The organism is Methylophaga sp. OBS4, from assembly GCF_026319305.1.
Lineage (GTDB): Bacteria > Pseudomonadota > Gammaproteobacteria > Nitrosococcales > Methylophagaceae > Methylophaga.
The window spans coordinates 1-47,491 of record NZ_JAPDMV010000024.1; the positions used below are offsets into that span (position 1 = coordinate 1).

General features: G+C 48.8%; 47 protein-coding genes and 2 pseudogenes. 14 read left to right on the top strand and 35 right to left on the bottom strand.

The genetic code is table 11. The features are described from left to right. Window positions 1-280 precede the first annotated feature (280 nt). The 3 genes and pseudogenes from OMP95_RS12535 to OMP95_RS08680 form a co-directional block, all read right to left on the bottom strand. Window positions 281-520: pseudogene (locus OMP95_RS12535) on the bottom strand (DUF3732 domain-containing protein); the annotation flags it as partial. A 33-nt stretch (window positions 521-553) separates the two neighbouring features. Next, window positions 554-1,699: pseudogene (locus tag OMP95_RS08670) on the bottom strand (IS3 family transposase). 336 nt (window positions 1,700-2,035) lie between these two features. Continuing rightward, complete coding sequence (locus OMP95_RS08680; protein WP_266327873.1) at window positions 2,036-3,223, bottom strand: Fic family protein; 1,188 nt, start codon at window positions 3,221-3,223, stop codon at window positions 2,036-2,038. 828 nt (window positions 3,224-4,051) lie between these two features. On the opposite strand from OMP95_RS08680, the gene OMP95_RS08685 reads away from it, so the two are divergent. Beyond that, window positions 4,052-5,824 (top strand): methanol/ethanol family PQQ-dependent dehydrogenase, encoded by a 1,773-nt coding sequence (locus OMP95_RS08685; protein ID WP_266327874.1) that lies wholly within the window; start codon window positions 4,052-4,054, stop codon window positions 5,822-5,824. A gap of 239 nt (window positions 5,825-6,063) precedes the next feature. Beyond that, window positions 6,064-6,477, top strand: a complete 414-nt coding sequence (locus OMP95_RS08690; RefSeq protein ID WP_266327875.1) for a c-type cytochrome — start codon at window positions 6,064-6,066, stop codon at window positions 6,475-6,477. Window positions 6,478-6,593: 116 nt separating this feature from the next. Here the strand turns inward: OMP95_RS08690 and OMP95_RS08695 are convergent, their stop codons facing one another. Together OMP95_RS08695 and ubiU are read right to left on the bottom strand one after the other, a co-directional pair. Beyond that, window positions 6,594-7,499 carry a U32 family peptidase gene (locus OMP95_RS08695; protein WP_266327876.1) on the bottom strand — a complete coding sequence of 302 codons (906 nt, stop codon included), beginning with the start codon at window positions 7,497-7,499 and terminating at the stop codon, window positions 6,594-6,596. 34 nt (window positions 7,500-7,533) lie between these two features. Beyond that, the gene (gene ubiU / locus OMP95_RS08700) at window positions 7,534-8,562 is read right to left on the bottom strand and encodes a ubiquinone anaerobic biosynthesis protein UbiU (RefSeq protein WP_416234639.1); all 1,029 of its coding nucleotides are present in this window, start codon (window positions 8,560-8,562) and stop codon (window positions 7,534-7,536) included. 133 nt (window positions 8,563-8,695) lie between these two features. On the opposite strand from ubiU, the gene ubiT reads away from it, so the two are divergent. Next, window positions 8,696-9,202 carry a ubiquinone anaerobic biosynthesis accessory factor UbiT gene (gene ubiT, locus OMP95_RS08705; RefSeq protein WP_266327877.1) on the top strand — a complete coding sequence of 169 codons (507 nt, stop codon included), beginning with the start codon at window positions 8,696-8,698 and terminating at the stop codon, window positions 9,200-9,202. A 127-nt stretch (window positions 9,203-9,329) separates the two neighbouring features. Here ubiT and mog read toward each other — a convergent pair whose 3' ends face one another. From mog to OMP95_RS08770, 13 genes are all read right to left on the bottom strand, one after another. Further along, a complete protein-coding gene (gene mog / locus OMP95_RS08710) occupies window positions 9,330-9,866 on the bottom strand; it encodes a molybdopterin adenylyltransferase (protein WP_416234640.1) in 537 nt (178 codons plus the stop codon). 27 nt (window positions 9,867-9,893) lie between these two features. Continuing rightward, a complete protein-coding gene (gene pdxT / locus OMP95_RS08715) occupies window positions 9,894-10,466 on the bottom strand; it encodes a pyridoxal 5'-phosphate synthase glutaminase subunit PdxT (RefSeq protein WP_266327878.1) in 573 nt (190 codons plus the stop codon). Beyond that, window positions 10,467-11,306, bottom strand: a complete 840-nt coding sequence (gene pdxS, locus OMP95_RS08720; protein WP_416234641.1) for a pyridoxal 5'-phosphate synthase lyase subunit PdxS — start codon at window positions 11,304-11,306, stop codon at window positions 10,467-10,469. A gap of 410 nt (window positions 11,307-11,716) precedes the next feature. Further along, complete coding sequence (locus OMP95_RS08725) at window positions 11,717-12,397, bottom strand: anaerobic ribonucleoside-triphosphate reductase activating protein (protein WP_266327880.1); 681 nt, start codon at window positions 12,395-12,397, stop codon at window positions 11,717-11,719. Between the two features lie 15 nt (window positions 12,398-12,412). Then, on the bottom strand, window positions 12,413-12,589 hold the full coding sequence (nrdD, locus tag OMP95_RS08730; protein WP_266327882.1) for an anaerobic ribonucleoside-triphosphate reductase: 177 nt from the start codon (window positions 12,587-12,589) through the stop codon (window positions 12,413-12,415). A gap of 32 nt (window positions 12,590-12,621) precedes the next feature. Further along, complete coding sequence (locus OMP95_RS08735) at window positions 12,622-14,670, bottom strand: ribonucleoside triphosphate reductase (RefSeq protein ID WP_266327884.1); 2,049 nt, start codon at window positions 14,668-14,670, stop codon at window positions 12,622-12,624. A gap of 505 nt (window positions 14,671-15,175) precedes the next feature. Continuing rightward, window positions 15,176-15,694, bottom strand: coding sequence for a nitrous oxide reductase accessory protein NosL (locus tag OMP95_RS08740; RefSeq protein ID WP_266327886.1), 519 nt, complete (start codon window positions 15,692-15,694; stop codon window positions 15,176-15,178). Next, a complete protein-coding gene (locus OMP95_RS08745; protein WP_266327888.1) occupies window positions 15,691-16,521 on the bottom strand; it encodes an ABC transporter permease in 831 nt (276 codons plus the stop codon). Before OMP95_RS08745 ends, OMP95_RS08740 begins: the two co-directional genes overlap by 4 nt. Continuing rightward, window positions 16,521-17,420 (bottom strand): ABC transporter ATP-binding protein, encoded by a 900-nt coding sequence (locus OMP95_RS08750; protein WP_266327890.1) that lies wholly within the window; start codon window positions 17,418-17,420, stop codon window positions 16,521-16,523. The genes OMP95_RS08745 and OMP95_RS08750 overlap by 1 nt, the downstream gene beginning before the upstream one ends. Then, on the bottom strand, window positions 17,417-18,748 hold the full coding sequence (locus tag OMP95_RS08755) for a nitrous oxide reductase family maturation protein NosD (RefSeq protein WP_266327892.1): 1,332 nt from the start codon (window positions 18,746-18,748) through the stop codon (window positions 17,417-17,419). Before OMP95_RS08755 ends, OMP95_RS08750 begins: the two co-directional genes overlap by 4 nt. 87 nt (window positions 18,749-18,835) lie before the next feature. Further along, a complete protein-coding gene (gene nosZ / locus OMP95_RS08760) occupies window positions 18,836-20,755 on the bottom strand; it encodes a TAT-dependent nitrous-oxide reductase (RefSeq protein ID WP_266327894.1) in 1,920 nt (639 codons plus the stop codon). 32 nt (window positions 20,756-20,787) lie between these two features. Further along, window positions 20,788-22,953, bottom strand: a complete 2,166-nt coding sequence (nosR, locus tag OMP95_RS08765; protein ID WP_266327896.1) for a transcriptional regulator NosR — start codon at window positions 22,951-22,953, stop codon at window positions 20,788-20,790. Window positions 22,954-23,348: 395 nt separating this feature from the next. After that, window positions 23,349-23,951, bottom strand: a complete 603-nt coding sequence (locus tag OMP95_RS08770) for a TIGR04282 family arsenosugar biosynthesis glycosyltransferase (RefSeq protein WP_266327898.1) — start codon at window positions 23,949-23,951, stop codon at window positions 23,349-23,351. 516 nt (window positions 23,952-24,467) lie between these two features. Between OMP95_RS08770 and OMP95_RS08775 the strand changes: the two genes are divergently transcribed. After that, window positions 24,468-25,283 (top strand): DUF2927 domain-containing protein, encoded by an 816-nt coding sequence (locus OMP95_RS08775; protein ID WP_266327900.1) that lies wholly within the window; start codon window positions 24,468-24,470, stop codon window positions 25,281-25,283. A 57-nt stretch (window positions 25,284-25,340) separates the two neighbouring features. Here OMP95_RS08775 and OMP95_RS08780 read toward each other — a convergent pair whose 3' ends face one another. The 3 genes from OMP95_RS08780 to OMP95_RS08790 all read right to left on the bottom strand — a co-directional run bounded on the left by OMP95_RS08780 (window position 25,341) and on the right by OMP95_RS08790 (window position 28,552). Next, window positions 25,341-26,183, bottom strand: coding sequence for an OmpA family protein (locus tag OMP95_RS08780; RefSeq protein ID WP_266327902.1), 843 nt, complete (start codon window positions 26,181-26,183; stop codon window positions 25,341-25,343). 177 nt (window positions 26,184-26,360) lie between these two features. Continuing rightward, on the bottom strand, window positions 26,361-27,503 hold the full coding sequence (locus tag OMP95_RS08785) for a PilT/PilU family type 4a pilus ATPase (RefSeq protein WP_266327904.1): 1,143 nt from the start codon (window positions 27,501-27,503) through the stop codon (window positions 26,361-26,363). A gap of 11 nt (window positions 27,504-27,514) precedes the next feature. Beyond that, entirely contained in the window at window positions 27,515-28,552 is a 1,038-nt protein-coding gene (locus OMP95_RS08790) for a type IV pilus twitching motility protein PilT (RefSeq protein ID WP_266327906.1), read from the bottom strand. Between the two features lie 90 nt (window positions 28,553-28,642). Here OMP95_RS08790 and OMP95_RS08795 point away from each other — a divergent pair, with 90 nt between their 5' ends. From OMP95_RS08795 to pyrE, 6 genes are all read left to right on the top strand, one after another. Then, window positions 28,643-29,341, top strand: coding sequence for a YggS family pyridoxal phosphate-dependent enzyme (locus tag OMP95_RS08795; protein ID WP_266327908.1), 699 nt, complete (start codon window positions 28,643-28,645; stop codon window positions 29,339-29,341). A gap of 41 nt (window positions 29,342-29,382) precedes the next feature. Then, window positions 29,383-30,216, top strand: a complete 834-nt coding sequence (gene proC, locus OMP95_RS08800; RefSeq protein ID WP_266327910.1) for a pyrroline-5-carboxylate reductase — start codon at window positions 29,383-29,385, stop codon at window positions 30,214-30,216. Beyond that, window positions 30,209-30,778 carry a YggT family protein gene (locus OMP95_RS08805; protein WP_266327912.1) on the top strand — a complete coding sequence of 190 codons (570 nt, stop codon included), beginning with the start codon at window positions 30,209-30,211 and terminating at the stop codon, window positions 30,776-30,778. Before proC ends, OMP95_RS08805 begins: the two co-directional genes overlap by 8 nt. 68 nt (window positions 30,779-30,846) lie before the next feature. Then, on the top strand, window positions 30,847-32,004 hold the full coding sequence (gene metX / locus OMP95_RS08810) for a homoserine O-succinyltransferase MetX (RefSeq protein ID WP_266327914.1): 1,158 nt from the start codon (window positions 30,847-30,849) through the stop codon (window positions 32,002-32,004). 2 nt (window positions 32,005-32,006) lie between these two features. Further along, entirely contained in the window at window positions 32,007-32,606 is a 600-nt protein-coding gene (gene metW, locus OMP95_RS08815; RefSeq protein WP_266327954.1) for a methionine biosynthesis protein MetW, read from the top strand. Next, entirely contained in the window at window positions 32,603-33,247 is a 645-nt protein-coding gene (gene pyrE / locus OMP95_RS08820) for an orotate phosphoribosyltransferase (RefSeq protein ID WP_266327916.1), read from the top strand. Before metW ends, pyrE begins: the two co-directional genes overlap by 4 nt. 18 nt (window positions 33,248-33,265) lie before the next feature. On the opposite strand, the gene OMP95_RS08825 is transcribed toward pyrE, so the two are convergent. After that, on the bottom strand, window positions 33,266-34,021 hold the full coding sequence (locus tag OMP95_RS08825; protein ID WP_266327918.1) for a sulfite exporter TauE/SafE family protein: 756 nt from the start codon (window positions 34,019-34,021) through the stop codon (window positions 33,266-33,268). A 30-nt stretch (window positions 34,022-34,051) separates the two neighbouring features. On the opposite strand from OMP95_RS08825, the gene OMP95_RS08830 reads away from it, so the two are divergent. Further along, entirely contained in the window at window positions 34,052-34,723 is a 672-nt protein-coding gene (locus tag OMP95_RS08830) for a DUF4124 domain-containing protein (protein WP_266327920.1), read from the top strand. Window positions 34,724-34,781: 58 nt separating this feature from the next. On the opposite strand, the gene hisC is transcribed toward OMP95_RS08830, so the two are convergent. The 10 genes from hisC to OMP95_RS08880 all read right to left on the bottom strand — a co-directional run bounded on the left by hisC (window position 34,782) and on the right by OMP95_RS08880 (window position 42,422). Then, entirely contained in the window at window positions 34,782-35,837 is a 1,056-nt protein-coding gene (hisC, locus tag OMP95_RS08835; protein ID WP_266327922.1) for a histidinol-phosphate transaminase, read from the bottom strand. A 3-nt stretch (window positions 35,838-35,840) separates the two neighbouring features. Beyond that, entirely contained in the window at window positions 35,841-37,142 is a 1,302-nt protein-coding gene (gene hisD, locus OMP95_RS08840; protein WP_266327924.1) for a histidinol dehydrogenase, read from the bottom strand. Next, the gene (gene hisG, locus OMP95_RS08845; protein ID WP_266327926.1) at window positions 37,135-37,779 is read right to left on the bottom strand and encodes an ATP phosphoribosyltransferase; all 645 of its coding nucleotides are present in this window, start codon (window positions 37,777-37,779) and stop codon (window positions 37,135-37,137) included. The genes hisD and hisG overlap by 8 nt, the downstream gene beginning before the upstream one ends. Window positions 37,780-37,875: 96 nt before the next feature. Beyond that, a complete protein-coding gene (murA, locus tag OMP95_RS08850; RefSeq protein WP_266327928.1) occupies window positions 37,876-39,156 on the bottom strand; it encodes a UDP-N-acetylglucosamine 1-carboxyvinyltransferase in 1,281 nt (426 codons plus the stop codon). Between the two features lie 29 nt (window positions 39,157-39,185). Further along, on the bottom strand, window positions 39,186-39,410 hold the full coding sequence (locus tag OMP95_RS08855) for a BolA family protein (protein ID WP_266327930.1): 225 nt from the start codon (window positions 39,408-39,410) through the stop codon (window positions 39,186-39,188). A 21-nt stretch (window positions 39,411-39,431) separates the two neighbouring features. Then, a complete protein-coding gene (locus OMP95_RS08860) occupies window positions 39,432-39,737 on the bottom strand; it encodes an STAS domain-containing protein (RefSeq protein WP_266327932.1) in 306 nt (101 codons plus the stop codon). Beyond that, window positions 39,734-40,372, bottom strand: coding sequence for an MlaC/ttg2D family ABC transporter substrate-binding protein (locus OMP95_RS08865; protein WP_266327934.1), 639 nt, complete (start codon window positions 40,370-40,372; stop codon window positions 39,734-39,736). The genes OMP95_RS08860 and OMP95_RS08865 overlap by 4 nt, the downstream gene beginning before the upstream one ends. Further along, window positions 40,372-40,839, bottom strand: a complete 468-nt coding sequence (gene mlaD / locus OMP95_RS08870; protein ID WP_266327936.1) for an outer membrane lipid asymmetry maintenance protein MlaD — start codon at window positions 40,837-40,839, stop codon at window positions 40,372-40,374. Before mlaD ends, OMP95_RS08865 begins: the two co-directional genes overlap by 1 nt. Beyond that, window positions 40,840-41,622: a lipid asymmetry maintenance ABC transporter permease subunit MlaE gene (mlaE, locus tag OMP95_RS08875; RefSeq protein WP_266327938.1), complete on the bottom strand. Its 783-nt coding sequence runs from the start codon at window positions 41,620-41,622 to the stop codon at window positions 40,840-40,842. Next, window positions 41,619-42,422: an ABC transporter ATP-binding protein gene (locus OMP95_RS08880; protein ID WP_266327940.1), complete on the bottom strand. Its 804-nt coding sequence runs from the start codon at window positions 42,420-42,422 to the stop codon at window positions 41,619-41,621. The genes mlaE and OMP95_RS08880 overlap by 4 nt, the downstream gene beginning before the upstream one ends. Before the next feature lie 509 nt (window positions 42,423-42,931). Between OMP95_RS08880 and OMP95_RS08885 the strand changes: the two genes are divergently transcribed. From OMP95_RS08885 to OMP95_RS08895, 3 genes are read left to right on the top strand one after another with little or no spacing between them, the layout of a single operon-like run. Further along, window positions 42,932-43,495: an SRPBCC family protein gene (locus tag OMP95_RS08885; RefSeq protein WP_266327942.1), complete on the top strand. Its 564-nt coding sequence runs from the start codon at window positions 42,932-42,934 to the stop codon at window positions 43,493-43,495. 14 nt (window positions 43,496-43,509) lie between these two features. Beyond that, entirely contained in the window at window positions 43,510-44,496 is a 987-nt protein-coding gene (locus OMP95_RS08890; RefSeq protein ID WP_266327944.1) for a cytochrome D1 domain-containing protein, read from the top strand. Next, on the top strand, window positions 44,489-45,247 hold the full coding sequence (locus OMP95_RS08895) for a class I SAM-dependent methyltransferase (RefSeq protein WP_266327946.1): 759 nt from the start codon (window positions 44,489-44,491) through the stop codon (window positions 45,245-45,247). The genes OMP95_RS08890 and OMP95_RS08895 overlap by 8 nt, the downstream gene beginning before the upstream one ends. A gap of 42 nt (window positions 45,248-45,289) precedes the next feature. Here OMP95_RS08895 and OMP95_RS08900 read toward each other — a convergent pair whose 3' ends face one another. From OMP95_RS08900 to OMP95_RS08910, 3 genes are all read right to left on the bottom strand, one after another. Then, a complete protein-coding gene (locus tag OMP95_RS08900; protein WP_323135121.1) occupies window positions 45,290-46,615 on the bottom strand; it encodes a replication-associated recombination protein A in 1,326 nt (441 codons plus the stop codon). Continuing rightward, entirely contained in the window at window positions 46,612-47,247 is a 636-nt protein-coding gene (lolA, locus tag OMP95_RS08905; RefSeq protein ID WP_266327948.1) for an outer membrane lipoprotein chaperone LolA, read from the bottom strand. Before lolA ends, OMP95_RS08900 begins: the two co-directional genes overlap by 4 nt. A 70-nt stretch (window positions 47,248-47,317) precedes the next feature. Continuing rightward, window positions 47,318-47,491: DNA translocase FtsK (locus OMP95_RS08910; protein WP_266327958.1), on the bottom strand; the 174-nt coding region annotated here is incomplete at its 5' end.

Consider the following 47,491-nt stretch of genomic DNA (forward strand, 5'->3'; position numbering starts at 1 on the left):
CCATAATCAACGCCTAGTTAATAACTGGATAATGATAGTTAGCCTCATGCCCAATTACCAAAATACAGTTTTTCCAATCCGCTCACAAGAAATTAGCTAGGGATGCTCTCGATTCATTAAGCCCATAAATAATTAATTGAACATTAATTCTTATTTTTGTTTATCAGAGTATTCAGTCCCCCACCAGCATCAGTCACAATATTTTCCTCATAACAACTTTTAAATCCTGAAAACTTAAAATCAACTTTGGTATAGGAGATTTCAATTACTCAATGTCACCCTATTCTGGAATTGGATGTATCAGTCCTCGTTTCCTCCATCTATTACCATTTACCAACGAATCGAATTTAACTCCATTCGATAATGTCAGATCATCTGCATGGTCTGTAACGATGATCTGCGGACAAAAACCATTTTTCTGTTCAATCTCGTTGCAATAAATAAATAACTGGCTAAATAGGTTTTCTACAGCCTTAATATCTTCATCAACAATTCGTTCGTCTTCGGATTTTTTGCGCTGCTCGGCCTCTTGGGTCTTTGGGTTCTCCCCCGTTTATACGGACGGTTTAAAAACGGTTGAAAACTTCATATCGCGCCTTGCAACTCGTCTTCTCATGCGAGGATTATGGAATCGCTCAATATAGTCAAATAAATCAGCTTTGGCTGAATCCAATGTCGGGTAGCGCATTCGGCTTGTGCGTTCCCGCTTGAGAACCCCGAAAAATCCCTCACACGCAGCATTATCGCCACAATGGCCAACCGCACTCATGGAGCATTCCAACGCATGTTTGCTCAAAAGTCGCTGGTAATCGCTGCTTCGAAACTGACTGCCACGATCTGAGTGCAAAACGACTGGCCCATCACCCTGGCGTTGCCAAACTGCCATTTCCACCACCCGAAGTACCATCTGACGATCTTGCCGGTGATGCATTGACCAGCCGACGATGAGCTTGCTGAACAGGTCAATGACAACACACAAATACAACTTACCTTCGCCTGTCTTGAGCTCAGTGATGTCAGTTACCCACTTGGTCTCTGGCTCTAGTGCTGTAAAGTCGCGTTCCAACAAATTCCGAACATCTGGCGGGGGTAATAATGGCGGCTTTTTCTGGCCACGTTTCTTCTTTCTCGGCCACCCCTGAAGTCCGGCTGCCGCCATTAAACGCGCAATACGATTTTTACTGGCTGTTTCACCAACATCCGTCAGATCTTCATGCATACACGGCACACCAATGATACTGCCGCTATCCTGATGGCTCTCACGAATACGCGACAGCAATCGCGCATTATCGACCTCTCGGGCACTCGGTGACCGTGCTTCCCAGCCGTAATAACCGCTCGGGGAAACCTTCAGACAGCGACACATCATGCGTACAGGAAACTCGCTGCGACAACGTTGGATCGCCTGATATTTCAGGACGACTCCCTGGCAAAGAACGTTGCCGCTTCGCGTAAAAAATCCCGCTCCTTCTTCACCCGCGCCAGTTCGCGTTTGCGACGGGCTACTTCTTCATCTCTTGGGCTGCCAGTGCCACTGAATGCCTTCTGGCCCGCTGAATCTGCTTCACGTCGCCATCTTGTCAGCAAACTCGGCAATACCCAGTTCATGTGCAATCTGGGCGCAGCTGACTCCCGGCTGCCTTGTTTGCTCAACAGCACCGTGCTTGAACTCGGGACTGTATTTTCTTCTCTTTGACATAAACACTCCTTTTGCCCATTATCAGGCTTCTTTGAAGTGTCCGCAAAATCTGGGTAGAACCCGAGGATTGAGCGAAGCTATGCGTGATGTGAGTTCTTACCTGATGTATTATTACAATTGGCAACGACCACATCAATTCAACGATGGATTTCCACCTGCAAAGACGGAAGATCTGTCTAAACCCGTGTCCGGAATTAGTTGACCACTACAGTATGCGGTTGTTATGTGTCAGGAAAGTACGCACAAGAATAAACGGCTGAAGCGGACTATGCATAAACGCCTACAAGAAATTCGACGGCATAGAATAGCATCAGCACATCAATATCGAATTGCTGGCTAGATTTCTGGAAATAAACCCGGCATCCAACGACCCGCCAGTGTGGCTGGAAAGGCCAAAAGTAAAGGGGCCCGTGAACTACCAGACTTCAGTGCACCGGATTCGATGAGCGCAGCAGTGGCTCGACGCGCAGTCCGGTCACTGACGCCCATTATTTCAGAAACTTCCCCGCGTTCAAGTTCACCTTTGTAGAGAATTACACGCAGAATATAGTCAGATTTCTGAGCAAGCCGTCCTGCTCGCATTTCCTCTTCTGCCCAAATCATGATGCGATCGCTCAGCTTAGCGGGTTTCATTAAATCTCTCATGAACTTAATTTGATCAATACATGTTTGCAGAAAAAACTCAGTAAAAGAAGCGAGTGCCGCCTCACTCAATGTTCCACGCCCATCCCGATCACCCTGCCTTTCCTCATCACATGCTTGTAAATGTTTTTTATATTCGATTTCTTGGCGGGCAAGTCCTCTCGCAACAGACCATAACCCTCTGGTATTGAGTGCATCTCTTAGCATCGCATAAGACATAAGACGCGCAGTCCTGCCATTCCCATCAAGAAATGGGTGGATCCACAACAATCGATGGTGGGCGCATCCAGCAGCAAGGATCGACTCTATTCGCCCTAGCTTGCTGTAAGCTTCATTGAAACGTTCCATAAACCTTGGGATAGCACCGGCACTAATAGCGACATGCTTTCCTACTTGGACATCCCGCTTTCTAACTTCACCTGGATTAATTTGAACCCGCTCATTTGTACTTGGTATCTCTACATACAAAAACTCTGGTGGTAACTGTTCACAAAAACGCCGATGAATTTCTTGTATCATCGCGAGAGATGTTGGAGATTCAGTTAACCCGTCCTCATCAATCCATTTCTGAACGGCAATATGCGCTTTAGCTTCAAGTTGGAGATTCCGTTTCTCAGGCTCTGAGCTGTAATCGCCACTCAAAGCCCGCTCAATATCTATCGGATGTGTGTTATGGCCTTCGATCAGATTGCTGTAATAACAATTCATGGATCGAATGAGCTCTGCCAGTGATAAAGCTATGGATTGTGGTAGGCTGCTCTGGAATCCCTCGGCCTGGGCAGCCAGATCAACAGCCAGATCATTTAGTACAGCTCTATGTGGTGAGCCTGCACTTACCATTAATGGTTCAAAACTCGCTATTGATTCGTTATCATCTCTCACTATTGTATTATCCACAGTTTTGGCCGCTCTAATGTCAAACCGATAACTAGTAATTAATCAAACTATAACAGCAACTTACATATACAACAAGCTATCTAATGGCCGGTTCAGTGGCCGGTTCGAATTAAATCGGTAAATATGTTTGAAATAATAGGCTGATGGTCAAAATTTTTTGAAATGACCGTGACAAACCAAAAGACATTTTCATGATTTCGAGGTGAGTCTGTGACAAGGGAAAATCGATAAACGTTGTTAATTGTCGCAAATCACCATCCAAAAATTTTCAATTTTTTCAGGAAATTACATACACTTAAGCATCAGCTAGATAACAACGGTGACAGTTTTTGGATCCACATATACCTAGATATTTTTCACCTTCCGAAGCCGAGGGTCACATCTTTTTGACCACTGCACACCTTGCCCCCATTAACTACACCTCTCGCTGCTTTCCTTCTCTCAAGGATTTGATATTATTAAAAATATCATTCTTACCTGACAAGTTCAGGCATTTTATAGATACGTCTTTTTATACCCGGCTCTCTCCTTAAACCTAAAAAAAACACAACGGGTTCACGAAAAGTAGCGGCACATCTTCAGCACCTGACTATAAGACGACTCTTTTCCCACACCCAACTGCGTTTTTCAGGTTACAGCCTGTCATGACTCACTTGACTCAGATTCCACAGCGCCCAAATTTTCGGACACAAGTGCAATTAATCCTGTTTCCTCATTGTTAGCATTTGCACTCCGTTACGGAGCTTATTAAGCATGATCATAGTGCATGGTTAGTAATCGCTTTAGTGGCGGCTCTAAAATAAAGGAATTTTTATGAATAAAACAAAATTATCTTTAGCCATGATGTCACTGGCGCTACCTTGTTACAGCGTTGCTGATGAACTGCTCAGCATGCAGCAAAATCCTGACTCATGGGTCATGTCGGCTGGAGACTACGCTAATACACGTTACAGCAAGCTGACACAGATCAATAAAGACAACATCAAAGATCTGAACATGGCCTGGGCTTTTTCTACTGGCGTACTGCGCGGTCACGAAGGCAACTCATTGATTATCGATGACACAATGTATGTACATACCCCCTACCCGAACATCGTATATGCCTTGGACCTGAATAATGATGGCGCCATCAAATGGAAATATGAGCCCAAGCAAAACTACGATGAAACCGTTCCCGTCATGTGTTGTGACGTAGTCAACCGGGGTCTGGCTTATGGAGACGGTAAGATTTTCCTGAATCAGGCAGACACAACACTGGTGGCACTGGACATTGATACAGGTAAACCGGTGTGGTCAGACAAACGTGACGATCCCAGAACAGGCGCAACCAGTACCGGTATCGCTCACGTCTTCAAAGACAAAGTGCTCGTTGGTATTTCTGGTGGTGAATTCGGTGTACGTGGCTATGTACAAGCCTATGATCTCAATGGCAAGGTGCTTTACAAAGCCTATAGCACCGGAGCGGATGAAGAAATGCTGGTCGAGCCGAACAGGACCACTTCAATGCTGAAACCGGTTGGCGAAGATTCTTCCTTGAAATCCTGGCAAGGTGATCAATGGAAAATCGGGGGCGGCACAACCTGGGGCTGGTATTCTTACGATCCTGATCTGAATCTGTTCTATTACGGTACCGGTAATCCTTCCACCTGGAATCCACTGCAACGTCCGGGCGATAACAAATGGACAATGGCTCTGTTTGCACGAGATCTGGATACCGGTGTCGCAAAATGGCTATACCAAATGACCCCTCATGATGAGTGGGACTATGATGGCGTCAATGAAGTCATTCTGGCCGATCAGAACATCCAGGGAAAAATGCGTAAAACCGCAGTACATTTCGACCGTAACGGTTTCGGCTACACCATGGATCGTGCCACGGGTGAACTGCTGGTCGCTGAAAAATTCGACCCGAGCGTAAACTGGTCAAACGGTGTGAACCTGAAAACAGGCTTGCATGATCGTGTTGCCAAATTCTCACCTGAAACTAATGGTGAAGATACCAATACAACCGGTATTTGTCCTGCTGCACATGGTGCCAAGGATCAACAACCAGCTGCATATTCTCCACAGACTGGTTTGTTCTATGTACCGACCAACCACATTTGCATGGATCTCGAACCATTCGAAGTCGAGTATCTGGCAGGACAACCGTACGTGGGTGCTGAAGTCAGTATGTTTGCTGCTGAAAAAGACAATATGGGTAACTTCATTGCCTGGGATGCCCGCGAAGGTAAAATCGTCTGGTCCAATCCTGAAAGATTCTCAGTCTGGTCCGGCGCCTTGGCAACCGCCTCTGACGTGGTCTTCTATGGCACGCTGGAGGGTTACCTGAAGGCAGTGGATGCGAAAAGCGGTCGTGAACTGTGGCGTTTCAAAACACCCTCAGGCATTATCGGCAACGTCAATACTTACAAACATGGTGATAAACAATACATCTCTGTTTTGTCTGGTATTGGTGGCTGGGCAGGTATCGGTATGACCAACAACCTGGAAAACGACACTGACGGTCTGGGTGCCGTCGGTGCCTACCGGTCTCTATCCAACTGGACTTCACTGGGCGGTGTGTTAAGCGTATTCAGTCTATAACACGATTAGCACCGTTCAAAAAAAGCCCGGCATTATTTCATTAGTGCCGGGCTTTTTTATCTTTATTGACCTGCTCTGGTTATAGCCAGAAAACGTGATTATTTCCATTATTTTACCAACAGCTGATCCAGATCAAGCGCTGTTGTTGACCGTGTTTCACGGTTCAATTATAACTACACACTAAAGTTGCAGTTTAAATACATGTTACCGATTCACTACCTGAAATAACGGAGAAATAAATGAAAATAAAACCATTCTGGCTGCTATCTATGGCGGCTTTGTCGGCCAGTATCTCTTCACAAAGTTTCGCCATTGAAACATCGGAAAGTTTTACTGAAGGTAAAAAGCTCTATGAAAAAAACTGCCTCGCTTGTCATCAGGCTAATGGTCAGGGAATGAGAGGTGCATTTCCGCCGCTGGCCGGTTCCGATTATCTGATGGCGGATAAGCAACGTGCTATCAGCATTCCCTTGAAAGGTTTACAAGGAAAAATCACCGTTAACGGCGATAATTACAATAGTGCCATGCCTGCTTTTACCAATCTGAAAGATAATGAAATTGCCCATATCATGACCTATGTGATGAATGCCTGGGGTAATCAAGGCGAATTGGTCACGGCCGACGAAGTCACACAAATCCGTAACGGTAACTGAGGTTAAAATAAACGCAACGGCGCCTTTTTCTTGCGCCCCGGACCGGGGCGCAAGGAATTGCCCGACCAACCACAGCCTGCCATTAACCTGGATAAACAACCTCTAGCTTATCCCCTTCATTCAGCCGCAACCGCAATATAATCCATGCCGGATTTACCACACCAATAACCGTCACATGCGGGGGCAGTTATCCAGGGTCCAATCTCCGTATTCACCGACTCGCCCTTTATTACCTGCGCGTAGCGTTGCACAATTTCATTCATATAGCGGGGCTGCGGGCTGAGCCGCATAATGTCTACACCAATCTGCTGCATTTGCTGCCAATGGGGTAATAAGTGCTGGATGCGCCCTGACTGGGTCTGAATACCGTTAATCGTGAAAAAAGCCTGTCCTTCCTGGCTATCCATTGGCAGCCCTTCGGCATAATCCTGACACACCAGCTGACAATCATCTTTGGGAAGCTGACGATAACGGGCGGTAAAACAGCGGGCAGAATAAGCCAGAGGCATGCGGCCAAAAGAGAACACTTCGGTCTCAATTTTTCCACCCAGCCCCATAGATTCAGCATCGGCTAATATCGCTTTTAGTGTTTCCGCATTCAGTTCAACCGGCATGACCCAGCGAATTAACCCCTGCTTATATAATAATCTGAGTGTATGGGCATTATAGATATTCAAACTGGGGCCGCCGACAAAAGGGAGTGTTTGCTCGGCCATTAATTGCACGGCAGCTATGTCATTCGCTTCCACCAATAAGTCACCGTTGTTACATAAACGTTTGACGCCCGCCATATCGGACTTGGCTTCAATCAATGTCAGGGTAGACAGCACCACCTGTTTACCCGATTGGGCCAGTTGTTTCGCCAGATCAATCCATTCTGCCGTTTTCAGGGATCGCCGTTTGGCACAAACCGTTTCACCCAGATAAATGATATCGACCGGACTCTTCAGCTGTAATTGATAAAAGTCCTCCACCGTCTGGCGAGGCCACAGGTACTGAATTGCTCCTAAAGATAAATGCATGAAAACTCCAAAAGACTCGATCTTGTGCTTGACGTTACTGCCAGGGGCGGTTGTAAGCGCCCAATGTGGTTTGTGTGCCTTCAGATACATCGGCAAGCGCCTGCATCCACTGTGGTTTAGCCACATAAGCCTGCGGGTTTGACTGGCAACTATCTATAGCCGCCCGCCAGACTTTGACCACTTTACTGATATAGGCAGTACTACGCTGGCGCCCTTCTATTTTGATGGCTTTGACACCCGCCGCCAGCAGATCGGGCAATAACTCCAGCGTATTCAAACTGGTGGGTTCTTCCAAGGCATGATAGGTATGACCGTCAACATTAAACCGTCCTTTACATACCACCGGATAGCCTGCTTTTTCACCAACTGCAAAACGATCAATCAATACCTCGTTCAATCGGCTCTCAGTGCCTGCCGGTGTTTCCACCCAGCGCACGGCTTTGGCCGGACTACAGGCACCGCAGGTGTTGGGGGATTCACCCGTTGCATAAGACGATAATAAACAACGGCCTTCCACCATGACGCATAAACTACCGAAGCCAAAGACTTCCAGCGTCACAGGACTGTCTTCAGCCAGTCGTTTTACCTGTGCCATCGACAATACCCTCGGGATGACGGCACGGCGAATAGCAAACTGTTGCTGATAAAACCGTAACGCCTCGGCATTGGTAGCTGAACCCTGCACCGATAAATGCAGCGCCAGATCCGGGTATTTTTCCGCAGCATAAGCCAGCACCCCGATATCGGCAACAATCAAGGCATCAACACCAATATCCGCTGCGATATCAACCGCTTTTTGCCATCGCGACCAACCGGCAGGTTGTGGGTAGGTATTAATAGCTACATAGACTTTACTGCCATGATCATGAGCATAATTGACCGCTTTCTGCGCTGCACCATCATGAAAGTTTAAGCCGGCAAAATGCCTGGCATTGGTGTCGTCTTTGAAACCGATATAAATTGCGTCAGCACCATGTTCGGCCGCGGTTTTTAACATTGAGATATTACCCGCAGGACAGACCAGTTCCATTTTTTCCTCCCGATATTTCTGTAACAACATCATATAAGTTTCTGATCAGCAAAAAACGGCTGGTTGGCTATCTTTTGATCCAGGTCATGGTTATTTTCATCGTAACCATCATGATGGGCATATCTTTGATTATCAGGCTATTCAGGAAATAATAAATATGGTTTCGATGGCACCAAAACTTGCTTTGCTCATACCGGAAAAACTGGCCTTATTACCAGGCATTCAATATCTGCCCTGGCGAACGCCGTTCAGATTGCTGCCGCAAGCTGCGCAATTAATTGTTGTTGAGAAAATCTCCAACGTTATATTCAAACAACAGCTGTTCGATGGTGAGTTATGCTTTCTGGAAAATACGGTATTACGGATACAAATCAGGGATCTGGCTTATGATTGGCAAGTGTCGTTAAAGCAAGATCGTTTGTCATTCAGTCCGGGTAGAGATAGTGCCGACACGACTTTTTCCGGCAACAGCAGGGATTTTCTGTTGTTAGCCAGCCGCCGTGAGGATCCTGACACGCTGTTCTTCCAACGTCGCCTGTCTATTGAAGGCAATACTGAACTGGGCCTGCACGTCAAGAACTTGATTGACAGTGTTGATATGGATGAATTACCTGCCGCTTTTAACCATGCTTTAAACTTAATGGCCGACTTTGTGGAGGCCTTGCCACATTAGACTTTTAAACTGCAGGTGATGTGCAGTGCTTGGTCAGGGAATGGCCAAGCCGCATTCCTCGCGCCTTGATTGGCACTTTTTCAGAGCGCAATAAAAGCAAAGATGAAAAATAAACAGCCCCTAATATTTAATTTTTGGGGCGAAAAGGTTTAATAACCGTTTCATCACATTCCAGATAGGGCCCTTCCATCAGATCGAGACAATAAGGTACCGCAGGAAAAACCGCATCAAGACATTCACGGATAGCTTTGGGTTTACCGGGAAGATTGATGATCAGGCTTGAGCCTCTCAGCCCCGCTGTCTGGCGCGACAAAATAGCAGTAGCAACAAATTTCAGCGACTCTGCCCGCATCAATTCGCCAAATCCAGGCATCATTCGGTCGCATACCGCTTCGGTCGCCTCTGGCGTCACATCCCGTTTTGCCGGCCCGGTACCGCCAGTGGTCACAATCAGACAACACGCTAGTTCATCAGCCATTTTGATCAGCGTTGCGGCAATCACGTCCTGTTCATCCGGAATCACTTCATAAACCGGCTGCCATGGTGATGTCAGAAATTCATCCAGAGTCGCAATAATGGCCTTGCCGGAAAGATCATCATAAACACCCTTGCTGGCCCGATCACTGACCGTCACAATACCAATTTTTGCTGTTTTTATAGTCATAACTTACTGTCATTGAGTCGTGTGCTGTTAATTTCGGCTGCCATCAAAAGCCAGTTGATGAAACAGTGTGACATCGTTCAGTTCAGGGTGAAACGTCAAAGCGATGTGGCGTCCCTGACGTACGGCAACCGGCTCATTGTTGTAACGGGCCAGCACTTCAACATCGGGACCAACGGCATTAATCCTGGGTGCCCGGATAAAGCAAGCAGCAATTGTTTGCTGATGATCGGCAAGATCTACCGTCAGATCATCAACAAAAGACGCCAATTGCCGGCCATAACCGTTACGCGTCACCGTAACATCTATCATGTCCAGTGTCTGAATACGTGAATCATCCTGTTGCAGCCTGCCCATCATTATCAGGCCAGCACAGGTGCCCAGTACCGGAAATTGCTGCGCGAACGAAACCAATGGCTGGCGGAAGCCGTTGGCAGCGATCAGTTTGCTCATAGTCGTCGATTCACCACCGGGAATGATCAGGCCCGCCACGTCAGCCAACTGTTGCGGGTAGCGTACCAGAACTCCTTGCAGATCCAGCCGGGATAAAATCCGGCCATGTTTTTCATAATCTCCCTGTAACGCCAGCAGACCGATTTTCACTTACCAACCCCGTTCCTGTAACCGTTGTTCAGCCGGTATTTCAGCAATATCAAGCCCTTTCATCGCACTTTTCAAACCAGCCGCGATTTCAGCCAGTTTTTGCGCATCATCGAAATAAGTCACAGCCTCCACAATGGCTTTGGCCCGACGCGCCGGATCTTCACTCATGAAAATACCTGATCCGACAAAAACTGTCTCGGCCCCTAATTGCATCATAAGGGCAGCATCAGCGGGGGTAGCAACCCCACCCGCGGCAAAATTCGGTACCGGCAATTTCCCGGTTTCTGCTACCTGACAAACCAAATCGAAAGGCGCGCCCAACGCTTTGGCTTGTGCCATTAATTCCTCTTTACGCAAACCCATGAGATTTTTCATATCGTTTTGAATCTGACGCATATGCCGGACAGCTTCGACGATGTTTCCGCTACCGGCTTCACCTTTGGTGCGGATCATGGCTGCCCCTTCACCAATTCGCCGTAACGCTTCGCCCAGATTCCGGCAGCCACACACAAAAGGCACATTAAACTCATGTTTCCAAATATGATTGGTTTCATCTGCCGGTGTCAGTACTTCACTCTCATCAATAAAATCAATTTCCAGTGCCTGCAAGATCTGGGCTTCAACAAAGTGGCCAATCCGGCATTTTGCCATCACCGGAATCGTGACCGTGTTCTGGATTTCCCGGATCATGTCGGGATCACTCATGCGCGCAATGCCGCCATCCTTTCTGATATCGGAAGGGATCCGTTCCAGCGCCATCACCGCAACAGCCCCGGCATCTTCAGCAATCTTTGCCTGTTGCGGGTTGGTGACATCCATGATCACGCCGCCTCTGAGCATTTCTGCTAGTCCTATTTTTACTGCAAAAGAAGTGGTGCTTTGTGCCACTGTAAAACCTCCGATAAATAGCCGTACATTCTCCGTCCGGAACAAAAACAAGCATTACTCATAATTGCTTCCACGATGGGCACTGCATCGCTGTAGATCCATATACGCTGTGCCCGCATTGTTAATTTAATTATCAAACAAATTATACCCGTGATACTTGAAAATGCGCGTATCAGAGCCTCATGTGAGCCGTCAGAACAAGGCGCAGCCTGCTGCCAAATGGTTATAGGCTGGAACGCAGGTCTGGCGGCTCACATGGGCTCCCGAAGGGCGAGACGATAAGCTGATATCGCACATTTTCAAGTATCACGGGTATATACCCAAACCTGCATTTTGAGGTGGTTTGAGTATATTGTGTCGCATCAACCGTATCGTAACGTAAAATGGGAAAACATACCTTTAAGTTGTTCTGACAGAGTACTGTCAAGGAATAAAGATGTGTTTTGCACCTGATACCCTGCAACCGGCCTGCATTCCTGCAGTGCATAGTGCGTTACGCCTGCAGTGGCCAAGCTTTCTGCCAGATCAATAACTGTGTTGCGAGTGAAAAAATTCGGGTCGACGGTGGTACGCACTTCATAGTCGATACCGCTCGCCAGTATCAGTTCCAGACTCTCTTTAACTTGTTCATCACTGCCGCTTATCCCGGTAATCCGGGCATAGTCTGTAAATGTTGTTTTGATATCCAAACCAACCCAGTCCAGCATGGGCAAATATTTTGCCAGCCTTCGGGGGTTGGCTCCGGCGGTATGGAGCGCAACTTTAAATCCCATAGCCTTAATGCCTGTTATGGCATCAGCTAATCCGGTTTGCAGTAACGGCTCGCCACCACTCAGAACAACCCCGTCCAGAAAGCCCCGCCTAGGTTGCAGAAATGTTCGTAACATCTCCCAATCATCACCATGCTTATCAACCTCGAGCAGGTGCGGGTTATGGCAATAGGGACAGCGCCAGGCACAGCCTTGTAGAAAAACCACGGCGGCCAAATGGCCTGGGAAATCGATAGTCGTGAACGATGTCAGGCCACCAATTTTGAGTCCCATTAAACTGCGTCTCCGTTACAGTCTGTTGTTGGCCGGAGACTCTATGAAATGCCGACGCTCTGCATGTTCACTTTGTTTGCCCGGATTGAATGATGTCAGCGGGCGGTGGTATCCCATTACCCGGGTCCAGATTTCACAGCGCTGACGTTCTTCTTCACGCAGTTCAATGGTCATATGGTTATTAGTTGTCATGTTATTGCTCCTTGTTGATAGCAGTTAAGTGATTAAGCCACAACCTGTTGGTTGTGTTTTCCAGCGAGTAATTCCTGATCACAATGCGGACAGAATTCGTGTTCCCCGGCAAGGTAACCGTGCTTGGGACAAATTGAGAATGTCGGCGTAATCGTGATATAGGGAAGGCGGAAACGTTCCAGCACGCGCCGGACCAGCGTGCTGCATGCGAGTGAATCAGAAATCCGCTCGTTCATGTAAAGATGCAGCACCGTGCCGCCCGTGTATTGTGTCTGCAGTTCATCCTGCAGCGATAAAGCTTCAAAGGGGTCATCGGTCAGTCCGACCGGCAACTGAGATGAATTGGTGTAATAAGGTGCGGCTTCAGTGCCAGCTTGAATAATGTCAGCAAAACGCTTGCGATCTTCTTTGGCAAAACGATAGGTAGTGCCCTCGGCAGGTGTGGCTTCCAGGTTATACATATGTCCCGTTTCATCCTGGAAAACAATTAATTTTTCCCGAACATGAGTAAGTAGCCTTAAAGCAAAGCGCTGGCCCCACTCATCGCTGACATCATGGGCATCATCACTGAAGTTACGGATCATCTCGTTAATTCCGTTCACTCCAATAGTGGAAAAATGATTTCTCAAGGTTCCCAGATAGCGTTTGGTATAAGGATATAAACCGCCATCCATATAACGCTGAATCATCTTGCGTTTAATTTCCAGGCTGTTCTTGGCCAGATCCATCAACCGGTCAAGGCTCCGGATTAAAGCGGCTTCGTCATTTTTATAAAGATAGCCAAGACGGGCGCAGTTGATTGTGACAACACCGATAGAACCGGTTTGTTCAGCAGAACCGAACAAGCCATTACCCCGCTTTAACAACTCCCTCAGATCCAGTTGCAGACGGCAGCACATTGAACGCACCTGGCCCGGTTCCATATCAGAGTTAATAAAATTCTGGAAATAAGGCAGTCCATATTTGGCGGTCATATCGAATAACCGTTGGGCATTATCACTTTCCCAGGGGAAATCCTTAGTGATGTTATAGGTAGGAATAGGGAAGGTAAAAACGCGTCCTTTATCATCACCGGCAATCATGACTTCAATATAAGCCTGATTGATCATGTCCATTTCTGTTTGCAGATCACCATAAAAAAACGGCATTTCTTTGCCGGCAATCACCGGGATCTGCTCTCGCAGATCCTCGGGACACACCCAGTCAAAAGTCAGGTTAGTAAAAGGTGTCTGGGTTCCCCAGCGTGAAGGCACGTTGAGGTTATAGATAAATTCCTGTATCCCTTGCCGCACCATGTCGTAGTTCAATTTTTCACGACGAATATAAGGTGCCAGATAAGTATCAAATGAACTGAACGCCTGCGCACCGGCCCACTCATTCTGTAATGCACCGAGAAAGTTAACCATCTGGCCCAACGCACTGGAAAAGCGCTTGGGTGGTGCGGCCTCAACCTTGCCGGGCACCCCATTGAACCCTTCCGTCAACAAGCTACGCAATGACCAACCGGCACAATAACCGGCCAGCATGTCGAGATCATGAATATGAAGCTCTCCTTCACGATGCGCTAACCCTGCTTCTACAGGATAGACATGGTTGAGCCAATAGTTAGCCGTGACCTTGCCGGCTGTGTTCAAAATCAGCCCTCCCAGAGAATAACCCTGGTTGGCGTTGGCATTGACCCGCCAGTCAAGTTGCTGCAGGTATTCATTCATTGATGTCTCGACATTGATCATGGTTGTTTGATCGCGTCGTAATTTGCCGTGTTGTTCACGGTAGACAATATAGGCACGTGCCGTGCGGTAATGATCGGAAGTAATCAGAACCTGTTCGACCACATCCTGGATTTGCTCGATCTCGGGCAAGCTTTCGGCATAACGGTGGTGCAGCACTTTTAATACCTGCAGGGTTAACTGGCGCGCTTCATCTATGGAAAACGCTTCAGTGGCCATTCCTGCATGATGGATCGCCGAAAGAATCTTTCCGGCATCAAACTTGGCCCGCCTGCCATCACGCTTAATCACCATATCCGGTAACTTGGCTGCCGATAATTCCTCTGTGGCAGTGGCTATGTCTGTGTACATATTTTTCCCCTTCCTAATTCATTTTCTCTGGTGAGAAAAGTCAGCAACTCAGACCAGAATAGTGACAAGGTGTAAACTCAGCCCTACAACTTATTTTGTCTTTGTCAAGCTAGTCTTTTCCGGGTAATCCAAAAACTTAAAACCACAATATATTGTGTTAGATAAAAATTAAAGCACAATATATTGTGGAATTGATCTGGATCAAGATTTTATATAACTTAAGACAAACTCCTCTCAGACAGATCAATCACTCCACAGGAATAATCGGACCGACCCGGGTTTCAGCTACCCCGGAGCAGGGCGAAGTGACTCACAACAAGAAGGCTTTATGCCGCACATTACTAAGCGGCAACTGGATTAAGGATCGGGGCAGGTCAGCCATTTTAAATAAATGACGAACAACGGGAAAAGTGCTTTTTCAGACACAAGCCGGGGGACGGGGGTTGTTTTTGCGGCCAGTTTGCTTGGTCCACAGGCAGTGGCGAAGCTGCAACGTCAACAGCCCCTAATGTTGATCTATCTGACCGCTTATCAATGCTTGTGTCACAGCCTCGAAAGCCACCACGCTGCCGCCATATTCTTTGGCAAACATATTGGCAATATTTTTATCCGAAAAGCTGGCCAGCGTCGGCCCCATTGCTCCCTGACGGCTGTGCCCCAGAACAAACCATGCTTTGCGTGCATCAATATAGAATTCATCATCAGGGGCGTCCCACGAGGTTTGAGCCATATCATGAACATAAACAGTTTGTATGGCGTGCTGATGCTCGGGATCGAGTAAATAGGCAAACATATCGCGGGTGGAACAGAATTTCAGCACCTGGTCATTCCCACGTTGATACAACTGCCCTTTTGGGCCCGGGAAACGCTTGATAATCATGCCGCACTGGTGGCACTCGTCACCGCTTTCGATAGTCACGGCCTGTTGTACCAATGCCAGTTCCGATGGTGATTCACCACAGGCAGTGACAATCAAAAACATCATCACGATGACCGGACGCAACTTTTTGCTTACTCGCATCATAATGTTCTCTTGTTGAATTTGAACAGGGTGTACAGCAACGGTATCAGCAACCAGAACACCATGCCGCTAAACAAGATGCGGGTAGTGAATTGTGCCTGTTGCGCCACAGCCATCAGCCCGCTTAGTTGTTGATCGGCAAAATACTGGATAACCGCAAGGCGGTAGATATCGGTTGGATTAAGCAGCAGCAGATAAGGAAACATCTCTGCATTGACATTGCCTTCGGTAGTCACCAGCAAGCCCAGCAACATCAAATCAAACATCAAGACAAAACTGAACCAGACGATTAATGCGAGCCCCGCTGCTTTTGATTTTTCAGTGACAGACACACTGATCACATAAGCAAAAGCAATAAATATCCATCCCAGCAACACTGAAAAGATAATGAAAAAAACATAGGCATCAACCAATTCTGCCCAGGCGGTATTACCTGAGAACAGCCCGGTCACCAAAGCAGACAGACCAAAACCGGTGACGCTTGCACAAGCCAGGATCAAACCATGGCCGAGCATTTTCCCTAAAATAAACTGCCAGCGTTTCATGGGATAGGTCATTAACAATAACAAGGTACCTTGTTCGTCTTCACCTACTACACTGTCATACGCCAGCATCAAGGCAATTAACGGGATCAGAAACACCGCAAGTGTGGCAAGACTGACCATGGTGGCCGAAAGCGAAGAGAACCCTGCTTGTCCGGAGGCTGCCGAGCCGAAATAGGCCAGTCCGGTGGCGAGTATTGCAAAAATGAGGCTGATAGATAACACCCAGCGATTGCGAAGGCCATCACGAAATTCCTTGCCGGCAACGGTTATCAATACGTTCGACATCAGACTGTTCCGGAATAATGTTGATTGAAGTGGGCGTAAACATCATCCAGGGAAGGCATATGAATGTCGATATTTTCCAGACCCGGCAGCGAAATGAGTTGTGGCAATATATGCATTTTCTGTTGCTGACTGACCTGACATTCAATACCTTTTCCGGTGCGCCGGAATCCAGCGGCCAGATGCTCGGGAAGTTGCAGATCCTGCCCCTGGAGTTCAATGTTCACCGGCAAATCAGCTTGCTGGCGCAGCTCACTCAAGCTGCCTTCGGCCAGCGCCCTACCCTGTCTTAAAATCAAGGCCCGATCGATGACTTTCTCTACCCCTGCCAACAGGTGTGAACACAGCACAATGGTGCTACCCGTTTGTTTCAAGGTTTCAATACTGCTGTAAAAATCCCGCGTGGCGAGCGGATCCAAACCGACCGTGGGTTCATCCAGTAATAACAGTTTCGGCGCCCCCAGTAAGGCTTGTGCCAGCCCCAAACGCTGACACATGCCTTTGGAGTAGGTTTTCACCCTGCGATCTGCCGCCTGTTCCAGTCCGACTTGTGCCAGCAAGTCATGGGGTTGTCTCGCCGTGCAGCCTTTTAATTTTGCAAAATAATTCAGCACTTCCAAACCGGTCATTTGCTGATAAAAGCTGACGTTTTCCTGCAAAAAACCGAGTTGCCGGCGTAACTGATAGGCGTGGCTGCCGGCTGGATCTTTATCAAATACCCGTACCTCACCACGGCTTGGTTTTATCAGGCCCAGAATCAGTTTAATGGTGGTCGTTTTACCGGCACCGTTATGACCGAAAAGCCCTAACACTTCGCCCTGCCGGATCTGCAAGTCAAGTTGTTGCAGAGCGTGTACGCCACGATAATGTTTTTCCACCTGAGATAAATCGACAATAATCATGGCGTCAGTCCAGCAGGCAGCGTCATTAACGGGTAACTGTCTTTGACGCCGGGAGATTTCAATACCGGGAATTGCCGTTGCACCCAGCGCAGCAGCATGACCGACGGACTATTGATCAATAATTTAGCGGCGGGATATTTCCATAACAAGCGGTCAATACCGTCATTGGGCTCATACGCCACATCGCCAATAGCATCATCATTCATATCCCAGCCGAGATAGTCGCTCCAGAAATTGCCCACACCGTCAACTGACCAGTCCTGACTGCGGTTAGCCACATATTTAACCTGGCTGCTGTTGTTGATAAAGGCATTGCCGGTAAAGGTATTGTCTTCGGAACCTGCGGTGAGATGAATGCCGATATCACTGTCCGCCAGTTTGTTGTTATGGATCTGATTAAATAAAGAATTATAAATAAACAAGGCTTTGCCTTCGGGTTGATAGCCCTGCTGCGTGTGACTTATCTGTGGATTACGCAAATTCTGCACCGAGGTGACCACGTTGCCGGTAATGATTGAGTTCGTAATAAAATTCATCAAAATACCGTAGTTCACATCCTGCTCCGAGACGTTCTGAGTCACGGTAAGATACTTCGATTGCATCAGCGCATAACCGGTACGGGTATGACGCGTATGATTTTTGGCTACTACATTATGATAGGAATACATGTAATGAATACCGTATCGCAAGTCGTGCAGATAATTGCCAATCAACTGGTTGCCATTGCTGGTATCAATATAAATGCCGTCACGGCTGTGCCAGACCTCGTTATTTTTGACCAGTGCACCCGACACATTGAATAAATGAATGCCGTTGCCCCTGTCCGGTGACCGTATGGCTTCATTCCCCTGGATCCGGTTGTTGGTGATTTCCACATTGGGCGCCGCATCGACCCAGATACCAAAACAGTCCCCATATAAATAATTGTTAATTATCCGGGTATTATTCGCTTCTCTGGTAATAAAAATGCCGGCATTCATTGCGGTAAGATCGTGTCCCCAATTGCTAAGCTGTAGATCATTCACTATTACATCAGCCGCATTGATGGTCAGGGTGTTACCTTGTCCCAGGCTGTCAAGTAACGCTCCTTGCTTGCCGCTCAATTGTAACGGTGTGTTAATAACGAAATTCCCCTGATAGGATCCTTCGTTCAATATCAAATGATCCCCCGCCTCGGCCTGGTCCAGATAATATTGCAAATCATCCGCCGGCGTGATGTTGATACTGTTTGCTTGTGCCGTAAAGCTCAAACACACAGTGAACAGATACAGAAAAAACACTTTCCGAATCACTGACTTATTGGAGAAAACGACAGGCAGATTGTACAATTTTCTATTCCGCAGAGTTGGGTTGAAGAGCAAAATCCGGTCATCTCAACAAGATAACCGGATCCCACCTCCTCGTTAATACTGGAACTACGCTTCTACCAGCATCCGGCCCCGCATTTCCATATGCAGCGCGTGACAGAACCAGTTGCAGTAATACCATTGCACGCCCGGCTTATCGGCAATAAAGGTCACAGAAGCAGTCTGTTGCGCTCCGATTTCCATTTGCACACCATGATTGACCATACAAAAACCGTGAGTCAGATCCTCGATCATGTCGAGGTTGGTCACAATGACCGTCACTTCGTCGCCCAGTTTGACGTTGAAGGTATCCATACCGTAAGCCGGTGCGATCGACGTCATATATACACGCACTTTATTGCCGTCACGAATCACTTTATTGTCAGACTCCAGAGTGACACCGTCTTTTTTCGCCATTTCACGGGTTGTCGCAAAATAAGGATCATCACGAGACCACAGCTTGCTGGGTTTTACCTTGCTACGGTGCACAATTATGCAGTCATGGGGTTCGGCGTAGGCCGGACCGTCATGTATCAGCTTCATTTCATCCCCTGAAATATCAATCAGTTGATCATTTTCAGCACGCAACGGTCCTACCGGCAGGAAGCGATCTTTGGAGAATTTACACAATGCAACCAGATATTGGCCATCCGCATCACGAGTTTCTCCCATAGAGGTATGGTTATGGCCGGGTTGATAATGCACATCCAGTTTTTGCACAATGTAATTCACCTCTTCACCCTGGTAAGCCCGGATGGCTTTTTGTATATCCCATTTGCAAATCTGGCTGTCGATAAACAAGGTGGTGTAGGCATTGCCGCGGTTATCAAATGCGGTATGTAACGGTCCAAGCCCCACTTCCACTTCCGCTACAATCGTATCGCGTGGTTCAATTTTGCCTTCGAATAAATCATCAAACCGTCTCATATCCAGCATGGATACTGTGGGTGACAATTTGCCGTTGACCACACAATGAATGCCGTCCGGTGCGGTGTTAATGCCATGCGGATTTTTCGGTACAGGCACATAAGCAGTCAACGATGAGCCTTTACGCCCATTGACTACCGGCACGTCGGAACCGGGCAGCGTTTCAAAATTACCTGCCTCGATCGCCGCTTCGATACGTTCAATATTGAAGATAACCAGATGATCGCGTTCATTACGCATAGTACCTGCTAAATCAAGTGCATTTTCCGAGTTATAGCAGGTCGAAAAAGCATATTTGCCGGTGTAGTCAGCATCGGTATTGTCCAGATTACCGTCGACAATCACCTGCCATGCCACTGTCATGCTTTCAGCATCCACTGCCGAGAACACTGTGTAATATCCTTCGATATCCAGCATATTGCTGCTGCCATCATTCGGGTGGGGAATACGAAACTCGGCATTAGCAAATACATATTTGGTATGCGGCACTTTTTGTACCCGCAATCCATGAACCGTCTGGGCATTGGGAATGTCGACGATCTTATCGGTTTTCATGATGTCACAACGAATCCGTGCTACTCGGGTGTTGGACTTATCATTGATAAACACATATTTACCATCGTAATGACCGTCGGTCATGCTCATATGCGGATGGTGAGAATCACCTGTCAAATACTTGCTGTGGTTCAGGACTTCTTTACTTTCATTGGTAATACCGTATCCGGTGGCACTGTCGATATTAAACACCGGGATCCGCATCAGCTCTCGCATGGACGGCACACCGAGAATACGCATTTCACCCGACTGGCCGCCACTCCAGAAGCCATAATATTCATCCAGATCTCCGGGACCAATATTATGATGCGCCGCCCCATTTTGATGGGTATCGGCCAGTGTGGAGGTTGAGAACATGGACCCCATACCGGCACCCAGGGCGCCCACCGCACCTGCTACAGCAGTAGACGAGCCCAGAAATAGTCTGCGGCTCATTTTGACATGTTCACTGGCATGGCTGTCTTCCGTGTCAATCACGGGAAGGTTTTTATCATTTTTATCTATCATCTTTATTACTCCTGATCAGATCTACAAGTGAGTTAACTTCTTTTCTTCTCTTCTACAATGGCTATGGGAATAAAGCCCTTTTCCATTTTGTGGCGCTTGTTATATTGTTTAACCAGAGGCGGGCATTTTAATTCATCGTGATAAGTGACCTGGCAATCCAAACACCAGTGACATTCATTAGCATTGATTTTCCCGCTAGGATGAATCGCCTGAATTTCACATTCGTTGGCACAAATCTGACACTGGGTGCCACACTCCTTACGACGTTTCAGCCAGTCAAACAGGCGGAATTTTGAAGGAATCGCCAAGGCCGCGCCCAGAGGACACACATATCGGCAATAGGCTTTATGGGTGAAGGCCGAGATGAGCAATATCACTGCCGCATAAAGAACATAACCCCATTCGCGTTGAAATTTGAGCATGATCACGGTCTTGAAAGGCTCAACTTCAGCATAGCGTTCGGCTTCGCTCATTGACTCCAGCGAGATGGCAAACAGGATCAGCAGGATCAAATATTTCAGTGCCCACAGTCGTTCGTGCACGGAAAAAGGTAACTCAAACTGGCGAACACGCAATTTACGTGCTATCTCGCTAATGAGTTCCTGCAAGGCGCCAAAGGGACATAACCAGCCGCAGAAAATACCGCGCCCCCATAACAACAACGTTACGGCAACAAAACTCCACAGAATGAACATGACAGGATCAAGCAGAAAAGTGTCCCATTTGAAACTGCCCATCACGGAATGGACAAAGGTAAACACATTGACAATCGACAACTGTCCCATTGTGTACCAGCCGATAAAAAACAGGGTGTAAACCAGAAAGCTCAGGCGGAAAATACGGATAAAGCGAGGATATTTGACCAGCACATCCTGCATCACTATCACACTGAACAACAGTAACAAACTGATACTCAGCACCGTGATCTGGAAAACCTTATTGCGCCATACAGACACCCATAATGCTTCTTCCTGGGCTTCTGCTATTGCCACTGACGGCCGTTCGATATATTTTTCAGGAACAGTGTAGTCGCCAGAAAACCGCGTAATTACACTGTCCAGTGCCCCAACCTGTTTGCGGACCAGTAATTCCAATTGCCAATTTTTACCGATATCAAACTTGGATGAATCACGAATAATGAAAATGGCCATTTCAGAAAAATCCGGCATGTCTGGCAGATAAACATCATTGAGCCGGTGAAAGTCACTATCGCGGAACATAGTGGATTTATCAGCCTGCTGGATTTGAATCCGGTCGAAAATACCGCCTCTGACGTAGCCGCTTCCCTTGAACGAATAATCGCCATTGCCGAAAACTGCAATGGCGTGTTCGCCGGGTTTTAGTTCATTGGTCAGCCAGTTGTATTGATCATCACCCAACAGATTTCTGCCCACTGTCGGAATATCCAGCAGAGTGTAATACAGGTCAATAAAGGTCTTTTGCTTCCTTGCCGTCGCTTTACCTTTGCCCTTGAAAGCCGCTTTAGTGCCTTCAAACGCCTGGTCTATATCACCATAGCTCAGTTGCAGACGCCGGATAGCCCCCTCGCCGGTTAATTGCGACCAGTCAGCTTCACTAAAAACTTCCTTGTTAATAGTGGCTGCCTGTTCTGCCCCTTTATCGGCTAAACCACCGATACCGAGCAAACCGGCAACTTTTCTGGCCGATCGCATTACAACCTCATTGACGACCATCACTGTGACCGTCGCACCTGAGACGGAATCTATGCTGTGAGCATTCTCAATACCGGAACGTCCGACAATGACATGATCCCCGACCTGCATGCCTAATAATTGGTTGGCAAAATCAAAAAGCCGCTGTTCCGGTATACCGACCAGCAGAATAGGCTCGTGATGCTCAAGCACTCGAACTACTTTGATTTCACCCTCGGTATCAATGGCCACCAGCAGATTAACCGGTTTGCCCGAGTAAGCCGCCACATCAACCACGTCAACGGTTTCGAAGGCATAGCCGATAATATCGTTGCCTTGGTAGATAGTTCGTAGTTCGGGTTGTTTATGTGCGAACGGGACTTTATCGCTGATTTTTGTTGCTGCTGGAAAAGCGTCATTGAGGGTTGCTGTTTGCTCATCAAAACTGACAGGTTGCATTGCATGAACAAGGCAAGGGGCAACCACAAGCAGCAACAGAACCAGAACCAGTTGCAAAAGGTGATGACTCAGCCTCGAAAACATCATTGTCTCCAGAAAACAATAACTTTGAGTATACTCGTCTTTCATTAAAATTCACATAAGAGACATATAATATATACCTTTTATTGCTCAATTATTTGACATAGATCATAAGTTCTCTGCTAGGGGCTGTTGATCTTTGATGTTCGCCTCTGTTGCGCCCTGAAAAAGTGCCCATCAAGGCGCGAGGAGAGCGGTTTGCGAGATACATCCATGTAGGCCACGCCGGGTGGCGCTTTTTCAAACACAACCCGAGGGGGCTGAGGCTATTTTTGCGCCCAACTTCGTTGTCAACCGCTTGTGTAGGTCAGCTACACGGTGCTCTTCCCGCCTTGCCGGACACAAAAATAAACCATCACTGGATGGGACTAAACACCTAGCCTTATTGTCGGCTTCGAGTATCACGGTCCTGCCACCGCCGCCTGCTCACAGACTGATGTTATTTCTATCAGGTTCAATCTTTGCTCAGTGATCCGTTGCCGGGTCAGCGCCAGCATATTGGGCGAGTCCCAGTTGATACTGTCAAACAATGTGGGATGTGCTTGCGTCATGCCAATCATTGCATAGCCACCCTTTTCCGCAAGTGCCAGCACGACATCTTTTCCTGTTTTCAGGGCAGTAATGGCATATTCGTAATCTGCCAGCGAGAGCAACTGGGACTCGCAGTTGACCAGCAAGACCCGCGATGATGATTCCAGCCCGGTGCTGACGGCATTGAACATCCGTTCGCCCACATCGCGTCCTTGCTGGCAGTACAACGGCAACAGAAAGTCATGGACACATTCAACATAAAAGGGATGATATCTGTCCGGGTAGCACCAGAGTTCGAATCGACACAAAGCTGCATCAGAAATCAAAGTCAGCAGTCTGCGTATCTTCGCCATATGTGATGACGCATTTTGTTCTGCGATGACGCTGAAAACAGGCTGGGTCTTAAATTCATCAGCGATAGACGCTTGGCAAAACACCAGGATTGAGGTCTCCGGATAAGTGTACGTTGACATGAAGCCCTCCCTAACTAAAGTTTTTATTACTGGCCAAAGATATAGCAGACTTTTCTCAAATTCACGGCTCTTGTCCGAACAGTTCTATAACGTTTTTTCTCATACTGACGACCAAACGCAGTAAAAAATCCCCACCTCCCGCAAAGCTGCAAAAAAAGGGAGGGGGGCAGAGGAAAACCAATAGAAGCTGTTAAGAGCTTAAAGCAGTATTAATGGAACAGTTATAGGATAAATTCCTGTTTTGCCTGTTTGTCGGCATAAGATTTCAGGAATCTGTCTGACTTAAGTGTTCGTCACGAGGGGGATAGTCTAGTTTGAGTCATTTTTTGCACAATTTTGAGGCGAATAGTCGTTCTCTTTAAACGAGAAATTGTGTAAAAAAACAGCCAATTCAGTGTTTCCGCAAGAGGACAGACCCAAGTCCGACAATCCCCTACTTGATGTAGAATCACTAAATCTTGCGAGCAGGCGCCTTGTCGAGCGGTTTTTGAATGCCCACTGAAATAGTCATAATTTATGAATTTAAGTACCAGAGCCATAGCTAAACCGTTGTCCTTGCTATTCTGCTCTGCCTTGTTGGCCTGTTTGGCCGGTGATTTATCTGCAGACAGTCCGCACTGGCACCAACCAGATTACATCATCAACAGCTTTCTCAGTGTTGCCATGCAAAATGAACACGGTCCCAGTGATGGCAGATTACACAAGTGGCAAGTCCCTATCAGTTATCAAATAGAGGATCGCACCGGTGATCAGCAGTTGCACAAGAGACTGGTCTATCAACAATTTCAACATTTATCAGCTATTACCGGACTTGAAATAGTACCGGCCTCATCAGCTACCGGCTTTAATGTCAGAATCATTTTTTCATCCGAAGAGCAACTCTACAATGAGTTAAGTCGTGATTTAGGCCTTAGTAACGAGGCGCTGCGCAAACAAATAAGTCACGGAAGTGTTTGTATTGCCCGCTTCAAAACCAATCAGCATTCAGCCATCGAAAGCGCCGTTGTCATCATCCCTGTTGATCGCGCCCGGGCGCATGGCAAGTTGCTGGCCTGTATTGTGGAGGAATTAACCCAGATTCTCGGCATGCCAAATGACTCAACTGAAGTATATCCCTCAATCTTTAACGATTATTCTTTTAATGATTTTCTGACAGGACTGGACTATATATTACTGAAGCTTTTGTATAGTCCTGAACTCACAACAGGCATGGACACAGACCAAGTCCGTCAGAAGCTGCAAACCATGATCCAGAAAGCCGGGGTCGCAGCGCAACTGCTTCAGGCTGATCGGCTGGTAAGACAGCAAGGGCTGGAAACATTGCTCGACTGACAAACAAAAAAAGGCCCTGACTAGCAGGGCCTTCTTAGTTTTGATTAACCGTCGAGATTATTGATTAACAACAAAGTCAACACGGCGGTTAGCAGCACGGCCTGCTTCAGTATTGTTGTCAGCAACCGGGAAGTTTTCACCCATGCCGATTGGCAGCAGATTGCGACCATCGAGACCGCGAGAGGTCAGGTACTCAACCACTGCTTCTGCACGCGCCTGTGACAGTTTCTGGTTATATTCTTCGGTACCAATGCTATCAGTGTGACCTTCAACACGTACTTCAACGATACCGTCAGTATCTTTCAGTACCGTCACCGCTTCTTCCAGAATTTGTTTCGCTTCCGGAGTCAACGTTGCTTTGTCGAACTCGAAGTTCACTCCCGTCAAAGACAACAGGGTTTCACCTGGCAGAGGACAACCGTCCTGGTCAACGATAGTGCCTTCAGGCGTACCCGGACACAAGTCAAGGTAGTCGGCAACAGCATCTTTGTCAGAGTCCAGCGGACAACCAACACGATCTACTGTCACACCCTCCGGTGTGTTGCGGCAAAGATCAATGCCGTCATAGACACCGTCACCATCTGTGTCAAAAGCACAGCCATTTGCATCAAGCAATGCGCCAGGTGGTGGCGTCATCGGACAAACGGGCTCTTCTACCATAGGGGCGGCTTCGGCATCATCACCAGAGCACAATACCAGGGCCAGAATTGCACCGGCCGCAGCACCACCGGCAGTAGCACTACTTGAGCCACCAACAGCAGCAGCACCGGCACCACCGGCTAAACCACCCAGAGCAGCACATACAAAGTTATTGTCAGACACACGCTGATTAGGACCAGCGCAACCCGCGAGCAACGCGACAGCAAAGGCTGCAGCTAATAATTTACCTGATAGTTTCATATTGTCTTCCTTATCTTCCGGTAATTAAGTAAAAAACTGGCAAAGACGTCGGGATGGCGTAAATCCATACAGACACCAGACTGTTGTAGTTTGACCACATCATAAACCGAAATTCAAGTACAGTCTAATAAGTTTCTGAATTTTCGTTTTTAAAATGTATCAAATTTGCTACAGCGTTTACATTCTGCCAATAACACCTTCATCATCAGGCTCCAATGACAGCCCCTGAATGGCCTCGTCTTCCGGTAATTCACCAGACTCTGCACCCAGCTTGATCATCAGGCGGACCTCATTAGTTGAGTCCGCATTCTTCAATGCATCCTCATAGGAAATCTCACCCGCTTTGTAGAGGTCATACACAGCCTGGTCGAACGTTTGCATACCCAGTTCCCTTGAACGCTTCATGACATCCTTAACTTCGGCCACCTTGCCCTTTTCAATCAAATCCCCGATCAGAGGCGTGTTAAGCAGGACTTCCACTGCGACGGCCCGGCCTGTGCCATCTTTTTTAGGAATAAGACGTTGCGCCACTACCGCTTTCAGATTGAGCGACAAATCCAGAAACAGCTGTTTATGACGTTCTTCCGGAAAGAAATTGATAATACGATCCATTGCCTGATTGGCATTGTTGGCATGTAAGGTAGATAAACAGAGATGTCCGGTTTCGGCAAAAGCAATCCCGTATTCCATGGTCTCACGGGCACGAATTTCACCAATCAGAATCACATCGGGTGCCTGACGTAAAGAGTTCTTCAAGGCGATGCCGTAGGATTCGGTATCAACACCAACCTCGCGTTGCGTAATCACACAGCCGGCATGTTTATGATTGAATTCAATGGGATCCTCAATAGTCAGGATATGGCCCGTGCTGTTCTGGTTACGGTAGCCAACCATCGCTGCCAGTGTGGTAGATTTACCACTACCGGTTGCCCCCACAAAAATCACCAGGCCGCGTTTGGTCATTGATAGCTCTTTGATGATCTCCGGCAGATGCAGTTCCTCAATGGTCGGAATATCATCTTTAACCAGACGCATTACCATGGCAATACGCCCTCGCTGATACAAGGCACTGACACGGAAACGGCCTGCACCCTTGGTATCGATAGCGTAGTTACACTCCTTGTCACGCTCGAAAGTTCTCTTTTGGTCATCTGACATGGTGCTGAGCACCAAATCGCGTGCTTCATCATCGGCAAGTGCCTCTTGCGACAGCGTTGCCATCCGACCGCTCACTTTGAGCGTGACCGGCCGGCCGGCCGTCACAAAGATATCCGAGGCATCGTGCTTGACAGCGGCTTTCAGAATAGTCACGATTTCCATCGTTTTAACTCCTAACGGAATAAGTCTTTATTAACAGCTCTTGGCAGGGCTTCCTGTTTGAGCACCTGCTGTCTGCGTACCAAATCCTGCAAACACTGATCCAGGGTTTGCATACCAAGCGCACCACCCGTCTGAATGGCAGAGTACATTTGCGGCACTTTGTCTTCACGAATAAGGTTACGAATGGCCGGTGTGCCGATCATGATCTCATGGGCTGCAATACGGCCGCCACCGACTTTTTTCATCAGCGTCTGAGAAATAACCGCACGCAACGATTCGGACAGCATCGAACGCACCATATCTTTCTCGGCAGCGGGAAATACGTCAATAATACGGTCGATAGTTTTGGCTGCCGACGAGGTATGCAGGGTGCCAAATACCAGGTGACCGGTTTCCGCCGCTGTCAGCGCAAGACGAATGGTTTCCAGATCGCGCAGCTCACCCACCAGAATAATATCCGGATCTTCCCGCAAAGCACTGCGCAGAGCTTCACTGAAACCCAAAGTGTCACGATGCACTTCACGCTGGTTCACCAGACATTTTTTACTTTGATGAACAAATTCGATCGGATCCTCAATCGTGAGGATATGCTCGTTATCTTTTTCATTCCGATAGTTAAGCATGGCCGCCAGTGTGGTGGATTTACCGGAACCGGTCGGTCCCGTTACCAGCACAATGCCGCGGTTGTTATCAGAGATTTGTTTGAATATTTCCGGCGCGCCCAGCTCTTCAAGGGTCAGCACCTTGGAGGGAATAGTCCGGAAAACAGCTGCGGCACCGCGGTTCTGGTTGAATGCATTGACGCGGAAACGGGCCAGATTCGGAATCTCAAATGAAAAGTCGGCTTCCAGAAACTCTTCAAAATCCTTGCGCTGCTTGTCATTCATGATGTCATAAATCATCGCGTGGACTTCTTTATGTTCCATCGGCGGCAGATTGATACGCTTCACATCGCCATCGACCCTGATCATGGGGGGTTCACCTGCGGAGACATGTAAATCCGATGCCTTGTTCTTTGCACTAAAAGAGAGCAATTCAGTAATATCCATCCGCGTTCCCTAAACTGATTGTAGTAGTCTATTGGCTTTCTTTATGAAGCGATTGGTATAAAGGTAGCGCGCTAATCGAAGGCTTGCAACATGACAGAGATAAAAAAAAACCTGCAGACAATTCTCGACACCATCCGCCAGGCAGAAAAAGATGCCGGACGCAATCAAAATACGGTGCAGCTGCTGGCTGTCAGTAAAACCTGGCCAGCAGAAACATTAAAGCAAGTGGCCCGGCAGGGACAGCGACTATTTGGTGAAAATTATCTGCAGGAAGCACATGAGAAGATACGGGCGCTGAAAGGTCTTGATCTGGAATGGCATTTCATCGGCCCGATTCAATCGAACAAAACTCGTGATATCGCAGCCTGTTTTGACTGGGCACAGAGTGTTGACCGGCTCAAAATCGCCAGACGTCTTAATGAACATCGGCCTGCCGAATTACCGCCTCTTAATATCTGCATTCAGGTCAACATTGATAACGAGGACAGCAAATCCGGTGTCACCGAGGATGAGGTAATGGCTTTTGCAGCGGCCATCCAGCCATTGGACAGACTCAAACTGCGTGGTTTGATGGTAATTCCTGCCAGACATGAACATGACACAGAGCAACGGGATGCCTTTTACCGTGCACATCAGTTGTTTGAAAAATTACAGGCAGCGTATCCTGATATTGATACCTTATCGATGGGCATGACTGGCGATATGCAGGCGGCTATCAGCGAAGGCAGTACCATGGTACGAATCGGCACTGCTTTGTTTGGCCAGCGTGATACAAACAAGTCAGAATAAATATTAATGTTAATTCAAGATATGAACACAAAGGTGGCTCAATGAAACAATGCACACTCGCTTTTATCGGTGGCGGCAACATGGCCCGGAGCTTGATAGGCGGACTTATCGCCAACGGTTTTGACGCTGGCAACATTCATGTTGCCGATACCAATGCGGAGTCGCTGCAAACGCTCTCCGCCCGTTACCCGGTTCGCACATTCAATGACAATATTGAAGCTATCACCGGTGCTGACGTGATTATTCTGGCGGTCAAACCACAGCAACTTCAGCAGGCGGTCCGGCAACTCTCAACACACTGGTCAGCGGGTACATTGCTGATTTCCGTTGCGGCCGGTATCAGACTGGATGCCATCGCCCGCTGGCTGGCCCATGACAATGCGGCGATTGTGCGGGCCATGCCCAACACCCCTGCTCTGGTTCAGGCAGGCGCAACGGCGCTGTGTGCCAATGCCCATGTTGATAGGGAACAGCATGAACTGGCCGAATCGATTCTGCGGGCCGTGGGCCTGACCCTGTGGGTAGCTGATGAAAAACAGATGGATGCGGTAACAGCGCTGTCAGGCAGTGGCCCTGCTTATTTCTTCCTGGTAATGGAAGCCATGCAGGCAGCGGGAACAACGTTAGGACTACCGGAAGATACCGCCAGATTGCTGGCCCTGGAAACGGCTTTTGGTGCCGCCAAGATGGCGCTGGAAAGTAACGAGTCCGCCGGTGTATTACGCCAGCAGGTGACATCACCCGGCGGCACAACCGAACGCGCATTAAACGAATTGGAACAAGGTGATTTACGTGGTTTATTCAACCGCGCTTTAGCTGCTGCCGCGCAACGCGCCGACGAACTGGCTTTGCAACTAGGACAAGATCATGACTAACAGTTATCTGGCCAATCCCCTGATTTTTGTTATTGAAACCCTGTTTTACTTATACATGGTAGTGGTAGCACTACGCCTGGTTATGCAGTGGGCAAACTGGGAATATCATAACCCTCTGGTGCAATTTATTATCAAAGCCACGCAAGTGCCGGTGAAATTTTTGCGCCAATTCCTGCCGGCCATGGGACGCTGGGATACCGCCACTATCGTGTTGCTGGTTCTGGTGACGTTGCTGAAACTACTGGTGGTCGGCTTCATCATGGGTGGATTACCCTCTGGCATCATGCTGTTGCGCCTGGTGGTAGCTGAAATGTTTTCGCTCTTTATCAGCATTTTTACCGTCAGCATCATTATTGAAGTGATTTTGAGCTGGGTCAGCGTTGCTACCGGTAGTTATAACCCAGTGGCCGCTCTTATCAGCAAAATGAATGCGCCTTTACTGCGACCGGTGCGCCGCCTGATTCCGCCATTAGGCGGTATTGATCTGTCACCGCTGTTTGTATTACTGGGCCTGCAGGTGTTATCGATGCTGGTGATGCCGTTATTGACGGGTCGGATCTGACAGTAAGGATTGCGCCAAAACCACAGTATTATTAGACTTAACGCTTTTTCAACAGGAATCAACCCTTTATGCCGGAATTCATACCAGCCGATTCTGTTGGCCTGGTAACGCCTTCTATTTTGCATATTGATACACCACTGCAGCTGGACTGCGGTCGTACGCTGTCAAGTTACGATCTGGTCTATGAAACCTACGGTGAGCTGAATGCTGAGCATTCCAATGCCGTCTTGATCTGCCATGCTTTGTCTGGCGATCATCATGCGGCTGGTTATCATGCCATGGAAGATCGTAAACCAGGCTGGTGGGATACAGCTATCGGCCCCGGCAAAGCTATCGATACCAACCGCTTCTTTGTGGTAAGTGTGAATAACCTCGGTGGCTGCAAAGGTTCCACCGGCCCAATTACCATCAACCCGGATACCGGCAATTTATACGGACCGGATTTCCCTATCGTTACCGTACCCGACTGGGTGCGCAGTCAGGCGGTATTGGCCGATCATCTGCAAATTGAGCAATGGGCGGCGGTTATCGGCGGCAGTCTGGGCGGCATGCAGGCATTGCAATGGGCGATCAGCCTGCCCGACCGCCTGCGCCACGCTCTGATCATCGCGGCGGCCCCCAAATTATCGGCTCAAAACATCGCCTTTAATGAAGTCGCACGCACCGCCATCAAGTCTGATCCCGATTTCCATGACGGACACTACATGGCGCATCAGACTGTACCCCGGCATGGACTGGGGCTGGCCCGGATGCTGGGGCATATCACCTACCTTTCCGATGAAGCCATGGGGCAGAAATTCGGCCGCGAATTGCGCAGCGGTGCCATCCAGTATGGCTATGATGTCGAATTCCAAATCGAGAGTTATCTGCGTCATCAAAGCACCAGCTTCGTTGAACGTTTCGATGCCAACACTTATCTGTTAATGACCAAAGCGCTCGACTATTTTGATCCAGCCAAAGAATTTAATCATGATCTGACTGCAACGGTTGCTCATATCAAAGCCAAGGCATTAGTTGTTTCATTTACCAGCGACTGGCGTTTTTCACCGATGCGCTCACGTGAGATCGTCAACGCCATGCTGGCAGCCGGCAAATCGGTCAGCTATGCAGAAATTGAAGCCCATCAGGGACATGATGCCTTTTTGATGCCGATATCGCGTTACATGGAGATATTTCAGGCCTATATGCAGCAGGTGGCGATTGAACTTGAAGGAGCCTCGTCATGAATCTGCGTATTGATCAGCAAATCATCAGTGACTGGATTCCGGATGGCGCCAGGGTGCTCGACCTCGGTTGCGGCAACGGTACCCTGCTCAGTCATCTGCAACAACGTGGCATCAGCGGCTATGGTCTGGAAATTGACAACAGTAAATTTGCTGACTGTATCAAGGCCGGCGTTAACGTGATTCAGGCTGATCTTGATGAAGGTTTGTCACAGTTTGCCGATCAAAGCTTCGACTTCGTCATCCTGTCACAAACCTTGCAAGCCATTCAGCGGCCTGATTTTCTGCTGCGCGAGATCGTGCGGGTCGGTAAAAAAGGCATTATCGGCTTTCCCAATTTCGGTCACTGGCAGTGCCGGGCCCAGCTTGCACTGGGGGGGCGTATGCCGGTCTCCAAGACCCTGCCTAATGCCTGGTATGAAACACCTAACATTCATCTTTGCACGATTCAGGATTTTGAACAGCTTTGCGATCAGCATCAACTCAAAGTGCTCAGGCACAGTATCGTCAACCACGAACACAAAGACACTCTGGGCATTAAGCTGATGCCAAACTTATTTGGCCAGATTGCTGTTTATCTGGTCCAGCAACAGGCAAAACAATGAAAGATTATCAACGCGATTTTATAGAATTTGCCCTGCAAACAGGTGTATTACGTTTCGGCTCTTTCACGCTGAAATCCGGCCGCCAGAGCCCTTATTTCTTTAACAGCGGCTTGTTTAACAGCGGTGTCAGCCTGGCTCGGCTGGGGCGTTTCTATGCCCGGACCATTGCCGAGTCCGGCGTTGAGTTTGATGTATTGTTCGGGCCGGCATATAAAGGCATTCCACTGGTTTCAACCACGGTTGTAGCCTTAGCCGACCAGCATCAGCGTGATGTACCTTATGTTTTTAACCGCAAGGAAGTCAAAGACCACGGTGAAGGCGGTTTGCTGGTCGGCGCCGAGCTGAAAGGCAAAGTGCTGATTATTGATGATGTGATTTCAGCCGGTACTTCTGTTCGTGAATCGGTCGATATCATTCGCGCTGCTGGCGCTGAACCTGCCGGTGTGATTATCGCGCTGGATCGTCAGGAACGCGGCAAAGGCGAATTATCCGCTATCCAGGAGGTACAGGCAGAGCATGGTATCCCTGTGCTGCACATTGTCTGCCTTAACAACTTGCTGGGTTATCTGGAAGACAATACCGAGCTGGCTGAACATCTACCTGCGGTCCGGGCTTACCAGCAACAATACGGTGTTGCCTAAACTCATAACATGGTGGTTTCAGCCCCAAATCAATTTCACTGATATCAACAAAGTGACTAACTCAAAAGCCCGTTTTATCCAGCGATTGCCATGTTTGATGGCAAGATGCGAACCCAGATAACCGCCCAGTAAAGAGCCCGCTAATAAAGCGGGCAACCACTCCCAGCGAATCTCGCCTAATATCCCCAGCGTGATCGCACCACTGCCATTCCAGAACAGACCGACCATAATCAGCGTATAAGCGACTGCACGTTGATAATCCATACCAAACCACAACACCAGCCAGATGGTTACAAACAGACCGGTACCAGAAGTCAGGGAGCCATTAAGAAACCCCAGAAAGAACAGCATCAAACCGCCATAAATATAACCAGGCCGGTCCCGGTGCTGCGGCAAATACTGCTGACCTAATTGCGGCCTGAGCATGGAAAAAACACCCAGCCCGCCGGTTAACAGGCCCAGCGCAATCTCTGCCCAGCGATCCGGCACCAATAAAATCAGACTGCCGCCTAATACCACGCCGGGTATCCCTGCCAACAACATCAGCAAAACAAGCTGGCGTTCCAGATTACTGGTCGACAGGTAGCGCAATACCGCACCCAATCCCAGCGCAACACTGGCCACTTTATGGGTAGCGAGTGCCACGGCAAAACTGAGCCCGAGAAAGATCAGCACCGGAAACTGAACAAGGCCGGCGCCTCCACCGCTGAACGCAGAAAAGGTATTGGCTACCAATGACACCAGAAACAGGATAAATTGCTCAAACAGGTTCAACTTTTTGATGACTCACTTTAGAATGAAGCCATGATGATACGTAAAATTGTTTGTCTCAGCATTAGCGCACTTTGTCTTATTTCCTTTTCCGTTTTCTCTGTTGCCGGCCAGCTATATCGCTTTGTCGATGAAAATGGTGTGCTGACATTAAGCCGGAGTCTGCCACCGGAAGCAGCCCAGAGAGGCTATGACATAGTGGATGATAAGTCGATGCGACTGATTGAGCGTGTGACGCCCGCTCCCACAGCCGATGAAATTGTTGAACTGAAAAAACAACAGCAACGGGAAGCCGAAGCGAAACGACAAGCTGAAATCGCGGCGCAGGAAGCAGAGAAACAGCGCCAGAAACGCGCTATATATGATCATACTCTACTGACGACATATCAGAACGAAGCTGAACTTATTCGCGCCAGAGATACAGATCTGAACTATCGCAAAGAACAGATTGCCATTCATCAGGAAAAACTGCCCAAACTGGAAAAGTATCTGCTTGATTTGCAAAAAGAAGCTGCAGACAAGGAGCTCAGTGGTGGCAAGATCAGCAAAAACATGCAAAAAAGGCTGGATACCACCCAGCAGGAAATTGCGGTTCGTCAGCAGGCCATTGAACAATTACAGTCTGAAATAGAAACATTATCTGACAATTACAGCCGCGATCTGTCACGTTTACGTGCCCTGCTTGAGGCAAGGAATAATCGCTGATTGTTAATTTCAGATCAGCGGGTTCTGCAAGAGATCTATTCAGCGCCGGTTGCTAATTTCAGATCAGGGTATCCAGCACAGATAACATATGCTGATTTTCCGTCGGCGTGCCAATCGTGATCCGCAAGAACTGATCAATGCGCCGTTTATTGAAATGACGCACTATCACGCCTTCTTTACGTAAGCCTGCCGCTATCTCAGCCGCATCGATTTCCGGATGACGTGCAAACACAAAATTGGCGGCCGATGGCAATACTTCAAAACCGAGTTCGTTTAATGAAGTAATCACTTTTTCACGACTGCTGATAACCTTATCGCAGGTTTCACGGAAATAAGCTTTATCTTTTATTGCCGCCGTACCCGCCGCTATCGCCAGACTGTCAAGGGGATAGGAATTAAAGCTGTCCTTGACTCTCACCAGTGCCTCAATCAGGTCAGAATGACCTACCGCAAAGCCGATACGCATGCCGGCCAGGGATCGCGACTTGGAGAAGGTTTGTGTCACCAGCAAGTTGGGATAGCGTCCGATCAGCGCAATCGCGGTCTCACCGCCAAAATCAATATACGCTTCATCGACCACCACGACCGAATCTGTATTTTTCTGCAATAGGCGCTCGATGTCTGCCAAAGCCAGCAAACAACCCGTCGGTGCATTGGGGTTGGGGAAAACAATCCCGCCATTGCTTTGCAGATAATCATCAACATCAATATTAAAATCGGCAGTGAGCGGGATCGTCTGATAATCAATTTTGTATAGCTGGCAGTAGACCGGATAAAAACTGTAAGTGATATCCGGAAACAACAACGGCAGCTCATGCTGGAATAGGGCATGAAAAATATGCCCCAACACCTCATCCGAGCCATTACCAATAAAAACATTGGCGGTATTGACCAGATAATAATCGGCGATTGCCTGTTTCAAGTCATGCGCGGCCGGATCAGGATAGAGCCGCAAGGTATCACTGACGCCAAGACGAATGGCTTCCAGCACTTTGGGCGAAGGGCCGTAGGGATTTTCATTGGTGTTCAGCTTGACCAGGTTCGCCATTTTGGGCTGTTCGCCAGGCACATAAGGTTCGAGGTTATGAACAAACGCGCTCCAGAACCGGCTCATTGATCAGCTCTTCAGTCGATATTCGGCGCTGCGGGCGTGTGCCGTCAGGCTTTCACCACGGGCCAGCACTGATGCAATTTGACCTAGACTCTGCGCGCCCACACACGACACGTGAATCAAGCTGGAACGTTTCTGAAAGTCATAGACGCTCAATGGCGAGCTGAAACGTGCGGTGCGTGAAGTCGGCAATACATGGTTAGGTCCTGCACAGTAATCGCCCAACGCTTCCGGCGTATAACGTCCCATAAAAATGGCACCGGCATGGCGGATTTTTTTCGCCATGGCCATCGGCTCCTCCACCGACAACTCGAGGTGCTCCGGCGCAATAAAGTTGGCGACTTCCACCGCCTCATCCATATCGGCAACGTGGATCAGCGCGCCGCGGCTGGTCAGCGAAGTGGTGATAATGTCTTTACGTTCCATGGTGGGCAACAGACGATCAATGGCTGCTTTGACTTCAGCCAGATACTTGGCATCCGGTGAAATCAGAATAGATTGTGCATCTTCATCATGTTCGGCCTGGGAGAACAAGTCCATCGCAATCCATTCCGGATTGGTTTTACCATCGCAGATCACCAGAATCTCGGACGGGCCGGCAATCATATCAATACCGACAGTGCCGAATACCATGCCTTTGGCCGTCGCGACAAAGATATTGCCGGGACCGACAATCTTATCGACCTGCGGAATGGTTTCCGTACCGTAGGCTAATGCCGCCACCGCCTGCGCACCACCGACAGCAAAAATACGGTCGACACCGGCAATCGCCGCTGCCGCCAGCACCAGTTCGTTCACCTCACCGTCCGGTGTCGGCACCACCATGATCAGCTCTTTGACACCGGCAACCTTGGCCGGAATTGCATTCATCAATACCGATGAAGGATAAGCGGCCTTACCACCGGGTACATACAAACCGGCCCGGTCCAGCGATGATACCTGCTGGCCCAATACCGTACCGTCTATCTCGGTATAGCTCCATGAATCTTGTTTCTGATGTTCATGATATTTGCGGACGCGCTCGGCTGAAATTTCCAGTGCCTGCCGTTGTTCCTGTGGAATATTATCGAGGGCTGTCCGGGCACGTTCGAGGGAAATTTCCAGATCGGCAACCGTTTCAGCTTTGATGCGGTCAAAACGACGGCTGTATTCCAGCACCGCTTTATCGCCTTCGGATTTCACCGCTGCCAGGATTTCCTTTACGATATTACTGACCGCTTCATCAGAAACCCCTTCCCATGCCAGCAACTGTTCGAGTTGCGGCCAAAAGTCAGTACTTGCGGCATCCAACTGTTTAATATCAATCATTATTCTGTTCCCTTACTGCTTGGCGAATTTGTTCGATAAAGCGCTGTATACGGTTGTGTTTCATCTTCATCGACGCCTTGTTGACTACTAATCGTGAGCTAATGTCCGCAATATGCTCCATCGGCACCAGACCATTGGCCCGCAGGGTATTCCCCGTGTCTACCACATCCACGATACGGTCAGCGAGTCCAACCAAAGGTGCCAGCTCCATTGAGCCATAGAGTTTGATAATTTCCACCTGATCGCCTTTTCCCGCATAAAAACGGCGCGTGCTCTCGACAAACTTGGTCGCCACCTTCAAACGGCCGTTACTGACAGGTGTATCGGGTTTGCCAGCGGTCATCAGTTTACACTGGGCTATTTTCAGATCGACCGGTTCATACAGTTCGGCATGGGGATGTTCCATCAATACATCCTTACCCGCCACACCGATATCGGCACCGCCGTATTCAACATAAGTCGGCACATCGGAAGCACGTACGATAATGAGTTTCACATCAGGCAAATTGGTATCCAGAATCAGTTTACGGCTGGTTTCCGGATCATCCAGCGGCTCAATGCCCGCCGCCTTCAATAAGGGTAATGTTTCTTTGAAGATACGCCCTTTGGACAACGCCAATGTCAATGAATCAGGCATATAGTGCCCCTCTTGGAAAGATGCTCACTATTCCCGCGAGCGGCGCCTTGCCGGGAACGAATTGAAGGCTTCTAAATGACCATTTTACCCAGGCCACTACACTTCTCCCCGTACCGAGCTGGGAATACGACGAATACGAGCACCCAGTTGCTGTAGTTTCTCTTCAATACATTCGTAACCGCGGTCGATGTGATAAATACGATCGACCTCGGTTTCGCCCTCTGCAACCAAGGCTGCCAGCACCAGGCAGGCAGATGCCCGCAGGTCCGTTGCCATCACCGGCGCAGCGGTCAGTGATTCACGCCCCTGACACATGACCGTATTACCTTCGATTTGCAGCTGTGCCCCCATACGTTGCATTTCCTGCACGTGCATAAAGCGGTTTTCAAACACTGTTTCGACGATGGTGGACGGGCCTTCAGCGATGCTATTCAAAGCGGTAAACTGAGCCTGCATATCAGTAGGGAACGCGGGATAAGGGGCGGTACGGATATTAACAGCTTTCGGACGGTTGCCACGCATATCCAGTGCAATCCAGTCTTTGCCCACATCGATCCAGGCACCCGCTTCTTCCAGCTTGAGCAACACCGCTTCCAGCTGATTGGCGTCGGTATCTTTCAGTTTGACCTTGCCTCTAGTCAGCGCTGCCGCAACCAGGTAAGTGCCGGTTTCGATACGATCCGGCAAAATGGTGTATTCGGTGCCGCTCAGCGATTTAACGCCTTCAATAACCAGCGTTGCGGTGCCGATGCCGCTGATCCTGGCTCCCATGGTGTTCAGATAATTGGCCAAATCGATAACTTCAGGTTCACGTGCAGCGTTTTCGATAGTCGTGGTTCCCTGTGCCAGGGTCGCAGCCATCATCAGGTTTTCCGTACCCGTCACTGTGACCTGGTCCATAAAGAGATGTGCGCCTTTCAGCCCTTTACCACTGGTGGCACGGATATAACCGTTTTCAACTTTAATCTCAGCGCCCATCTGCTCCAGACCACGCAGGTGCAGGTCAACCGGCCGGGAACCAATGGCACAGCCACCGGGCAGGGAGACATCCGCCTTGCCGTATTTCGCCAGCAAGGGGCCTAACACCAGAATCGACGCCCGCATGGTTTTAACCAGATCGTAAGCGGCCTCAGTATCTGTCAGTGTTGCCGGATCAATCACCACGCCCGAGCGTTCATCAACTGTGAGCGTCACACCCATACGCCCCAGCAACTCCAAGGTGGTAGTGATATCGTGCAAATGCGGTACATTACCGATGCGAACCGGTGAGTCAGCCATCAAGGCGCCCATCAGAATCGGTAAAGCAGCGTTCTTGGCACCGGAAATACGGATTTCGCCATCAAGCGCGACGCCACCGTTGATAATCAGTTTATCCATATCAGTCTTTAAAGTAAGAACGCAGTCAGCTACTGCGGCGCAGAGGTTTTCAGAGAAAGCGCGTGCAGCTCGCCACTGGTAAATTTATCGCCCAGTGTTTCTTTGACCATTTTATGTTGCTGGACCAGTGTTTTCCCGGCAAAAGACGGGCTTATTACCCGCGCATCAAAATGCTGGCCATCATCACCCACCACTTCAACCTCGGCGTCCGGCAATCCGGCTTCAATCAATTGTTTTATTTCAGATGCATTCATATTAACTTCTATTGGATAGGCCTATTTCAGGGGTAAAAATTCATCAAGACCACTGGCTTTGGCAATGGCCAGCATTTGTGCTGGCAGATGGCGGAAAGAAATAGTCTTTTCTGACTGTTTTGCCTGTCGCATCCATGCAATCAGCAAGGCCAGCCCGGCACTGTCGCTGCGGGAGACTTCGGCCAGATCAATATCCAGCTCCGCAGTCGAATTAAACAAGTCTTCTGCCGCCGTCATTGCTGCGGCGGCGGAATCCAGACTGAGCTCACCGCTCACACGAAACGTTTGTGTTTCATTGTCATATCTGATGGCAAACAAATCACTCATGCTTTGGCTTTTTCATTACGTTTGGCCAGATTTTCAATCAGCTTATCCATGCCATCATTGCGAATCTCCGTAGCGAAGCTGGAGCGATAGTTCGTCACCAGACTAATGCCATCTATTTTGACATCATAAACTTTCCAGGCATTTTCTTTATTTTGATACAACGACAAAGCCATTGGGATGGCCGGCCCGGAAGGCTGAACCACTTCCATCGGCACAGTGACACGCTTTTTGCTTAAATCATCACGGAAAGGTAACAGGCGTATCTCTTCATCAGTGTATTCCAGCATGGCCGTTGCATAGGTTCTGACCAAAAGCAGTCTGAACTCTTCAACAAAGCGGACACGTTGATCCGCATCTGCCTGACGCCAGTTCTTGCCTAATGCCAGTTTGGACATTTTTTCAAAATCAAAATGCGGTATCAGGATATCTTCAACCAGCCTGAAGATCTTGTCCGGGTTGGCTTCCAGTTCTGCTTTATGCTCTTTCAGGGCTAGAAGCATATCGTCAGAAGCCATTTTAACCAAAGCCTGAGGCTCCGGCATCTCTTCTGCTGTCAGAGACAGCGGACCCACAGCGAGCATAATCGCCATGAAAGCCATAAACAATCTTGTGAACAAATTATTGTACATGTTCATTATTCATCACCTTCCGCTTTACTAAAGAGGAATTGACCAATCACCTGCTCAAGCACCAGTGCAGACTGAGTTAAGTCTATGACATCCCCGTGCTGTAAAAATTCTTCTTCGGCACCGGCAACCAGACCAATATACTGCTCACCGAGAAGACCTGCTGTATAAATGCTGGCTGAAGTATCAAGGGGGATATTGTCGTACTGAGGGTATATGTTCAGTGTCACGTTTGCATTATAAGTGAGGGGGTCTAGTTTGATAGCGGCAACCCGTCCCACACGCACGCCCGCCATGGTCACAGGCGAACGAACTTTCAGACCACCGGTATTCTCAAATTCAGCGATAAGCTGATAGCCGGTTTCATCGGTAAAGTCACCCAGATTACTGACCTTCATTGCCAGCACGAACAGTGCAGCCAGACCTATAGCAACAAACATTCCGACAGTAATTTCGGTACTCTTTTTCTGCATCATTTATTCATCTCCAAACATTAACGCAGTCAGCACAAAGTCCAGCCCTAAAATAGCAAACGCGGAATGCACAACTGTGCGAGTCGTTGCTCTTCCGACCCCCTCAGAGGTCGGCGTGGCATCATGCCCTTCAAATAAAGCGATCCAGGTTACAACAAAGCCAAAGACCACACTTTTAATTACACCATTGAGAATATCGTCATACAGATCGGTTTTGGCTTGCATCTGTGACCAGAATGCGCCGTCATCCACACCCAACAGGCCGTGCCCTACCAGGAAGGCGCCCCAAATACCTACCGCGCTGAAAATAGCCGCCAGCAGTGGCATTGAAATAATACCTGCCAGGAACCTTGGTGCAATGATACGTCTGATGGGATCCACCGCCATCATTTCCATACCGGACAACTGCTCGGTGCTCTTCATCAGACCAACTTCTGCCGTCAGCGCTGAACCGGCACGTCCCGCAAAAAGCAAGGCGCTGACCACGGGTCCCAGCTCACGCACCAAAGACAGGGATACCAGCACACCCAGTGACTCTTCGGCACCAAAGTCTACCAGCGTATTGTAGCCCTGAAGCCCCAACACCATGCCAACAAACAAGCCTGAGACCATAATTATCAAAATCGACAATACGCCTACAGAATACATTTGCTGGATAACCAGCGAAAAGCGCAGAAACAATTCGGGCACCCCTGCCAGCATATGCAGCAGAAACAGGTGGCCACGCCCCAGTCGTTCAAATGTGCCCAGTCCCCAGCGACCAAGGCTGCGAATCAGATTTATCATGCGTCCACCTCTGGGTTAAGTAAATCTTCAGCATATCCAACCCCGGGGTAATGGAACGGCACCGGGCCATCCGGCAATCCCTGCATGAACTGCTGCACCCACTGGGATGAAGAACGCTTCAGTTGTACCGGTGAGCCCTGCTCAATCACCTTGCCGCCAGACAACAGGTAAATGTAGTCGGCAATTTCAGCCGTTTCGTTAACATCATGGGACACCACAATACTGGTCAGTCCCATCGCGTCATTAATACGATGTATCAGATTAACCAAGGTACCCATCGAAATCGGATCCTGGCCGGTGAAAGGCTCGTCGTACATGATCATCATCGGTTCCAAAGCCATGGCACGAGCCAAGGCGACCCGTCTTGCCATTCCTCCCGACAGTTCACTCGGCATCAGGCTTCTGGCATTACGCAGTCCCACGGCCTGTAACTTCATCAATACCAAATCACGAATCAGTGACTCAGGTAATTTGGTATGTTCTCGCAGAGGAAACGCTACATTGTCATACACGTCGATATCGGTCAGCAGAGCACCGCTTTGGAATAACATACCCATGCGCTTGCGCAATGCGTAAAGCTCTGAGCGGGAAAGTTTATGAACGTCCTGACCGTCGACTTCAATGGTACCCTGATCCGGCCTGAGCTGCCCGCCTATCAAACGTAACAATGTGGTCTTGCCAGTACCACTCGGGCCCATGATCGCTGTCACTTTTCCACGCTGAATATCAATATTCACGCCTTCAAAAATGGCTCGATCACCACGATAAAAGTGCAAGTCCCTGATCTTTACCAGTGGCACAGGTTTCTCCAGCGTTACAATTTAAAAAATAAAGATCGCCAATTTTCGTGAATAACCTCGGTTAAGTCAAATCTGCTTGGACCGACAAACCGACTCCTATGGAAAATTTCATCCGGTTCGGCTAGAGTGTGCATTCCAGTTTCTGGGGATAGGAACTTTTAGGGCCTGTTTATCTTTCATATCCACCACTGCTGGAGGCTATTTTTGTGTCCGGCAAGGCGGAAAGAGCGTGGTGTAACCATTCTACATGAGCGATTGACAACGCCGCTGGGCGCAAAAATAGCCCCAGCCCTCCGGGTTGTGGCTGAAAAAGCGCCACTCTGCGTTGCTCGTCGTTTGTTTAAAATGACTAAACTGCTCTCCTCGCGCCTTAATTGACGCTTTTTCAGCTCACAACAGAGGCGGAGATGAAAGATAAACAGGTCCTAACCTCGATGTTGTTCAGATTCTGTTCAGAATCCTTGTGATAACGTCCTTATCGCACTTGCTGAAAAAACGGAGAAATATAAATGAAGAAGTTGTTGCAATTTTTTGCTGTTGCCTTGATGGCCATGCCTATACTCGCTGCCGCCCACGGTCCGACCCGTCAAATGGTTGAAGAAAAAATCACCATCAATGCCGCCCCTGAAGATGTCTGGGCCATGGTCAAGGATTTTGGCGGTCTGCACAACTGGCATCCTGCTGTTGCCAGTACTGAGTTGAAAGATGAGAAAACCCGTGTACTGACGCTTAACAGTGAGGGCAACCCCACTATTACGGAAGAGCTCGACAAAGTAGATGATGAAAAAATGATGCTTATCTACAAAATCACGGACATGAGTGTTGTCAATACCATTACTTTCAACAGCAAAGATACGCCTTATTACACGTTGCCTGTCACCAATTACAAAGCCTGGTTGTCAGTCACGCCTAAAGATGGTGGCTCAGAAGTAAAATGGAAAGGTAAATTCTACCGTTCATTCATGGATAACCCACCGGTACCGGAAGGTCAAAGCGACGCAGATGCGGTAAATGCCATAAAAGGTGTTTACACATCCGGTCTGGAAAATCTGAAAGCCATCATGGAAAAATAATGCCGGCTCAGAACATGACCAAAAACAAGAAGGCGACTTTATCCAGGGTCGCCTTTTTTCTTTTTCTGGCCACCATATTGATGCTGAATGCCTGTGATCAAAATCACATACAGTATGCGCTTGTCACCAATCAACTGGTCAATAATGTCAGTGTGATTGATACCGAAACCCAGCAAGTTATCAAAACCATTAATGTCGGTAAAAGCCCTGCCGGTATCGCCCTCAGCCCTGAGCGCCATCGTGCTTTTATCAGTAACCCTGATGGCCAGTCGGTATCGATCATTGATCTGGACAATCTCGCTGAGATCAAACAAGTAAAGGTTGGCCCGGGTCCGGTCGGCATTACTGCAAACAAAGCCGGTGATAAAGTCTATGTCGCCGACTGGTACGATAACAACATAACGGTTATCGACCCGCAAGCGGGGGAGATAACGGACCAGATCAGCGTCGGGAAATCGCCCGCAGGCCTCATTCTCGACGAGACTAACCAACGTCTCTATGTCGCCAACCGCGATGATAATGCTGTGGCGTTTATCAATCTGGAAAATAACCAGGTCGTACGCAGTGTCAATGTAGGCACAGCGCCGTTCGGGCTGGCACTTTCACCTGACGGTAAACACTTATACAGCGTCAATGTGCGTAGCAGCAATGTGACCGTAATCGACACCGAAACAGCGAAAGTACTCACCACCATCCCCGTGGGGGAATGGCCATATTGTGCCGTAGTCAGTCCGGACGGAAAAAAACTTTATGTGACCAACCAGGACGAGAGTACTATTTCTATCATTGATACCGCGACCAATCAGGTTACCAACACGGTTGATGTCGAAGATACACCTGAAGGCATTGATACCACCGCCGATGGCCGCTTTATCTATGTCGCGAACTGGGCCAGTAGCAGCATCTCGATCATCGACGCCGAGACTGAGACCCTGATTAACACCATTGCAACCGATAAAGGCAGCCGTGCCTTTGGACGATTTATTACTAAACTTGAATAAATTGATTGATTCTGTCGCAGCGCTCAATGATCAGGCCTTAACCAGGGCCCATGAACTGGCTGGCAGACTGGCGGTCGCTGTCAGTCAACCCGATCCCGGCTTACCCCAGCTTCTGGTCAGCGAACAAAAAGTTCAATTGCAGGTGCCGGATTTAGGTAAACCGGTTGCCATCGACTTTGAAACCGGTAAATACGATCATCGCAGAAAATTTGGTGGTGGCCGCGGTCAACCGCTGGCAAAAGCCATCGGCCTGAAAAAAGGTCAGTTACCCACTGTTATCGATGCTACGGCGGGGTTTGCCCGCGATGCCTTTGTTATCGCCAGCCTGGGCTGCCAAATCACCATGCTGGAACGCAGTCTGCTCATGAGCATTCTGATTGAAGATGCCGTGTCCCGGGCTGCAACGCACGCTGAAATTACTGATATCGCCGCCCGTATGCGTATTATTCACTGCGATGCCATTTTTTACCTGCAACAGCTTCCGGTCGGAGATTATCCTGATGTTGTTTATATGGATCCCATGTATCCATCGCGGGATAAATCTGCATTGGTTAAAAAGGAAATGCAGCTTTTGCATCGGCTGATAGGCGCGGATACTGACAGCAGTCCACTGCTGACCGCTGCCCGCGAGGTGGCACGCAAACGTGTTGTGGTTAAACGGCCGAAAGGCGCAGATTTTATTGGTGGGGCCAAACCTTCAGTCAGTATCGAAAGCAAAAACACCCGCTACGATGTATATGTAAATTCTTAAATAAACAAACTGTTTCGGCTAAAATCTCTTCCTGCCGGTTTCTCAAGATCTGGACTGCTTGTCCAGTTCCCGGAGCCTTGCCAGCTTCTCGGCTATCTTAATTTCCAGGCCGCGATTGACCGGCTGGTAATATTCACGTTCACGCATAGATTCGGGGAAGTACTGCTCGCCCGCCGCATAAGCATCCGGTTCATCATGGGCATAGCGGTATTCCTTACCATAACCCAGCTCTTTCATCAGTTTGGTAGGTGCATTACGCAGGTGCACCGGTACTTCTACAGAACCATATGCCCGGACATCATGCATAGCCGCCTTGAAAGCGGTATAAACCGCATTACTTTTCGGTGCACAGGCCAGATAAACCACAGCTTGGGCAATCGCAAGCTCCCCTTCCGGACTGCCCAGTTTATCAAAACTCTCCCAGGCATCCAGAGCGATACGCAGACCGCGCGGATCGGCGTTACCAATATCTTCCGCGGCCATACGCACCACACGTCGCATCAGGTAAACCGGATCACAGCCGCCGTCCAGCATACGGCACAACCAGTACAAAGCCGCATCGGGGGCAGAGCCGCGTACCGATTTATGCAAGGCGGAAATCTGATCATAAAAAGCTTCACCGCCTTTATCGAAACGACGCAAAGTGCCGGACAATACCTCTGCCAGATCAGTTTCATCAACCGCTTTCTGTCCTTTGCTATCGGCCAGATCCACGGCTATTTCGAGCAGGTTCAAAACCCGGCGGCCGTCACCATCCGCGGTCTGTGCCAGTTGATCTCTTAAATCATCGGCAATGCTGATACCTCTGTCAGCCAGCCCTAATTCGGCATCGAGCATCGCCCGATCGATGATCTGGCGAAGATCGGCGGGCTCAAGCGACTTGAGCACATAGACGCGGGCCCTTGATAACAAGGCGTTATTCAATTCAAAAGACGGATTTTCGGTGGTGGCGCCAATAAAAGTGAAAGTGCCGTCCTCCACATAGGGCAGAAAGGCATCTTGCTGAGATTTGTTGAAGCGGTGCACCTCATCGACAAACAACATGGTACGTCGGCCCTGTTCCTGTTGCAGTTGCTGGGCCCGGGCAACAGCGGCACGGACTTCTTTCACCCCGGCCAGCACCGCCGAAATGGTCAAGAATTCGGCATCGCAGTAGCCGGCAATCAATTTGGCGAGCGTGGTCTTACCTGTGCCGGGCGGCCCCCAGAAAATCATCGAATGCGGATGCCCCGAGGCTATTGCCTGGCGCAAGGGTTTGCCCGCTCCGAGCAAATGCGACTGGCCGATATATTGATCCAGCGTTTTTGGCCGCATGCGATCGGCCAAAGGTCGACTGGCGAGATCGTCTATCTGATCAAACAAACTCACTGTTGCGTATCACCCACAACATCAACACCCGCTGGCGGCGTAAACTCAAACGCGTCCTGAGCAAATGTCACATTTTCTTTGACCTGACTGAATACCAGACGGGTACGTTGATCAAAGCTGTCTTGCATGATCATCCGCTGCAGGCTGTTGTTATCAAACGCCAACGTGACAGTCTGAAAATTGGAGTCGGCTTCTTTGGGAATCAACTCTACCCACTGCAAGCCATCGTCAGAGGGCACATCTCTTATCTGGTACTTGTCTTCAGGCACGACATCACCCGACAACAATGTCGCTGGCGTTTCCGCCAAAGCCTCCAGCTGAGATTTCACCGTTACCTGTTCCAGATCGACATCATAAAACCAGACATTCTGCCCGTCAGCGATAATCTGCTGCGGGTAGGGCTGCCGATAATCCCATCTGAACTTACCGGGGCGTTGCAGCTGAAACTGTCCTTGTGCCTCTTCTATCACATTGCCCTGCGGATCCAGGACTACCTGCTGAAACTGCGCCTGGAAAGTACCAACCTGTTGCACAAATGCATTCAGTTTTTCGCTGCCCGATGTTTGCGCCAGCGCCAGATTCGTCCACAGCAGGCTGAGTAAAAAATAAAACAGCGATCTGTTAAGCGTCATTAAACGACTCCAAAGTTACGTGCGTATTGAGCTGACTTTTAATCTCAGCTTTAGTTCTCGAAGCTAGGGACTAATCGCGTGGTGGTGGCGCCAGTACTTCCCGGCTGCCATTACCCTGCATGGCAGACACAACACCAGCCGCCTCCATCGCTTCTACAATCCGCGCTGCCCGGTTATAACCGATTTTGAGTCGGCGCTGGATGCCGGATACCGAGGCACGCCAGCTTTCAGTCACAATTTGCCC

What these genes read in the sequence shown, in the direction of transcription:
- OMP95_RS08685 (WP_266327874.1), top strand. Translation starts at nt 4,052, where the DNA reads ATGAATAAAACAAAATTATCTTTAGCCATGATGTCACTGGCGCTACCT.
- OMP95_RS08690 (WP_266327875.1), top strand. Translation starts at nt 6,064, where the DNA reads ATGAAAATAAAACCATTCTGGCTGCTATCTATGGCGGCTTTGTCGGCC.
- OMP95_RS08695 (WP_266327876.1), bottom strand. Translation starts at nt 7,499, where the DNA reads ATGCATTTATCTTTAGGAGCAATTCAGTACCTGTGGCCTCGCCAGACG.
- ubiU (WP_416234639.1), bottom strand. Translation starts at nt 8,562, where the DNA reads ATGATGTTGTTACAGAAATATCGGGAGGAAAAAATGGAACTGGTCTGT.
- ubiT (WP_266327877.1), top strand. Translation starts at nt 8,696, where the DNA reads ATGGCACCAAAACTTGCTTTGCTCATACCGGAAAAACTGGCCTTATTA.
- mog (WP_416234640.1), bottom strand. Translation starts at nt 9,866, where the DNA reads ATGACTATAAAAACAGCAAAAATTGGTATTGTGACGGTCAGTGATCGG.
- pdxS (WP_416234641.1), bottom strand. Translation starts at nt 11,306, where the DNA reads ATGCTCAGAGGCGGCGTGATCATGGATGTCACCAACCCGCAACAGGCA.
- OMP95_RS08725 (WP_266327880.1), bottom strand. Translation starts at nt 12,397, where the DNA reads ATGGGACTCAAAATTGGTGGCCTGACATCGTTCACGACTATCGATTTC.
- nrdD (WP_266327882.1), bottom strand. Translation starts at nt 12,589, where the DNA reads ATGACAACTAATAACCATATGACCATTGAACTGCGTGAAGAAGAACGT.
- OMP95_RS08735 (WP_266327884.1), bottom strand. Translation starts at nt 14,670, where the DNA reads ATGTACACAGACATAGCCACTGCCACAGAGGAATTATCGGCAGCCAAG.
- OMP95_RS08740 (WP_266327886.1), bottom strand. Translation starts at nt 15,694, where the DNA reads ATGATGCGAGTAAGCAAAAAGTTGCGTCCGGTCATCGTGATGATGTTT.
- OMP95_RS08745 (WP_266327888.1), bottom strand. Translation starts at nt 16,521, where the DNA reads ATGTCGAACGTATTGATAACCGTTGCCGGCAAGGAATTTCGTGATGGC.
- OMP95_RS08750 (WP_266327890.1), bottom strand. Translation starts at nt 17,420, where the DNA reads ATGATTATTGTCGATTTATCTCAGGTGGAAAAACATTATCGTGGCGTA.
- nosZ (WP_266327894.1), bottom strand. Translation starts at nt 20,755, where the DNA reads ATGATAGATAAAAATGATAAAAACCTTCCCGTGATTGACACGGAAGAC.
- nosR (WP_266327896.1), bottom strand. Translation starts at nt 22,953, where the DNA reads ATGATGTTTTCGAGGCTGAGTCATCACCTTTTGCAACTGGTTCTGGTT.
- OMP95_RS08770 (WP_266327898.1), bottom strand. Translation starts at nt 23,951, where the DNA reads ATGTCAACGTACACTTATCCGGAGACCTCAATCCTGGTGTTTTGCCAA.
- OMP95_RS08775 (WP_266327900.1), top strand. Translation starts at nt 24,468, where the DNA reads ATGAATTTAAGTACCAGAGCCATAGCTAAACCGTTGTCCTTGCTATTC.
- OMP95_RS08780 (WP_266327902.1), bottom strand. Translation starts at nt 26,183, where the DNA reads ATGAAACTATCAGGTAAATTATTAGCTGCAGCCTTTGCTGTCGCGTTG.
- OMP95_RS08785 (WP_266327904.1), bottom strand. Translation starts at nt 27,503, where the DNA reads ATGGAAATCGTGACTATTCTGAAAGCCGCTGTCAAGCACGATGCCTCG.
- OMP95_RS08790 (WP_266327906.1), bottom strand. Translation starts at nt 28,552, where the DNA reads ATGGATATTACTGAATTGCTCTCTTTTAGTGCAAAGAACAAGGCATCG.
- OMP95_RS08795 (WP_266327908.1), top strand. Translation starts at nt 28,643, where the DNA reads ATGACAGAGATAAAAAAAAACCTGCAGACAATTCTCGACACCATCCGC.
- proC (WP_266327910.1), top strand. Translation starts at nt 29,383, where the DNA reads ATGAAACAATGCACACTCGCTTTTATCGGTGGCGGCAACATGGCCCGG.
- OMP95_RS08805 (WP_266327912.1), top strand. Translation starts at nt 30,209, where the DNA reads ATGACTAACAGTTATCTGGCCAATCCCCTGATTTTTGTTATTGAAACC.
- metX (WP_266327914.1), top strand. Translation starts at nt 30,847, where the DNA reads ATGCCGGAATTCATACCAGCCGATTCTGTTGGCCTGGTAACGCCTTCT.
- pyrE (WP_266327916.1), top strand. Translation starts at nt 32,603, where the DNA reads ATGAAAGATTATCAACGCGATTTTATAGAATTTGCCCTGCAAACAGGT.
- OMP95_RS08830 (WP_266327920.1), top strand. Translation starts at nt 34,052, where the DNA reads ATGATGATACGTAAAATTGTTTGTCTCAGCATTAGCGCACTTTGTCTT.
- hisC (WP_266327922.1), bottom strand. Translation starts at nt 35,837, where the DNA reads ATGAGCCGGTTCTGGAGCGCGTTTGTTCATAACCTCGAACCTTATGTG.
- hisD (WP_266327924.1), bottom strand. Translation starts at nt 37,142, where the DNA reads ATGATTGATATTAAACAGTTGGATGCCGCAAGTACTGACTTTTGGCCG.
- hisG (WP_266327926.1), bottom strand. Translation starts at nt 37,779, where the DNA reads ATGCCTGATTCATTGACATTGGCGTTGTCCAAAGGGCGTATCTTCAAA.
- murA (WP_266327928.1), bottom strand. Translation starts at nt 39,156, where the DNA reads ATGGATAAACTGATTATCAACGGTGGCGTCGCGCTTGATGGCGAAATC.
- OMP95_RS08855 (WP_266327930.1), bottom strand. Translation starts at nt 39,410, where the DNA reads ATGAATGCATCTGAAATAAAACAATTGATTGAAGCCGGATTGCCGGAC.
- OMP95_RS08860 (WP_266327932.1), bottom strand. Translation starts at nt 39,737, where the DNA reads ATGAGTGATTTGTTTGCCATCAGATATGACAATGAAACACAAACGTTT.
- OMP95_RS08865 (WP_266327934.1), bottom strand. Translation starts at nt 40,372, where the DNA reads ATGAACATGTACAATAATTTGTTCACAAGATTGTTTATGGCTTTCATG.
- mlaD (WP_266327936.1), bottom strand. Translation starts at nt 40,839, where the DNA reads ATGATGCAGAAAAAGAGTACCGAAATTACTGTCGGAATGTTTGTTGCT.
- mlaE (WP_266327938.1), bottom strand. Translation starts at nt 41,622, where the DNA reads ATGATAAATCTGATTCGCAGCCTTGGTCGCTGGGGACTGGGCACATTT.
- OMP95_RS08885 (WP_266327942.1), top strand. Translation starts at nt 42,932, where the DNA reads ATGAAGAAGTTGTTGCAATTTTTTGCTGTTGCCTTGATGGCCATGCCT.
- OMP95_RS08890 (WP_266327944.1), top strand. Translation starts at nt 43,510, where the DNA reads ATGACCAAAAACAAGAAGGCGACTTTATCCAGGGTCGCCTTTTTTCTT.
- lolA (WP_266327948.1), bottom strand. Translation starts at nt 47,247, where the DNA reads ATGACGCTTAACAGATCGCTGTTTTATTTTTTACTCAGCCTGCTGTGG.